Source organism: Ornithinimicrobium sp. F0845, from assembly GCF_023015765.1.
GTDB lineage: Bacteria > Actinomycetota > Actinomycetes > Actinomycetales > Dermatophilaceae > Ornithinicoccus.
Genome location: NZ_JALKAL010000011.1, coordinates 1 through 57,671 on the forward strand (window position 1 = coordinate 1; position 57,671 = coordinate 57,671).

The following is a 57,671-nucleotide window of genomic DNA, read 5'->3' on the forward strand; positions in this document are numbered from 1 at the left end:
GCCGTCCTCATCCATCCGGCCCCAGGTGTCGGTGCCCTGCAGCGACTTGGCCCGGGACTTGGCGCGCCGCTCGTCCTCATCCAGGTGGGCCTCGGCCTTGGCGACCTCCCGGTCCAGGGCGCGGTAGAACTCCCGGTGCGCCCACGGGCGACCGGTGAACTCCCGGTCGGCGCTCAGCCGCTCGGTCGCGGCGACCGACTCATCGGTGCCGAACAGGGCGCCCGCGACCCCGGCACCCAGGTGCGTGGGCAGGTGCCCGGCCGCACCGACAAACCCCCGCACCAGCCGCCACGAGACCTCCCCCGACGCCATGGCCGAACCCACCGGGCCGGTGGTCGAGGCGGGCATCGCAGCCAGGGCGACCAGGTCTCGGATCTCCCCGGCACCCCAGCCCATCTCCAGCTCCAGGTCCGTGCGGGTCCGCCGCTTGGCCTTGTTCCGCCACGCCTCGGTCTGGGCCGGGGTCAGCTCATCCAGGCTTGCCACGCCCTTGTCGGCCAACAACAACTTGCCCTGGGCCGCGGTCAGCTCCCGCGCCCCGCAGACCATCACCTTGTCCAACCGGCCCGCCGCCCGCGACAACACCCCCAACGCATCCACCAAGGCTGCGGCCCGACCCTTCACCGCCGGCGCCTCCTCACCCACCGACACCCCAGCCGACGCCGGGCCCACCGACGCAGAGCCGGTGCCGCCGGCCGGGTCAGCGGCGGTCTGGTTGGTGGTGCCGGCCGTATCGGCGTCGGCCGGGCCAGGGTCGGTCGGGCCAGGGTCGGTCGGGCCAGGGTCGGTCGGGCCGGCGTCGGTCTGGGTGGTGGTGCCGGTGAGGGTGAAGAACTCCTGCCCGGGTGCGGTGGCCCCGCGGCGGGACACCGCCGCGCAGGCCTGGGCCAGGTCGGTCAGCACCGCGCACTCGGCCGGGGCGACCCCCAACCCGGCCAGCGCGAGCGTCACCGCGTCCTCGGCCAGGGAGACGAACTCCACCACCACGGGGCAGTCCGGCACCGGGGGGATCTCCTCCAGCCTCACCTCCCGGGCGGGCGGGTCGGCCAGCGCCGCTTCCAGGCGGGCCTCCAGCACCGACACGCCCCCACCAGCGGCCTCGAACCCCTCCGCGTGCCGAGCCACCCAACTCACCTCCCCTGCCTCGTCGTGCCCTGCCTCGTCGTGCCCTGCGTTGTCGTGTCCTGTGTTGTCGTGCCCGGCTGCGTCGCGATCCTCTCGCGTCGCCCGGTTCTGACCTTTCACCCGATATTAGCACTGATGTACGATTATTGCTCGGTGACACGCCATCCTCTGTGGCCAAGACCCTGCCAGCGGCCACCGACACAGCCCGGCAACCCCCACGACATACCTGTGGATGACCCAAGCCCGTCGACGGCCCACCGCGCCGCGGGACGGGCGACTCAGACGCACGGCGGGGCCGCGCCGCGGGACGGGGGACCCAGACGCACATCGCGGCCGCCGCAGGACGGGAGGTCCAGACGCACGCTGGGGCCGCACCGAGATGGTGCGGCCCCAACGTGTGCTTCAGCGTGACCTCACCTGGGCACTCACGGTCGGCCTGTGCGACTCCTTGCGTCGTCGCCCAACCTCTGAACCATGCCCAGGTGAGACCCGGTCACTCGATCACAGCCCTGCGACTCGGTCCTCCGGAGCGGTCAGACCCGGGTGAGCACCGAAGTAGGCGACCAGGTTGGCCAGGTCCTCCGGACCGCCGACCAGGTTGGTGCCGTTGGTGAAGGCCGTGAAGCCGTCGCCGCCCTCCTGCAGGAAGCTCAGCGTCGAGACGCGGTAGGTCGTGCCCATCTCCAGCGGCACGCCGTTGAGCTCCATGTCGCTGACCTTCGAGCCCTGGGGCTGGGTGTCGTCCCAGGTGTAGGTGAAACCGTCGGAGACACCGAGCGCAAGGTACTGGCGACCACGGTTCGGGTCGAACTGCTGCTCCAGCACCGCCTTGATGTCCGCTCCGGTCATGTCGATGCTGACCAGCAGGTTGCCGAACGGTGCGATGGCGTAGGACTCGGCGTAGGTGATCTCACCGACGCCCTCGTCACCGGTCGGCGCCATGTAGAGGCTGGCGCGGACGCCACCGACGTTCATGAACGAGATCTCGGCCCCGCCGAGCGCATCGCCCGCGGTGCCCCACAGGATCGCGTCGGCGACCAGGTTGGCCATCGGGGTCTCGATGCCGCGGTCACCACTGGAGTCACCGGTGATGTCCTCGACGTGGGTGCCGACGATCTGGCCCGCGATCGCGTCGGACAGGGCGCCCCACTTCTCCAGCAGCGCGGTCTGGGCGGCGTCGGCGACACCGCGCAGCACCAGCTTGTTGTTGGAGGTGACCTTCTCGCGGATCACGTCACCAGTGGTGCGGTCGATCGGCAGGTCGGTCGCGGTGACCACGCCACCCCACTGCGCGGCGGAGGTGACCAGGCGCGGGTCACCGGCCGGGTCCTCGAGGTGGCAGACGTACGGCTGGTGGGTGTGACCGGTGACGACGGCGTCGATCGCCGGGTCCAGGCCGTTGTGGATGTCCACGATCGGGCCGGAGATGCCCTCACAACCGTTGTAGGTCGTCGTGGAGTAGCCACCCTCGTGCAGCAGCACGACGATCGACTCCACGCCCTGCGCCTGCAGGGCGGCGGCGGCCGCGTTGGCCGTCTCGACCTCGTCGAGGAAGTCCACCGTGGCCACGCCACCAGGGCTGACCAGCGTCGGGGTCTCCTCCAGGGTCATGCCGATGAAGCCGACCGGGATGCCGTCGATCTCACGGACCTCGGTGCCCGGGAGCAGGGTGCCGCTGCCGTCCTTCTTGACGACGTTGGCGGCGAGGTACTGGTAGTCAGCACCGGCGAACGGGTCCTCCGGGAAGTAGCAGCCGTCCACCGGGTGGCAACCGCCGTTCTGCATGCGCAGGAGCTCCTCGGTGCCCTCGTCGAACTCGTGGTTGCCGACCGAGGAGATGTCCAGGCCGAGGATGTTCAGGCTCTCCACCGCCGGCTCGTCGTGGAACATGCCGGAGATGAAGGTCGAGCCACCGATGAGGTCACCTGCGGCCACGGTCAGCGACTGGCCGTCCTGCGACCCGACGCGCAGCTCGCTCAGCTTGGTCGAGAGGTACTCGACTCCGCCGACCTCGTGCTGCTCGGGGTCCTGCTCCTCGGTCAGGGTCTGACCGGCGTCGGCCTCGAGGTGGCCGTGGTAGTCGTTGAAGGACAGCAGCTGCAGGTGCATGCTGTTGACCCACGCCGGAAGCTGGGCATTCAGCGCGCCGACCACGGAGTTGTTCACCGCAGCGGTGCCGCCGAAGACGGCCAGACCCTGCGGCGAGAGCGAGTCGAGCCCGTCCATCGTGAAGTTCGGGACGGTGGCGGTCTTGCTGAGCAGGAGGGGAGCACCCTCGTAGCCAGCCAGGCTGGAGCCCGTCAGCGCATCCGGGTAGGACCGGCCGGTCGCGACGAAGGCCCGCTCCCCGTCAGCCTCGTAGCGGTCGGCCAGCTGCGCAGCGGTGTCGTAACGGTCGACACCCCCGACGCGCCGGGTGTCCGGCACGATCGCGGCGACGTCTGCCTCGACGGCTGAGCTCACCGCGCCGGTGCCACCGATCACCACGACCGAGGACGGCGCGATCTCGGCCAGCGCAGCGGCCGTGACGTTGGGCAGCTTGCCCGCGCGGGTCAGCAGGATCGGCGCGTTGGCCCGGGACGCGACCGCTCCACCGGTCAGCGCATCCGGGAAGTTCTCGCCCGAGGTCAGGAACACGACCGGGGTGCCGGTCGGCCAGCGCTCGGCGATGGCCGCCGCGGTGCCGTAACGGTCGGTGCCGCTGAGTCGCTCCACATCGTCGGAGTAGGCTTCCAGCTGGTGGAACACCTCGCTGCTCACGGCCTCGGACCCACCGACGACCACGATCCGGTCCGGAGAGATCCCCGCCAGCGCCGCCCGGGTGTCGTTCGGGATGTGATCCCGGCGCACCAGCAGCACCGGAGCCGCGTTGCCCCCATCCTGGCCCTCGGACCACAGGTTGTCCCCGAGCGGAGCGGGACCGGCGACGGCGTCGCTGTGGTCACGTGCCGTCAGCGCGTCCGCGTAGTTGGTGCCGGAGGCGATGTAGACGACGTCGGCACTGGGGTACTCGGCCGCGACCGCCGCAGCCGTGCCGAACCGGTCGACGCCGCTGATGCGTTCGACCGTGACAGCACTGGGGGACGTCGAGGACGTGGCGTCCTCCGGATCAGCCTGGGCAGCAGTGGTGGCCAGGGCAGCGCCACTGGCAACCAACGACGCGGCGGCGACCGCGGCTACCGAGCCGCGACGCCACCGAGGATGGGAATGAATCATTAACAATCGCTCCTTCGTACGGGACGCCGGGCGGCGCTCACGGGGAGGCACATCGCACCGCACAAGGCGGCGGTGTGCCAACCGTGACCGTAGTAGGAACCGATGACTATGGCTTGACCGACACGTGAACAATGGGCCTCTGGCCCTGCAGTATGTCGTAGGGCAGCGGCCCTGCATAGGGCTGGGGCGGGATTTTCCTCGGGAGGCGGTCAGCGACCGCGACCGGCGCGGGAGCCGGCCGAGAAGGCCGCGGCGCCGCCGGAGCTGCTCGAGTAGCGCACGGTGGAACCGGAGCGCTGGCCCCCGGAACGACCCGACCCAGAGCGCTGGCTGCCCGAACGACCCGAGCCGGAGCGCTGGCCGTCCGAACGACCCGAGCCGGAGCGCTGGGCGCCCGCGCGTGAACCACCGGAGCGACCACCGCCGCCCTGCTGGCGTCCTCGACCACCCTGGCCGCCACCCTGACCGCGACCGCCCTGGCCACGACCACCCTGAGCGCGACCACCCTGGGCACGACCGCCCTGGCCACTCCCGTTCTGCTGCCCACCGGCGGGGGCCTGCGGGACGAACGGCCCGGCATACTGACGCTCGCCCGGTGCCAGCTCGAGGAGCAGCGGGTGGGAGGTGTCCACGCGGGTGGTGGTCGGCTTGATGCCGGCCTTGCGGGTCAGGTCGCGCACGTCGCGGACCTGGTCGTCGGTCATCAGGGTGATGACAGTGCCGGAGTTGCCGGCGCGCGCCGTGCGGCCGGAGCGGTGCAGGTAGGCCTTGTGCTCGACCGGCGGGTCGGCATGGATCACGAGGCCGACGTCGTCGACGTGGATGCCGCGGGCGGCGATGTCCGTCGCCACCAGGGTCTGCGCCGCCCCGCTGTGGAAGGCGTCCATGGTGCGGGTGCGAGCGTTCTGGCTGAGGTTGCCGTGCAGCTCGACGGCCGGGACACCGGAGGAGTTGAGCTGGCGGGCCAGCTTCTTGGCGCGGTGCTTGGTGCGCGTGAAGACGACCGTGCGGCCCGGGGCGGCGGTGAGGTCCAGCAGCACGGACAGGTGTGCGTCGTGGGCAACGTGCAGCACGTGGTGGCTCATCGCCTCGACAGGGGACTGCTCCGAGTCGGCCTCATGGGTGACCGGGTTGGACAGGAAGCGCTTGACGATGACATTGACGCCCGCGTCCAGGGTCGCGGAGAACAGCATCCGCTGACCGTCCCGAGGGGTCTTGTCCATGATGCGCTTGACCCCGGGCAGGAAGCCCAGGTCGGCCATGTGGTCGGCCTCGTCGAGGATGGTGATCTCGATGTTGTCCAGGGAGATGTGTCCCTGGCCCATCAGGTCCTCGAGCCGGCCCGGGCAGGCGACGACGACGTCGACGCCGGCGGACAGCGCCCGGACCTGCGGGTTCTGCCCGACCCCGCCGAAGATGGTCATGGTGCGCAGGCCCGCGATCTGGGCCAGCGGCGCCAACGCGGTCTCGAGCTGACCGACCAGCTCACGGGTCGGGGCCAGGATCAGCGCGCGGGGCCGCTTGGGGGTGCGTCGGCGGCCCGAGCTCATCAGGCGGGCGACCATGGGCAGCAGGAAGGCATAGCTCTTGCCCGATCCCGTGCGGCCACGGCCGAGCACGTCGCGGCCCGCGAGGCTGTCGGGCAGCGTCGCGGCCTGGATCGGGGTGGGGGTGGTGATGCCGAGGCCGGCGAGGTGATCGCACAGCGGGGCGGGCACGCCGAGGCGCGCAAAGTCCTGTGACACAGGGAGACTCCGAGTCTTCTACGGTGGTGTCTCGCCCATCGCGCGCCGGGCTGCATCGTTGCAGGGTGGGGAGCGCGGCACTGAAATCGCCAACTCGCAGGTTTGCGTGCACTGCAGGCAACCCCGCGGCAAGACGGATCGGGGTGCTGTCCACCAGTGTACGGCAGGGCAACGACCCTTCGGACCAGGGGAGGACTACTGCTTCGGGGGCGCTCGAGTTGGGGCAACAGCAACGGCCCCCGCCGGCTGGGTGCCGGTGGGGGCCGTTGTGTTGTGGGGGATGGGTTGCGGGACTGGTCCTGACCGGTGGTTAGTCGGTGGAGGTCTGGTCCAGCAGTGCCTGGAGGGCGGCTTCGACCTCGGCGTTGACGGCGACCTCGCCACCGAAGATGGTGATGCCCTGCGGGGAGAGTCGCAGGATCTCTTCGGCGGTCGCGGCCGGCAGATGGCCCTGCTTGGTCAGCAGCAGCGGTGCCTGCTGCGAACCGGTCAGGGAGGACCCGGCCAACGCGTCGGGGAAGTTGACGCCGGAGGCGATGTAGAGCACGTCGCCGTCGGTGCCGTACCCGGCCGTCAACGCGGCCGCGGTCTGGTACCGGTCGGCCNCGTTCAGCTCGGACAGCACGTCGTCGCTGACCGCGCCGGTGCCGCCGACGACCACGATGTTGCTCGCGCCCAGGTCGGTGATCACCGCGGCCGTGGCCTCCGGCAGGCTGCCCTGACGGGTCAGGACCACCGGCACACCCTGGCCACCGGCGGCCGAGGCCGCCGTCAACGCATCGGCCAGCGCCAGGCCGGTGCCCATGTCGCCCTGACCGGTGGCCACGAACACCGTGTCGACCGACCCGTACTCGGCCGCGATCAGCGCGGCCGTCTCATACCGGTTGGCCCCGGCGATGCGGCGCACGTCGGCGCCGGTGGCGGCCAGGTCGGCCTCCACCCCGGCATCCACCGAGCCGGTGCCACCGACGATGACGACCTCGGCCGGGGCCAGCGCCGCCAACGCATCCCAGGTGGCGTTCGGGATGCGGTCGGCCTTGACCAGCAGGATCGGTGCCGGGTCACCCTCGGGCGTGGTGTCGGGGATGAACCCCAGCGCCCCGACCGCACCGGCCGCGCCCGCGGCCAGGGCGTCGGCCCCGTCCGCGGACTCGGTGCCGTTAGCGATGTACACCGTGTCCACACCCTCGGGGAACTCCGCCGCGATCTCACCCGCAGTGGCATACCGGTCCGCACCAAAGACCCGCTGCACCGTCGCCGGCTCCACCGGGGCATCGGCCACGGTCAACGTCACCGGCACGTCCACCACCGGGTTTGCCGGGTCGTTGGACTCCACGCACAGGTTGGCGGTGTAGTCACCCTCGGCCAGGCCCGTGGAGTCCAGACCCACCGTGACCGCCTGGCTGCCGCCGGCGGCGACGGTGCCACTGGTCGGGTCGACCGTCAGCCACGGCACATCCACAGCCTCACACGCGGGCAGCACCTCGGCCGCCTCGTAGGAGACGGTGTCCACACCGATGTAGTCGCTGGCCGTGCCGAAGAGACCGCCGTCGGGCACGTGGTGCCGGAACGCGACCCGACCGGTGGTCGGGGCGTCCAGGCCCTCGATCGTCGCGGTGTATTCCGTCCACTCAGCCGGGTAGCCGTAGGGGGCGAGCTCCTCGTTGATCGTGAGCAGCACCGTGTCGAAGTCACCCACGGTGTCGTAGCCGGTGCCCACGTCGGTGGAGTCACCGCTGGTGGACAGCCGGACCTCCACGCGATCGGCGTAGCCGTCACCGGTGCTGCGCGAGTAGAAGGACAGCTGAGAACCGTTGACCAGGTCCAACTCAGGCGTCACCAGCCAGGTGCTGATGTCGCCCACCTCGCCGGTGCCGTTGTAGTTGGCGCCCGCGTAGGAGTCCTCAGGACCGTCGTGCGAGGGGAACACCTCGGCGGCGTTGCCCTGGAACCAGCTGGTCCCACCCACCGGCTCACTGGTGTTGGTGATGGCCCAGCCTGCGGCAGGCAGACCCGCAACATCCTCGAAGCCCTCGGAGAGCGAGGCCACGTGAGGCACCGCCGCGGGCTCGACCACTGCCGGGGCGGCGGGGCCGCTCTCGGCCTCGGTCGAGGCGTTGGCGCGGCTCGTGCCCTGCGGCAGGTCGACACGCTCGACCGTGCCCGCAGCCTCGGCGGTGCCCGCAGCCTCGACCTCGGCGATCTCGAACTCCAGGTCAGCCGATCCGACGTTGCCGACCGTCAGGGTGTGCTCGGTCGTCGTGTCCGGCTCCTGGCTGCCCTCGATCGAGGTCGGGTCCACGGTGATGGCCGGGGCGTCGGCCACGGTCAGGGTGACCGGGACCGTGACGACCGGGTTCTCCGGGTCGTTGCTCTCGACGCACAGCTGGGTGGTGTAGTCGCCGTTGGCCAGGCCGGCCGAGTCGAACGACGCGGTGACCTCGGTGGAGCCGTCGGGTGCCGTCGTGCCCGAGGTCGGGTCGACGCTCAACCAGTCGGCGCCGCACGCCTCGGCTGTGCCCTCACCCTCGATGGTGTAGGCGAGGTCGCTGAAGTCTCCGACGAGGGACTGGATCGAGGTCCAGTCCGTGACTCCCAGCCCGAACAGGTTGTTCGGGTCGATGAGCATGCCCAACTCGCCGGAGGGCGTGCCCTGGTACCAGTTCCACCGGTCGTTCAGGTCGACATTGTCCTCGATTGTCGGCCACACGGACAGCCAGTAGGTGCCGGCGTCCAGGTCGAGCGCGCCATCGTTGGCCGCCACGACGTCGAGGGTGATCTCGTCGTCCACGATGCTCACCTCGGCGTCACCCGGCGCTGCGGTGTGTGACCAGACCACGTCTCCCGGGACACCACCGTCGTCGGCGAAGATCTCCCAGTCGATGGCGGGCGACCGGGTGTCCAGGTCACCGGTGTTCCAGAAGCCCGGGGTGTAGAGCGAGGTGAGTGACTCGTCCGACGCAAGGGTGAAGTCGTCAGCGGAGAAGACGCCACCACCGTTGTTGGGGAAGTCGTCGCTGACAATGCCGCTCGTGCCGTTGACGGCCTGCTCGGCGAGAACCACTGAGCCATCTCCGGTCTCGGCGACAAACTCCCACGTCAGGTCCTCGCCGCCGGTGTTACCGATGGTGAGGGTCTGCGTGGTCACCGTGTCGGTGGGCTGGGTCGACTCAAGGTCGGCCGGGTCCACGTCGATGACCGGCGGGTCGGTCGGCACCTCGGTGCTGGCCGTGCGCACGGCGACCGGGAAGTGCGGGTCGGCGATGTCGACGCCGTCCGCGTGCTGGTCGGAGGTCTCCAGCGTCACTCGACCGTGCGACCACGCACCGACGGTGCCACCGGAAACGTTGGCCGTGACGACGATCTCCTGCTCAGCACCCGGCTCCAGGCTGAAGGTCTCGGGGGTCACGGTGACCGTGACACCCGCGGGGGCCTCCACCACGGCGGTGTAGCTGGCCGGGCCCTGGGCGATCGAGGTGACCGTCCGGGTCCACGAGCACTCGCCCTCGCAGGCGGTCTCGACGAAGGCCGGCAGGTTCAGCGTCGACGGATCGCCGCCGATCGCCGGGTTGGCCGCCACGAAGTTCTCGCTGGTCTCATCGAGCGAGACGCCCGCGCGACCGGCCTGGTCGATGTTGATGCGACCGGAGCCGATGTCGAAGGCGTCGGCCGGCGTAGAGCCGTCCTCCTTGAGCAGGCCCTCGTAGTCGGCGGTGGTGGCCATCACCGACCGAATCTCGGTCGGGGTCAGGTCCGGGTAGATCTCACGCATCAGCGCAGCCATGCCGGCAGCGTGCGGTGCGGCCATCGAGGTGCCGCTGATCACGCCATACTGCAGCGGGTCACCGCCGGACTCCGCGTAGGCGGCAAGGATGTTGACACCCGGGGCGGCCACCGTCGGGGCGAGCATGTCGAACTGGCTGGGACCGCGGGAGCTGAAACCGGCCACCAGGTCGGTCCAGGTGTCGTCCTCGACGAGCACCACGTCGGTGCCGATGGACACCTCGGTGGGGTCGTTGGCGGTGACGTAGTCACGCAGCGCCTGACCGGACTCGAGGGTGATCATCACCGCCGGGATGGTGGTGGTCGTCAGACCGCCGGGCGCCGTGGGCGGACCACTCACGTTGTTGTAGAGCACGGCCGCGATCGCACCAGCAGCCTGGGCGTTCTCGACCTTGACCTGGAAGGTGCAGTCACCGCGCTGGATCAGCGCGATGTCACCGTCCATGGAGTCGGCCGGGAACGCGACGCAGCCGTTGCCGTTGCCGGGGCTCACCGTCTCGGCGTCAGCCACCTCGCCGGTGTAGACCTCGGTGATGGCGGGGCCGTCGCCCGGGAAGCCGGGAACGCCCACCAGCTCGGCGGGGGCACCGTCGTTGGTCACCGAGACCGGGTTGCCGAACACGCGCTTGTGGGTCGTCGCAGCGACCGAGAGGTTCCACGGGCCGGTCTTGGCGACCGTGCTCGCGCCGGGACCGTCGTTGCCGCCCGAGGCGGAGACGCTGATGCCGGCGTCGTGGGCCTCCAGGAAGGCCAGGTCGACCGCGTCGAGCCACGGGTTGTCCGTGCCCGAGATGGAGTAGTTGATGACGTCGACGTTGTCCGTGATGGCCTGGTCGACAGCCGCGATCGTCGCGCTGCCCGGGCAGCCTGGGTTGCAGACCTTGTAGGAGATCACGTTGGCGTGCGGGGCGACACCGGAGACCTCGCGCTCAAAGTCCGCGGTGCCCAGGGTGAACTCAGCCGTGTGGGCGTTGCCGGCCATGGTGCTGCCGGTGTGGCTGCCGTGGCCGTCGGTGTCACGGGCGGTCGGGCCGTTGAAGGTGTAGGCACCGATGAGCTTGTCGTTGCACTCGAAGCCCGTCTCAGTGTTGCACGCGCCCAGGAAGACGCCCGCGCCGTTGGGGTTGGTGTGGGTGTAGCCGTCACCTCCGGTTGCGGCGAAGGAGGGGTGGTCGGGGTTCACGCCGCTGTCGATCATCGCGACGATGAGGCCCTCGCCCTTCGTGGCGATCTCCGGTGCGTTGGCGCCGTCCCAGGCGGCCGCACTCTTGATGACCTCGTGGCTGACGTCGGTCTCCATCTCGTGGACGGTGTCCGGGAAGACCGCAGTGACGCCGTCGATGTCCCACAGCTGGGCGGCCTCGTCCGCGTCGGCCTCGACCGCGATGGCGTTGAGGACGTTCTCGTAGGTGAAGGCCACCTCGACGCTGCGGCCGAGGGTCGCGTTGATCTCGCCCTCCAGTGCCGCGTGCCCGTCGGCGACCTTCTCGGCGTATGCCGCGGTGCTGCCCGAGCTGCTGGCCGCGAACTGGCTGACCGAGGGCTCCTCCAGCTGGACGATCCACAAGCCGGTCTCGCTGTCGACCCCCTCGAGTGCCTCGCGGGCGGACTGCGCGCTGTCGGCCGATGCCGAGGTCTCCGCCTCGGCGGTCAGCGATGGGGCGTGATCAGAGTCTGGCGCGGACGGTTGCGCCGTGACGACTGGCGCCCCCGACACAACGAGCGCCAGGGCCGCCGCGAACGCGGTCGGCCCAGTGCGTAACTTCATGGATCTCTCCTCGTGAATGCTGGTGTCATCTCCCTGACCCCCGTGCTCGGACCCCATCGAGCACGTGCCCAGCGACGATCACCTAGTGCGACGCTGCGGTCGCACCGGTGAAAGTGCGCATGGCACTGGGGGTGCCCCGACCGGCAGCACCAACCCCCGCCGATCAAGAGTGCTTGCAGCCTAGGTGGCCCTTCGTCGCCTCACAATGGCTGGGCGCGGGGCGCGTAGTAAAGACTTCGTAAAGGAATGTTAAGGGTCGGTCCGAGGTCGCTGCCACCCGGGGAATAGACCGTCCCGCCAGGCTCTAGAGCACCAGCGCCGGCGAGTCGCGCCAGGCCTGCAGCGGGTGCTGGAGTCCGTCCGCGAGCAGCGGGAGCTGCGGCACGAGCGCGAACGCACCGATGAGCTGCAGGTTGCGCGCGGTGTCCATGACACGCTGCAGGTCCGGGTCCACCGTGCGCATCCCGAGCGGACCCGCCGCGGCGTTGTAGGCCTCCACCGCCTCCGGCCCCTGCCCCGCCAGGTCCCACTCGACCGGCCCGAGGCACACGTCCTCGAAGTCACCGAAGAGCAGACCGTCCCGGCACCGGATCACGTTGTGGGAGGGCGCGTCCCCCTGGATCGGCTGGAGGTCCACCGACGGGAACCGGTCACGGAACGCGGCCGCACTGCCGAGCACCGGCCGCAGCGCGTGCCACTCCGAGAACGCCCGGTCAAGGTCCTCGTCAGTGAGGTGCGGAGAGCCCTCCAGGGACTCCAGCAGCGCCGGCAACCCGTCGTTGAAGGGTGACAGGAAAGGCAGCAGCCCGGGGTAGGCCATCAGGGCCGCGTGCAGGGCGGCGGACAGCGCGTGGTCCGCCGCGGCATACGGCTCGTGGTCGTCCGCGACGTCGGCCAGCTCCCAGAAGGTGATGGAGAAGTCGTCCTCCCGGACCGGCTCGAGCGGCACCAGCGGGGACGGTCGCACGGCCGGGACGTTCTGGTGGCGCAGCCAGTCGGCGACGTCCAGCTCGCGCTGCTGCTTGCGGGTGAGCTGCTCCGGGGTCGTCCCGGGCGCCAGGACGACCGGGATCCGCGCGACCACCGGCGAGGGGCTCAGGTGGATGACCAGCGAGAAGACGTTGTGCAGGATCCGCGTCTCCTCGACCAGCAGACCGAGATCGGTGGCGGCGTTGAAGGCGGCCTCGGTGGCGACCGTGGTGCGGGCGGCCAGTTCCTCCGGGGTGAGCACGACATCGGGCATACCCCATGGTGCCATCGGCATCCGCCCCTCGCAGCCGGAGCCCCGAACGGCTGCGTCCTGACCATATTGTGATCTGCCGATGGCCTGCTGCGGCGGGGCCGGGTGTTCCAATGGGCAGTATGACGAACCCGCTCCTGTCTCCCTCGAGCCTGCCCTTCGCCCTGCCCGACTACGCCACCATCACCGCCGACCAGGTTCGTGAGGCCGTGGAGACGGGGATGCGTGAGCAACTCCAGGAGCTCGAGCAGATCGCGGCGGACCCCGCGCAGGCGACGGTCGAGAACGTGGTGCACGCCTGGGAGCGCAGTGGCGCCACGCTGGACCGGGCGACGGCCGCCTTCTGGGTGGCCCGCGCGGCGCACGCCACCCCGGAGCGGGACGCCGTGTGGACGGCCCTGTCACCGCAGCTCGCCGCGCACAGTGACGCGATCCTGCTCCACCGCGGTCTCTACGACCGGCTCCGGGCCCTCGCCGCGCGCGCCGAGAGCGGCGCCGTCGAGCTCGACGAGCAGGACTCCTACTGGCTGCAGAAGCGACTCACGGACTACGAGCGCGGCGGGATCGGGCTCGGCGAGACCGACCAGCAGCGGCTGCGCGACCTAAACAGTGCGCTGGCCACCCTGTCGGTGGAGTTCGAGCAGGTGCTCACCGCCGGCCGCAACGCCGCCGCCGTACACGTCACGGACGAGCGGCAGCTCGCGGGACTCTCCACGGACGAGAAGGCCACCCTCCGCACCGCCGCGCAGGACCGGGAGCTGGACGGCTGGCTGGTGCCGATCGTCAACACCTCCGGCCAGCCCCTGCTGGACGTGCTGGAGGACCGCGGGCTGCGCGAGCAGATCTACCGGGCCTCGGTCGACCGAGGCCTGTCGGGCGACCACGACACCCGTGACCTGCTGGTGCGGATCGCCCGCCTGCGCGGGGAGCGGGCGAGGCTGCTCGGCTACCCCCACCACGCGGCATACTCCCACGAGATCACCTGTGCCAGGACCACCGGCGCCGTCAACGACCTGCTCGGCCGGCTCGCTCCCGGTGTCGTCGAGATCGCCGAGCGGGAGGCGGAGGTGCTGGCCGAGCGGCTGGAGGCCGTCGAGCCCGGCGCGAGCCTCCAGCCGTGGGACTGGCAGTTCCTGGCCGCGCGGGAGGCTGCCGAGAGCAGCTTCGACACCGACCGGCTCAAGCCCTACCTGGAGTTCGAGCGGGTGCTGCGGGACGGGGTGTTCGCGGCGGCCACCGCGCTCTACGGCATCACCTTCCACGAGCGGCCGGAGCTGGTGGGCTACACCGACCAGACCCGGGTCTTCGAGGTGCGCGAGGAGGACGGGTCGATCCTGGGCGCGGTGCTGATCGACCCCTACACCCGACCCACCAAGAAGGGCGGGGCGTGGATGACCTCACTCGTCCGACAGTCGCAGCTGACCGGGGACCTGCCGGTGGTCACCAACACGTGCAACGTGCCGCCCCCGGCCCCCGGCTCGCCGAGCCTGATGACCTGGTCCAACGTGATCACCCTGTTCCACGAGTTCGGCCACGACGTGCACGGGCTGCTCTCCGACGTGCGCTATCCCTCGCGCTCTGGCACGGCCGTCCCGCGCGACTTCGTCGAGTTCCCCAGCCAGGTCAACGAGATCTGGGCCTGGGAGCCGTCCCTCCTCGCGCAGTACGCACGTCACCACGAGACCGGCGAGCCGCTGCCGGCGGAGTGGGTGGAGGCCCTGGTCGCCTCGCGGCAGGAGACCGGTTACCACACGCTGGAGCTGCTCAAGGCGATGCTCCTGGACCAGGCCTGGCACCAGACGCCGCTGGAGGAGCTGCCGGAAGACGGCGCGGGCGTCGAGGCCTTCGAGACGGCGGCGCTGGAGCGCGCCGGGGTGGCCTTCCCGCTCGTTCCGCCGCGCTATCGCTCGGCCTACTTCGCGCACATCTTCGCCGGCGGCTACTCCGCGGGCTACTACTCCTACCTGTGGTCCGAGGTCATGGACGCGGACACCGTCGCCTGGTTCCGCGACAACGGCAGTATGTCGCGCGCCGCCGGTGAGCGCTTCCGTCGCCAGCTGCTGGGGCGGGGTGGGTCGATCGAGGCGATGGACACCTACCGACGCTTCCGCGGCGCCGACCCGGACGTGTCGCATCTGTTGGTCCGCCTCGGACTCGGTGCGGACGCGGGAGCGCGCGCGTAGCCGACGCTCGCCCACCAGGCCTCAGCCTTCGCCAGCCCCAGTCCCCGCGAGCCACAGTCCCCGCCACCCCACCCGTCTTCGAGCGCCTAGACGTTCCTCAAGCCGGTTGCAGTCGGCCCGAAGAACGCGGAGGCGCTCGAAGACGGGTGGCTGGGCGGGGAGGCATCCGGCGCGGGGGATGGTGGTCGAGGGCGGTGTGGGTAGGGCACGTCAGCCCGGACAGTGGGTGAGCGGCGGCACAGGTGAGGGGCGCCTACGATCAGCGGGTGCCCGATCCGCTGCCACCGGCTGTGACCGACGAGGGGCCCGTGCGCTGGTCCATCTCCGTGCGGGACACCATCAGCGGTGAGGTCATCCACGAGCACGCCCCCGACCGCCTCCTGTCGACCGCAAGCGTGGCCAAGGTTCTCGCCCTCGTGGACCTTGCGGCCCGGTCGGTCGCTGGCGAGATCGACCTCCGCGAGGTCATCGAGCGGCCGGCTGGTCGGGCGGTCGCGGACTCCGGGCTCTGGCAGCACCTCACCGTCGAAAGTTTGACCCTGTCGGACGTTGCCGTCCTCGTGGCGGCGACCAGCGACAACTGGGCGACCAACGCCCTGATCGACCGACTCACGATCGAGGCGGTGCAGGGCCGTGCCGCCCGACTGGTCCCGGGAGGTTCCACCCTGCACGACTACGTCCGGGATGAGCGGACAGGTGATGATCCGACGACACTGAGCCACGGGTGCGCGGACGACTGGACCCTGCTCCTCACTGACCTGGCCCGCGGCAGCTGCGTCGACGAGGCCACCGCCCAACAGGTGCGCACATGGTTGTCGCTGAACACCGACCTGTCGATGGTGGCCTCGGCCCTGCACCTCGACCCGCTGGCCCACACCGGCGCCGACCTCGGCGTGCGGCTGTGGAACAAGACCGGGACCGATGTCGGGGTGCGGGCGGACGTCGGCGTGGTCAGCAGCGGCTCCCGGTCACTGTCCTACGCCTGCGTCGCGAACTGGGCGGACGACGGGACGCGCGCGACCCGCAGGCAGGTCCTGGACACCATGCGCGCCCTCGGCGAGTTCGTCCGTGCGCACGTCAGCGGCTGACGACCGGGGACTCAGCCCATCGGACTCAGCTCATGCGCAGCTTGCGCAGGAGCCGGCGATACGTGTCCAGCACGCGCGGCGCACCACCGGACCGGGACTCGGCAAAGGTGCGCACGCGGTAGACGTCCTCGGGACCCCAGCCCGCCGACATACTCCTGACGATGGCGGCAGCCATGCCCCGGACGTCACCGGGGTTCACGATGGTCGAGGCCGGCGACAGCGACTCCACGACGCCGCCGACGTTCGCCGTGACCACCGGGCGTCCCGTGGCCTCCGCCTCCAGCGGCACCCACGCAGTGGCCTCCCAGCGGGAGGGGACCACGACGACGTCCGCCGCGGCATACCAGTCCTGGACCTGATCGGTCGACCGGACGAAGCGGACCCCGGGCGTGGCGACCGCGCGGAGGCGGTGCTCGGCCGGTCCCTCGCCGACGAGGACGAGGCGAGCCTCGGGGATCGCGTCGCGCACCCGGGGCCAGCAGGCGAGCAACAGGTCCTGCCCCTTCTGCTGGGTGAGGGGGCCGACGCAGACCGCCATCGGCACAGCAAGCGGCAGGCCGAGCTCGATCCGGGCCTGCGTGCGCTCCTTCGGATAAAACCGCCGGAGGTCCACGAGGTGGGGGATGATCGTGATCGGGGTGCCCAGGACGCCGGCCCCCACGCCGCGGGCCTTCTCGGACTGGCTGGCGCAGACCACCACGTCAGCCGCCTTGGCTGCGAGACGGTCGCGCCGGGCAGCACGGCGATAGTCCGCACCGCTCACCCCGTCGAAGGACCACACGTGGGGCTGGAACACGGTCGGCCGGTTCCGCGGCACGACCCCCCGGCCCGCGACCCCGGCCTTGGCGGTGTGCAGGTGCACGATGTCAGGCTCCCAGCGGGTCGCGATCCGGCGGAGCTCACGCGCCTCCGCAGCGGACGGTTCAGGACGTCGGGTGGCGTGCCAGTGCAGGCTCCGGGCACCGGCGGACTGCACGTCAAGACTCAGCGAACCCGTCGCGGGGGAGGCCACGGCCACCTCCAGCCCGGAGGCGACCTGCTCCTCGGCGTAGTGCCGCACCAGCTCCGCCACGCGGCCCGTGGTCAGGTGCGTCACGTGCAGCACACGGGGGCCACCTGGCGTGGCACGCTCACTCATCCAGTCCTCCGGGGTAGCTCTCACCGGCTCCCCGCCGCGCCGCGGCCACCAGTGTAGGCACTCCGGCCGCCGGAGTCACCACCCCGGTCACTGCCCCCGGTCTGGACACACCGACCGGGCCGACGCGCTCGTGCGCCGACCCGGCTCCACGCCTAGCCCGTGGGAGTCGGAGACCTCCCGTGGTCGCCGCCGCCCGCTGGCGTGCCTCCCTCCGCCTCGACCAGCTCGACGTCCGGGCTCTCAATCACGGCCTCGGGCGCAGCCGGATCACCGGGGCCGCGCGGTCGGCCACGGAGTCTGTCGCGTTCCATCTTGAAGCCCAGGAGCAGCATGAAAAGCATGGCGAAGACGAGGACGAAGACAGGCAGGCCCATCACCGTGATCACCTGTTGCAGCGTCTCCAGTCCCTGCTCCCCACCGAGCACGATGAGCGCGGCAGCCAGGAAGCCCTCGGACAGACCCCAGAACACCCGTTGTCGCACCGGACCGGCCTCAGCGTCGCCGGCGCAGAGCATGTCGACCACCAGGGAGGCCGAGTCCGAGGATGTCGCGAAGAACAGTCCGACGATGACGACGGCGACTCCCGAGACCAGCGTCGCGAACGGGTAGTTCTCGAGGAACTCATAGATCGCGGTCGGGACGCTCTCGGCGACCGCCGCCGAGATCGGGCCACCGTCGCCTCCGATGCCGTCCAGCTCCATGGCCGACCATCCGAAGGTGACGAACCACACGAGGGTGAAGACCGAGGGGGCCACCAGCACGCCTGCTACGAACTGCTTGATGGTCCGGCCGCGGGAGATGCGGGCCAGGAAGACACCCATGAACGGCGACCACGTCACGGTCCAGGCCCAGTAGAAGACGGTCCAGCCGCCCTGCCAGCCCCACCCTTCCTCCTTGCCGAACTGGGCCATGGCGTCGTTCCAGAAGGCGAGCTGGATGACGTCCTGGAAGTACATGCCGGTGCTCTCGATGAGCTGGCGGAGCAAGAAGACCGTGTCACCGGCAAACAGGACAAAGAACATCAGTGCGACCGCGCCCAGGATGTTGAGGTTGGACAGGCGCTTCACACCCTTGTCCAGACCGGCCATGATCGAGGCCGTCGCGACCAGCGTCAGGATGGTGATGATCACCACGCGCAGGAACGTGTTGTTCGACATGCCGGTCAGGTGGTTCAGGCCGGCAGCGATCTGCGAGGTCCCCAGCCCGAGGGAGACCGCGAGTCCGAACAGCGTGCCGAGCACGGCGAAGATGTCGACCGTCTTGCCGATCGGGCCGTGGATGCGGTCCTTGAGGATGGGGTAGAAGACCGAGGAGAACCGCATCGGCAGGTCGTAGCGGTAGATGAAGAAGCCGAACGCCAGGCCCGGCAGAGTGAAGATCGCCCAGGTGTGGATGCTCAGGTGGTAGAGCGAGATGCTCATCGCATCGCGCGCGGCCTCGATGCTGTACGGATCAACATCGGCGAACGGCGGGTTCGAGAAGTGCGAGATCGGCTCAGCCACACCCCAGAACATGAGCACCGTGCCGATGCCACCGGCGAAAAGCATGGCGAACCAGGACAGGTTGGAGTAGGCCGGCTCGTCGTCGTCCTTGCCGAGCTTGAGGTTGCCGTACTTGCTGAGCGCCACCCAGATCAGGAAGATCACCCAGATGGTCACCCCGAGGATGAAGAACCACCCGAGGCTGCTCACGATCCAGTCTCGGCCGTCGGCGAAGACCCTGCCGATCGGGCCGGGCATGGCCAGCAACATGATCAGGAAGACGATCATCAGTCCCGCGGACACGAAGAAGATCGTCGGGTCGGTCTTCAGTCCGAGACGACGCGCGAGTCGATCCATCTGAGCACCTCTCTTGCCTCTGCCGGTCCTGCGTCCGCAACACGACCCGTAGCGCCGTCGCCACGTGCGAAGCCCGTCGCCGACCATCGACAGCATTGTCGACAATCCGGCAGTTGTCCACCTTTCCGAGGCTTTGAGAACGGTGGGTCCCCCTCGGAGGGAGGCACACCGGACTCAGAGAGAGAGCGACACGACCGCCCGGATCGCGCTCACCTGGTCGGCCGGCGCTACGCCTACAACGGGAAGTGGTCGGCGTAAACGAGGCGCTGCGCGGTGCTGGGCGCCCCCTCCTTCTTGCCCTCCTCCGGGTCGGCGTCGAAGTACTCGTACTCCTCGACCAGCACGCGGAACCGCTCGCTGGATCCGGGCGTCGCCAGGTCCACCGACTCCGGCAGGTCCAGCTCGGCGGACCACGTCGCCCGGGCGCCCGTCATGCCGGCCAGGGGCAGGCGCACCCGGTCGAAGCTGGTCCAGTCCAGGTCGCCGCGACCGTCCGGCGGAGCCTGCTGCACCGTGGCGAAGACCTCCCGGGCGATGCGCAGCACGGCGTCGGCCTGGGGCACCGGTCCCTCGCCGGCGGGCGCACCCCCCACCATCCGGGGCCGAGGCAGCCGGGCCATCCCGATCGGTCCGGTGACCGTCATCCGCACCGTCTGCTCGGTCCGCCGGTTGGCGGTCGCGGTCCGCTCCGGCAGCGGCTGCACCCAGTCGGTCAGCACCACCGGCGACAGGTCGCACTCGGGCAGCGAGTCGGGCTGGTAGCGGGCGACCACGAGCCGCACGAAGGGCCACAGCGAGTCACCCGGGTCGAGCGCGACGTCGACGAACCACTGCTTCCGCCCCGGGTGGTACTCCGGCTGGTAGCCCAGCACCGTCACCGTCGGGTTGCCCTTGGCGTCGACGAGCCTGGTCGGCACCGGCAGGGTCACCGGTCGGCCGGGCCGGGGCTCGACGACCCCGCCGGCAGCGACACCGAGCAGCAGCTCGGTCGGGGTGACCAGCGGCAGCACGGTCGTGCTCGCGGGCACCCCGGTGATCTGCACCGGATCCCTGGCCCACCGGGAGGACAGCGTGGGCGGCATCTCCGCCGAGCCGAGCACGACCGCCAGCAACTCGCCGTCGCCGGAGGAGAACCACGGCCGCTGGAGCCACACCCGCGCCCCCGAGCGGCGGGTGCGGCGCAGGGCGAAGGGCTGGTCCGGCTCGGTCTCCTGGTCCCACAACAGCAGCGGTATGACGTCACTCACCTCGGGCGCGGACGGCCGGGCCGAGCTCACCACCGTCAGCTCGCGGGACTCCCCGAGCAGGGTCGGGTCGTCCGCGGGGGGCAGCTCGGCGGGGTCGAAGAACTCGGCGTAGCGGGTGACACCCCGCGCGGCGTAGGTCACGCGACGGTGGTGGGTGTCCGGGAAGTTCTGGATCGCCTGGTGCGAGACCACCGGCGGGTTGCCGTCGGCGCCGGGCAGGAGGGCGTCGACGAGGTAGAGCAGGCCGAACCGCTCGTCGGGCTGGACGGGTGAGGAGAGGACAACGTCCTGCCGGTCCACTCGCACCGGCCCGTCGGTGGCCAGGTCGTCGACCCACTCCGACCAGGTGGCCTGCAGCGCGATCCGCTCGGTGCTCGGCCCGTGCACGTCGACCACCCCGACGAGCCCGGCGACGGTCAGCCCGGCCGGGCGGTGCAGCACGCGCAGGGCCGGCAGCTCGGGCGGGTGCACCGGGCGCCGGACCGCGTGCACGAGGCGCATGTCGTGGGAGGGGGTCAGCCACCAGAACCAGCCGTTGCCGGCGGCGCGCGCCAGGACGGCCCGGGCCGCGGCGGACGCGGGGTCCCCGTCGTCGCCGGCGACCGAGGCCACGTGCGAGCGCCACGGCCCGAGGACCTGCAGCGCCTCCTCGTCCATCGAGGAGGAGATCGCCACCCGCACCTGCTCCCCGGCGGGGAGGGAGACCTCCACGAGGTTGCCGACGCGCCGGGCACCAAGCTCCTCCCCGGCGACCAGCACCAACCGCAGCGGCTCCACGCGGGGCCAGCTCCCGGCATACTCCAGCAGGGCCGTCTGCAGGACCCGCGGCTCGGCGAGGGTGTGCGGCGGACCGGCGTCGTAGAAGACGAGTGACGCACCGTGGGCGAGCACGTCGGGCAGGTAGGGCAGCACCAGCTGGTCGGTGTCGTGGACGACGTACTGCCCCTCGCCCAGCGGGGTGTCGCGCGTGGCGGTGATGTCGGCGAGGGTGACCGCCGCGTCGGGGTCGGCGCCGGGACGGCTGTGCAGCGCGATCCCCGGCTGGGGCACGACGGCGTTGGGGTCGTCGAGGTCCTGGATGAACTCGTCCAGCAGCGTCCCGCGCTCCTTGTAGGCGGTGGCGAGCAGCTGGTCGTGCAGGGTCGGGTTCGCGGAGCCGATGGCCGCGTCGAACATGCCGTGCTGCTCGGCCTCGAGCTGGGTGCCCTTCGGTGGCACCACGTGCCGCTCGGTGGGCGTGTTGTCGCGGATCACGAGGCGCTGGAGCGACTCCCCGGTGGTGAGCGGCGATCGGGCCACGAGGGTCGGCGGCGGCACCGGGTGCCAGCGCAGGAACGGCCGGGGCGTGGTCACGACCGGGACGTCGGGCGGCTCCGGCTCGATGACGGGTCCCCCGCCGGGCGGACCGAAGTCCGGCGGCAGCTCCCGTCGCCTCCGGATCGGGTCGACCGTGTCGTCCAGGCGGGCGAACGCCTCGGGGGTGATGCTCAGCTGGGGCCGGGCCCGCCAGGTCTCGGCACGGCGGACGACCTCGGCCAGGGCGAGCTCGGCGCCGCGGCGCAGGGCCGCCCCGCGGGCGGTGCGCTCACGCTCGACCTGAGCCGTGAGCCGGGCCCGCAGCAGCCGGTCGACCTGCCGGTCCCCGGTCACCGCCTCCGGCGGCAGCGTCACACCCGGCGCGGTCTCGACGAAGGCCTCCCGGTAGGCGGCCTCCAGCTCCTCGGCCACCTCGGCTCCCTCCCGCGCGCCGACCTCGAGCAGCCGGCGCAGGATCGGCTCGCTCTCGGGGGCGGGGGACCGGTCGACCAGCCGCTCCCGGACCGGACCGAGCAGACCCTCCCGCTCCTGCTCGGCATACGTCCTCCGGAGCAGGTCGAGCCGGTCACCGGCCGCACGGACCGCCGCGCGGCTGAGGGCCCCCGCCGCTGGACGTGGCACGGAGTTGCCGGCGAGGTCGACGCCGCGCACCCGGAAGGAGTAGCGCCGCCCGTAGCGCAACCAGGGCAGCGTCCCCGCGGCGACGGTGGTGCGGGTCACGACGTGGCTGGCCGGGTCACCAGGTGGCTCGTCGAGAACCAGCTCCTGGCCGTCCTCGCCGTGCACGATGATCTTGCCGGGCCGGGGGGCGGACAGGCTCCACCCGTCCCAGCCGACGAAGACCTCGTGCAGGTGGTAGGCCGTGTCCTCCCCGGGAGCCCGCGTCAGCCCGGTGAGCTGCAGGAACCCGGTGTCCGGCTCCGCCTTCAGCACGCTCCTGCGGCCGGCCTCCACGTCGACGAGCCGCTCGTGCACGGAGTGCCAGGCCTGGCTGTCGTCGTCCCAGACCTCCAGCCGGATGCCGCGCACCACGTCGTCGTAGGCGAGGTCCTGACCGGTCACGCCCGGCCCGTCCTCGACGTCGGTGAAGGTCTCGGCCCGCTGGACCTGGGCGAGGACCTGCTCGTCCCGGGTGACCCGCGCGATCGAGAAGCCGGTGGCCCGCAACGAGGCAGGCGCAGCGGTGACCGGGTCGCCGTTGAGCTCGGTCGCCAGCGCGCGGGGCAGGTCGCGCAGGTGCTGCTCCAGCTTGAGCCCGGACGCGTCCGGGTCGAGGTCGAGCACCGTGTAGACCCGGGGCTGCCCGAGCGGGAGAGCCCCGCCGGACCAGGCGCCCGAGGAGACCGCGCGCCAGTGACCCTTGCCGTCGGACTCGCACCAGGTGCGCGGCGGCGCGAGCCGGACCATGTCCTTGGCCCGGGCGTCCGGCTCGAACCGGGCCGAGACCCAGGTCGCCTTGGCCAGCTGCGCGCGCTGCTTCGGGTCGTCGACGGCGACGTCCACGACGAGGCCGAGGGTGCGCAGCAGCACGGGCGTGCTCCCCAGGGAGGCGGCCCGCTCGTGGAAGTCCTGCTCCGGGACCTCCACCGGGGGCGTGGTCGCACCCTCGACGGGCCGCTCCTCGTAAGCGACCTCCTCGCGCTGGTAGAAGCGGCGGGCGGCGTGCACGTCGGCCAGCGTCTGCAGGGCGGGCGGGAGCTGGTCGTGGGGCTCGGCGACCAGCGCATCCAGACGCCGGGTGGTGACCAGGTCGCTGCTGCCCTCGTCCCGCAGCAGCATCTCGATCGCGGAGGTCCACGGGTTGGGCTCGGAGGGATAGCTGCGGCGCTTGTCCAGGCCCAGGGTCGCGCTGGCCTCGTCGAGCTTGCGGGCCAGGTGCTGCGCGTCGCGCTGGGGGAGCCCGTCGACCGCGATGCTGCGCAGGTCCCCGAGCGGCTCGTGGAACTGCTGCAGCTGGTCGAACACCGCCTCCACGACGGGGTTCCCGTGGACGCCCGGCGGGGTCAGCGGCGAGTGGTTGATCGACCCGATGTGGGTGGCCACGGCGTGGCCCTCCATGGCGTGCGCCGGATAGCTCGTCCACGGCTGGTCCGTCACCGTGGGGGTGCTGAATCCGGCGACCGGGGTGTCGGCGGGGAAGACCGCGGCGAAGTGGTCCTGGTCGGGCGTGGAGACGAACCGCACGGGTATGCCGTCCGGTGCCGTGTCGGTGACCAGCACCAGTCGGCCCTCGAGCAGGGTCCTGACCCAGCGCTCGGCGTCCGGGAAGTCGGCGAGCGTCGCGTCCGGTTGCTCCGGGGTGAGCCGGTGGGTGAAGAACACCGAGCAGTGGAACGGGGCGTCCTTGGCGAGGGAGTAGGGGAGTGCGGTGGCCAGGAAGCGGGTGGTGGTCATGTCGGGCTCCGGCGTCTCAGGCGCCCGGCGCGAAGGCCGAGCAGTAGGTGGACCAGGCGTCGCTGTGGCCGGCCGAGTCCGGCGGCATGATCTCCCGGAACACCGGGTCACCCTTGGACCCGGCCAGCTTGCGTTCCACCGAGATCTCGACCGACGCGGAGAAGAACAGCACCTCCACCTCGACGACGATCGAGGCGCGGCCGACCATCTTGCCGGTCGGGAAGTCGTAGGTGAGCGACAGCTCCAGGGTGATCGAGGCGGAGATCAGGCCGAGCACGTCGACCTCGCCGCGGATGCGGAAGTAGCCGGTCAACGATCCGGCCTCACCCTCCAGCCGCAGGTAGACGCCGACGGTGATCGACACCGACCCGGACGCCACCCCGAGGTCGACGGACAGGGCAGCCGCGGCCTCGAGCCCCATCTCGAGAGAGACCATGCCCATGGGGGAGAGCCGGATCGCGACCCAGCCACCACCGCCGATGCACATGACGGTGAGGCGGAAGGGGCTGTCCTTGGAGCAGAAGTTGAACCCGACGGTGACGGCGTCGCCCAGGAACGGCACGCGGGCGTCGGCGCCGAGGGAGATGTTCTCCAGGCTGAACACCCCGACGGAGACGTTGGGCAGCTCCAGGTCGAACCCGGCGGTGACGCCCGCCGGTGACACATCGACATACGGCGGGTCGGCGAAGCCGTCGAACGGGATCATCCGGCGCAGCGTCTCGATGAACCCCAGCGCCCCGAGGAACTCCATCCCGCCGAAGACGACGTCGACCTCGGGCTTGCTGTTGGAGCCGACCCGGAAGCCGATCCGGGAGAAGTTCATTGCCATCAGCGGCTCGCCGGGCAGCAGCACGAGCGCGAAGTCGCGCAGCTCGGCGCTCACGTCGGCGCTCGGGGCTCCCTGGGCGCTCGCGCGGACCTCGACGGCGAGCGCGAAGCCGCGCGGGTCCTTGGCGTGGAAGACCGCGTCCGGGGGCTCGCCGGGCCAGCTGCCGATCGGCGGGCGCCACTCGAACCGGGCGGAGACACCGGTGGCGGGGGTGAGGACACCTTCGACGAAGGTGTCGATGGCGTCGAGCACGTCCTCCATCACCGACAGGGCGGTGATGAGCGCCTCCAGCGGCTTGCTGAGCGCGGAGCGGACCGCCGCGGGCATCCTCGGGTGGTTGACGACGGGGCGCAGGTCCTCCAGGGACCCGGCGAGGTCGGCGGCGGCGTCGGCGGCCGGGTCGGCGGCCGTGGGGTCCTCCAGCAGGTCGGCCAACGCGTCGCCGAGGGCCGTGAGCTGGCTGAGCAGCCCCGTCGCCACCGTCTCCAGCTGCGCCTGGGCGTCCTCGATCGCCTCGATCGCGCCCTGGTGCATCTCCTGCGCCGCGGCGAGGTCGGCGGCCAGCCGCTGACGGGCCTCCTCGATCGCCTGGGTCAGTCGCTGCACCTGCGTGGCGATGGCGCTGACCGTGTCCAGGGCGTCGGTGACGAAGGAGGGCGCGTCGTCGAGGGTGAGCTCCTCCCCGGTGATCGCCTCGATCAGGTCGACGAGGTCGAACAGCCCGAACAGCTTGGGCAGGGCACCCTGGAGGAAGGTGGCGGGGTCGAACGTGCCGTCGGCGAGCCCGCCCGCCGTGCTGCCGTCGTCGCCGACCGCCCCGAGCGAGCGGGACAGCGCCCGCACCGCCAGGTTGGGCGCGACGAAGCCGCCGGCGCGGTCCGAGCCGGAGGTGAAGTCCAGGGAGACCGGGGGGCTGCTGAGGGTGAGGAACAGGGCGGAGGGGTTGGCCGGTCCGAAGCCGGGCTGGTCGGTCTCCTCTGCGTCGGGGTCGTCCGCCAGGTAGGCGGCGTTGAACTCCAGGTCCACCCCGGGTGCCTGACCGGCCAGGTGCCGCATGGACGGCACGACCGCGTTGCTGCGCTGCAGGTAGGGCCGGGAGGTGAACGCCTCCGTGTCCAGGTGCCCGTCCCAGGTGAGGTGGTTGACCTCGAGCCGGGTGTCGCCGTGGGCCGCGGATGCGGCGAAGCTGACCTGCTGTCCGCGGGCGCCGATCTGGCGGTGCGGGTTGTAGAGGGCCGAGATCTCCTGCCCGATCTGCTGCGGCGACTTCCCGTCACCCAGCCGGTCGATGATCGCCACGTCGGGGACGAACAGCAGCGGCGCGGAGAGGCTGATCGTCTCGCCCGCCTGGTCCGTGCCCGCGATGTCCCACGCGAACGGGACCTCGCCGCGCAGCGGGAAGAACGCCTCGAGTGGCGTGCTGGGGGTGATCGGGTCCAGGTCGGGGGTGACCAGCGGGTCGAGGGTGACCCGGGACAGCGGGGTGTCCCGCTCGGTCCAGGCACGCGTGGTGTCCTTGAGCACGATGAAGTTGCGCTGCCGCAAGTATGCCGTGCGCGTCGCCTCGTGCACCTTGCGCTCGGTCAGCTTGACCCACTCGCACCGGTGCCCGAACGGGTAGAGGAAGCCGGGGTAGGTGAGACGCACGTAGGAGTCCCGGCCCATCTGTGCCACGTGGCGGTAGGTGGTGATCGGGGTGACCTGCCCGGGCCAGCCGGACGGCACGCCATACTCCGAGGTGTCCCACGACCCGCGCCAGTCGACCCATGCGCCGAGGGCCGAGAGATACAGCCTGCGGACCCGGAACGGGACGGGCGTGACGCCCTCGTGGGTCGCCGCGCTCTGCCGGACCAGGCTGCGCCGGTCGATCGGGTTGGTCGACATCGGCTCGTGCACGTCGGTGTCGGTGCCGGCGTCGGGCGCCTCGAGGTCGCGGGACCAGACCGCGCGGACGACACGCTGCACGCCGCCGTCGGTGTGGCCGACGACCTTGCCGTCCTCGTTCACGACGCGGGTGGTGAGCCGGGTGTGCCACAGTTGCGCACGCTGGGCGGCGTCCGCTCCCTGCGGACCGGTCCCGTCCTCGGGTCCGTTCCCGGGCACGGTCGGCGGCAGCACCGGCTCGACGTCGTGCACGAACGCTCCGTGCTCGGCGCTCGGGGAGACGATCAACCGGTAGGGCACCTCCAGCGCCGTCTCGTCCCCGGCGGGGACGCGCGGCTGCGGCTTGCGGCCCGGCCGGGGCCGGACGGGGTCGATCGGGCGGGGCAGCGGCACCAGCTCCCGGGCACCGACGCGGGTGAGGCCCCGCAGCAGCCGGGCCTGCTCGGCACCCACGACCGCGCGGTGCACCGGCACGGCACCGTGCCGGGCGGCCCGCTCGAGACCCCGACGGGGGACGCGGCCGATCACCGGGCCGATCACCGGGCCGATCACCCACGGGGGCAGGACCAGCCCGGGGCCGGAGCCCGGGGACTCGTCCTCCGGATAGCTGGGCGGCCCGGGGGTGGCCAGCGGCACGACCTTGAGGGTGAGCCGGGGGATCGCCTCGAGCAGGCCCTCAAGGCTCCAGTCCAGGCGCTGACCCGCGGGCAGCTCGTAGACCAGGCGGGAGGGGCGGGCCGCGCGGTGACCTGCCAGACCGGACGGCTCCGGCGACACCTGCGACTCGGGGAACGCCTCCTCGCCGAGGTGCTGGAAGGCGAGGTCGACGATGAGGTGGCCGTCCTCGCCGTCGGAGACGAGCACCGGCCCCCCGGCGGACTCCTCGACCAGGAACCCGACCGCGGTGACCTGCAGGTCCAGCAGGTCCAGGGGTCGCAGCATCCGGGCCCTGACGACCTGTCGGCGACGTGGTGGGGGCATGCGCGATCTCCCTCCGACCCGAGGTGATGCCCCCTCGTGGGTCACCAGACCTCTCCGACGACGCTAGTGGCCGGAGCGTCGTCGCGAAATGGGTAGTTCTGCCCACACCGAGGGCTGTGGAGTCGTCCGGCAGGATGACCCGGTCAGCGCGTGACGAGCCAGGCCAGGGTGCCGCTGACCGCGACGACCAGCACGGCCAGCGTGCCGTGCAGGACCGGCGTGCGGGCGAGCACCCCGACGAACTCGCGGAGCACGGCCGAGGGGAAGTAGTAGCGCGCCGTCGGTGCCCCGACGACCTGGGCGTCCAGCCCCAGCTCCCGGGCGATGATGGCCGCCCGGAAGGCGTGGTAGTCGTTGGTGGTCACCACCAACGACGTGCCCCGGCCCTCGGCCACCAGCAGGTCCCGGGAGAAGGTGAGGTTCTCCTGCGTGGTGCGGGACCGGCCCTCGACCCGGACGAGCTCGTCGTCGGCCCCAGCGCGCACGGCATACTGTCCCATCACCTCGCCCTCGGGCGCGACCTCGTCGGGGCCCTGGCCGCCGGACAGGACGAGGAGGGGGCGACGGCCCTGCGCGGTCTCCGCGTCGAGGACCTCCAGTCCCTTGTCGATGCGCGCCGCGAGGAGCGGCGGGACCCGGTGGCCGTAGACCCGGGAGCCGAGGACCACGATCGCGTCCCGGCCGGGCTGCGCCGGGACGCGCGCATAGGCCAGGCCGTAGATGACGAAGGCGCCGAGCAGCAGCGCGATGTGGGCGGTCAGCGCCAGGCCGGCCACGGCCGGGACGATGAGCCAGGTCAGGTCCAGCAGGAGCCCCGTGACGAGCAGCGCGATCAGGGCCAGGACGCCGGCCACGGCGAGCAGGCTGAGCAGATTGCCCAGGCCACGGCCCTCGCGGTGCACCACGACGAGGCCGGTGTAGAGCAGGTAGCCGACCAGCACCAGGTTGGCCACGACGAGACCGACGGCGACGGCACCGGCGAGGCCGGCGCCGACCACCGGCGACAGGGCTGAGATCGTCAGCAGGACCGAGATGCCCAGGTAGACCAGGGCCCCGACGACGAAGACCGCCGAGCTGAGGCTGCGCGGGTCGGCGCCGCGCTCCGCCGACCCCGCCGCGACGTCCGGCTCGCGGGAGTCGACGACGACCAGCCCGGAGGCGTAGCCGCTGATGCCCCGGGTGTTGATGAACAGGACGACGACGGCGGACAGCGCCGCCCACGCGAAACCGAGCTGACCGAACGCGGTGACCCCGGCGTCCTCGGGGAGGGTGAGCAGGACGTAGCCACCCGCGCCGGTCAGGCAGCGGACGAGCCACTGGTGCCAGCCGGGGCGTCGACCGTCGGGTCGCACGGGTCGCAGGTAGACCAGGTGCTGCCCGAGGGTGGCGCCCGTCGAGGCGGGGACGGCGAGGAGCAGCACCACCGCCGCGGTGATCGTGGCGACCACCTGGATCAGCACGGTGTGCGCCTCGTAGTCGCGGCCGGTGAAGTAGAGCGCGAACCGCACGCTGAGCGGGACCCCGACCCCGACGAGCAGCACCGAGACGAGGTCGACCGCCATCCCGGTCAGCCGCCGCAGGGGGCGCACGGGCTGCGGTTGGTCGGCCGGGCGCTCGTGCTGCCCGGGGACCAGCCGGGCGAGCGGGGCCAGCGCCACACCGATCGCGGTGCCGAGCGTGTTGGCGATCAGGTCGTCGGTGTCGAACAGCCGGTAGGCGCACGGGTAGACGAACCAGTTGCCGGTCAGCTGGGTCAGCTCGATGAGCAGCGATGCCCCCAGGCCGGTCGCGACACACCACGCGGGACGCCACCGGAACAGGTGCCGCACGAGCATCCCGAGCGGCACGAAGAGGGCCACGTTGAGGACCACCTGGCGCAGCGCCGGGTCATGCAGCAGACCGACGGGCCCGCCGCTGGCGTCGATGTCGCCCAGGAAGCGGAACGGGACGAACTGGGCCCGCAGGGTGCCGTCACAGATCAGGTCCTCGACAGCCGGCAGCGGCAGGATCGTGTAGGTCCACAATGCCATCAGGTAGACGATCGCGGCCGCGCTGAGGAGGGCGTGCCCCGGGCCGGTCGTGCCGCGGCGGAAGCTCCACGCGATGTAGGGGATGAACAGCAGCGGAAGCGCCACCACGCCCAGCAGGACCGCGAGCACCGCCGAGGCGCTGAACCCTTCCACGCCGCGAGCCTATGTGGTGCGGTGTCCCTCAGGGGCCGGGAGCGGGTGCACATCCCGCGATGCTCTGCGACCGTTGGTGCGTGAGTCAGGAACCCTGGGTGTGCGTCGTCGCGCCGACCTCGATCCTCATGGTGGAGATCGAGCGGCCCGAGGACGCCTTCGACGGGGACGACTCCCGCGCGGAGATCCACGTGCACCGCGGGGGTCAGGGGTTGTGGGTCGCCACCATGGCCCACTCGCTGGGCGCCCGGGTGACCGTCTGCGGACCGTTCGGCGGCGAGACCGGGACGATCCTGCGACAGATCTCCAGCACGGCCGGCCTGGAGATCTCGGCGATCGAGTATGCCGAGGGGAGCGCCGCCCTGGTCCACGACCGGCGCTCCGGGGAGCGGCAGGAGGTCGCGCGGATGCCGGCCGGACCGCTCCGTCGGCACGAGACCGACCAGCTGTTCGGGGCGGCGCTGGTCACCGGCATGGACGCCGACGTGTGCGTGCTCACCGGTGCGCAGCCGCCCGAGGTGCTGGCACCGGACTTCTTCGGGCGGCTGGCCCACGACCTCCTGGTCGGGGAGACCATTCTGGTCGCTGACCTGTCCGGTGAGGCCGCGCTCCGGGTGGCGGAGGTGGGCCCCGCCGTGCTCAAGATGGCGCACGACGAGGTGATCGAGGCCGGCCTGGCCGACGACGACTCAGTGTCGAGTCTGAGGGCGGCTGCCGCGCAGCTGGTCGAGGGTGGCGTCGGGACCATGGTCATCTCCCGCGCCGACCAGCCGACCCTGGTGGTGCGCCCGAACGGTGCCTGGTTGGTGCGCACGCCTCCGCTGTCGTCCGTGGACCACCGCGGCGCCGGCGACTCGATGACCGCCGGCATCGCCGTGGGGATCGGCCGCGGTGAGCCGGTGCTGGACGCGGTCCGGCTGGGTGCCGCCGCAGGGACCCTGAATATCACGCGCCGGGGCCTGGGCACCGGCAGCCGCGAGGAGATCGAGCGGTTCACGACGCAGGTGACGATAGAGGAGCTGGACTCATGAGGGTGTTGGTGACCAACGACGACGGGATCGACTCGCCCGGGCTGACCGTGCTGGCCAACGTGGCGCACGCGGCGGGCCACGACGTGCTGGTCGCGGCCCCGTCGCACCAGTACTCCGGTGCGTCGGCGTCGCTGATCGGCCACGAGGTCGACGGGCGGTTGGAGCTGACCGACGGTGCCCCACCCGGGCTGGTCGAGGGCGTGCCCGCCCACGGGGTGCGGGCGGCCCCGGCGCTGATCACCTTCGCCGCCGGCTACGGCGCCTTCGGGGAGCGGCCCGACCTGGTGCTCTCCGGGGTCAACCTCGGGGCGAACACGGGTCACGCGACGCTGCACTCCGGCACCGTCGGCGCAGCCCTGTCCGCGGCGACCCAGAGCATCCCGGCGCTCGCGGTCTCGATCGCGTCGGCCGACCCGGCGCACTGGGCGACCGCGGAGGAGGTCTGCCGGGTGGCCTTCGACTGGATGGTCGAGCACGCCCCGGAGGGGCGGGTGCTCAACGTCAACGTGCCCGATGTGCCGATGGAGCGGCTCCGTGGGTTGCGCGTCGCCCGACTGGCGCAGTTCGGCGCGGTCCAGGCCGCGGTGAAGGAGCGGGGCGAGGGCTGGGTGCACATGTCCTACGAGGAGATCGACGTCGAGCACGAGCCGGGCACGGACGCCTACCTCCTGGAGCACGGGTGGGCCACCGCCTCCCTGCTGCGCACCCCGATCCACGACGTGGCCGAGCCCGCACCCCCGGAGTTCACCACCGACGCCGCGGAGCACGCGGAGGATGTCGTGGAGGTCAGCCGTGGCCGCACCATGTCCTCCGGGCGGGAGCCAGGGGACAGGGGGCGGGACTGAGGCGTCGTGCCCCGGCTTGACGGTGCGATGCTGTTGTCCAGCTCCGGCTCCGGTGTTCAGCGCAGGGCGCGCTGGGCCGCCAGGACCTCCTCGACCGTGCCGTTCTCGATCGCCTCGACGAGCCCGTCCACGGCGTCCTCGATCTGGTCGTACATCCGCACATAGGCGTCCCGCGGCAGGCCCCAGGGGTCCGGGATATCGCGGACCTCGTCCGCCGCGTCGCTGGCGAAGGCTCCGAGCCGCACGACCTTCGCCTCGTCCTCGGGGCGTTGCGCGAGGGCGAGGATGTCCGCCTCGTTTGAGCTGTCCATCGCCAGGATCAGGTCTGCCTCGGCGAAGTGCTCGGCCGCGAACTGCGCCGCCCGGCTGGTGAACGCGTAGCCGCGTCCCTCGCCCTCGGCGACCGAGTGCTCGTGCGGCGGCCGGCCGAGGTGGTAGTCACCCGTCCCCGCCGAGGACACGGTCACGTCGTCCAGTCCGGCCCGCTCGAGCCGGTGGACCAGCACCGACTCGGCGGCGGGTGAGCGGCAGATGTTGCCCAGGCAAACGGTCATGATGCGCATGTCAGCGAGTCTGTCAGAGCGCGGCCGATCCGACCGTGCGGGCCTCCATCGGGTGCCTAGCCCCCCGCGGTCGGGGTGCGCTGGCCCGGGCTGACCCGGACCTCGTCCTCGCCCCTCGGAGCGGTGGCGAACTTCAGGCCGACCGCGCAGCCGATGATCCCCACCAGGAAGAGCGCCTTGAGCGGCGTCAGCGCCTCCTCCCCGGTGACGACCGCCCAGACCACGGTGAGCACGGCACCCAGACCGGTCCACACGGCATACGCCGTGCCGGTGGGGATCGTCTTCATCGCCCACCCGAGCCCGACCAGGCTGATGACGGAGAAGATGACGAAGACCACCGTGGGGCCGAGACGGGACAACCCGTCGGACTCACCCAGGGCGGTCGCCCAGACCGCCTCGAAGACCGCGCTGACCAACAGCACCGCCCAGGGCATGTCAGGACACCACCTTCAGGCCGACGACGCAGCCGACGATCCCCAGCAGCAGCAGTATGCGCAGCAGGGTCGCCGGCTCGGTGCCGCGCAGCATCGCCCACAGCACGGTGAGGCTGGCGCCTGTGGCGGTCCAGACGGCGTAGGCGGTGCCGGTGGGGATGGTCTCCATCGCGAGCGCGAGTCCCCAGACCGAGGCGATCATGGCGACGACGAAGACGATGCTCGGCCGCAGACGGCGCAGTCCGTTGGAGACACCGAGCGCGGTCGCCCAGACCGCTTCGAGCACTCCCGAGCCGATCAGCAGAACCCAGTCCATGACGATCACTTCCTTGGCAGACGGGACGGGCAGAGAAACTGGCCAGTCTTGTCTTGTCCGGGTACTGAACCGTCGTCCGGGGTGCCGGGCACCGCGTCCAGGATAGCAACGCTGCTCACGAGCACCGCGCGGTCGGGACGGTGACGCAGGCCGGGAGCACACGGCATACTCTCGCGGGGTGCTGCGCATCGCCTCGGTCAACGTCAACGGGATCCGGGCCGCCCACCGTCGGGGGTTCGGTGACTGGCTGACCAGCCGCGCCTGTGACGTGGTGGCGCTGCAGGAGGTGCGGGCACCGCTGGACAAGCTGCCGGTGGACGCCTTCGGGGAGTATCACGTGAGCTACGAGCCGGGGCAGCTCGCGGGGCGCAACGGGGTGGCGGTGCTGACCCGCCGGCCGCCGGCGGCGGTGCGCACCTGGGACGCCGACGTGCTGGTCCGGGCGCCGGGTGAGGACCACCTGCACACCGAGCCGGCGCCGGACCGGGTGCCGCTGGCGCGCGGGCTGAGCCGCCATGCCCATGAGGGGCGGTATGTCGAGGTCGACCTGGCCGAGGCGCCGATCACGGTCGCGAGCCTCTATCTGCCCAAGGGCGGACTGCCGGCGCACCTGCAGAAGCCGGGGCGGATGCGGGAGGCGCCGGACGGTGGCGCGCGCTACGAGCGGAAGATGCGCTTCATGGCTGCCTTTGCCCGGCAGCTCTCACGGACCCGGCGCGCCGCGGCGGCGGCCGGCCGGGAGTTCCTGCTGATGGGCGATCTCAACGTGGCACACACCTGGCAGGACGTGGCTCGGTGGCGGAGCAGCCAGCGGGCCGAGGGCTTCCTGCCCGAGGAGCGGGAGTGGATCGGCTCCCTGCTCTCACCGCGGACCCTCGTCGACGTGGTGCGGGCGGTGCACCCGGACGCCGAGGGGCCCTACTCCTGGTGGTCCTGGCTCGGACAGTCGTATGCCCGTGACGCCGGGTGGCGCATCGACTACCACCTGGCCACGCCGGGGCTCGCGCGCACGGCGGTCTCGGCGCAGGTGGACCGGGAGCACCGCGGCATCCGGCTGTCGGACCACGCACCGGTGGTCGTCGACTATGACGTGGGGAGCTGAGGCAGTGACCGTTCTCACGCTCACGGGGCGGTCCCTCTCGGATACGGTGACGACATGACCGTTGAGACGTCTGCCACGCTCGCGGACCTTGTCATCCAGGACGCCCGGCGGGCCCGGATCCTGGAGTCCTTCGGCCTGGACTACTGCTGCCACGGTCAGCACTCCCTCGCCGATGCGACGACCGAGGCCGGGGTGGATCTGCGCGAGGTGGTGCGGGCGCTCGACCTGCCCGCGCCGCCCAGCCCGCCGGTGCGCGTCTCCCAGGAGCAGGCCGACCTCGCCCACGACATCGTGGACACCCACCACGCCTACATGTGGGAGGAGATGCCGCGCCTGCGCGCCCTGGTCGAGAAGGTGGCCCGCGTGCACGGCGAGCGCCACCCCGAGCTGGCCCGCGTGGAGGCCCTGTTCACCGCCGCGATCGCCGAGCTCGATCCCCACATGACCAGGGAGGAGCGCGTGGTCTTCCCGGCGATCAGCCGGTTGGAGAGGACCGGTGCCCACACCGGGTCGCTGGCCGCCCAGATCGAGGTGCTGGTGGACGAGCACACCGTGGTGGGTGACCTCTTCAAGCAGCTCAACACCGCGACCGGTGGCTATGCGGTGCCGGACGACGCCTGCGGCTCCTACCGGGCGATGCTCGACGGGCTGCGCGCGATGGAGCTCGACCTGCACGAGCACATCCACAAGGAGAACAACGTCCTCTTCCCGGGTGCGCTGCAGCTGGAGCAGGCCGCGACCACCCGCGGCGGGGCCTGAACGCTCCTCGCGAAGGCGAGACCAGCTGGGCCACGGCCCGATGCTCGACACTCGCTCGGTCACTGACCGGCAATCACCCATGTCGTATGCCGTGACTCACCGGCGCCCTCCGCCCGCAGGGCGCACACGACGGCACCGATGGCCGGCCGGTCGCCCGCTCCGGAGCGGGTCGCGGTGTGGACCTGCCGGCGTGGTCGCCCCGGCAGGGGCACGGCGCGCACGCCCGGGTGCGACGAGGCTTCCGACAGCCCGGGCAAGAGGGCTGCCGCGAGGCCACGCTCGACCATGCGCAGCTGGACCTGCAGGTCGGAGGAGGTCACGGTGATGTCCGGCTCAAACCCAGCCTCGCGGCATACTCGCACCGCCCACTCCCGAGCGGGCGTGCCCGGCGGCTGGCCGGCCATCGGACGATCCGCCAGGTCACCCACCTCCAGGTGCCCCCAGTCCCGCGGCACCACCAGGTCGAGCCCGTCGGAGAGCAATTCCGCCCGGTCCACGCCCAGGGTGCGCGGCAGTGGATGACCTGGGTACTCCTCCACCAGCACGAGGTCGAAGTCACCGCCGGCCAGGGCGGGCAGCGAGGCCTCCGGCTCCAGCTCGGTGACCTCGACCCGCAGCTCCGGATGCTGGCCCCGAAGGTCCAGGAGCGCCGGCGGCAGCAGGGTGAGCACGGCGCTTTGGAAGGCCGCGACGCGCACCGTCCCGACCACCTCGCCGTGCAGCCCGGCCAGGCCCGCCTCGGCGCGCTCCACCCCCGCGAGCAGGTGCACGGCGTGGCCGACAAGCAGCTCGCCGGCTGCGGTCAACCGGACCCGACGTCCCACCGGCTCGAGCAGCGCGACGCCTGCCTCCCGCTCGAGCACCCCCAGCTGGGAGGACACCGATGACGGGCTGTACGACAGCGCCTCGGCGACCGCACCGATGGTGCCCCGCCGCGACAGCTCCACGAGTAGGCGCAGCCGCCGTAGGTCCAGCACGGCACTCCAATCGTTCGGGTTTGTCGCATGGTTGATATCGAGTTTAGGCGCTAGACGCGAACGATCCTCTCCACGACACTGGCCGTATGACGTCCTGGTTCAGCAATCCCTCGGACCGCCGGTGGTCATCGACGGCGGCGCCACCCAGCGCCGCCCGCGACTTCCACCGCACTCTGGCGGGCTATGCACCGACCCCGCTGATCGACCTCCCGGACCTGGCTGCGGAGCTGGGGGTCGGTCGGGTTCTCGTCAAGGACGAGTCGGCGCGGCTGGGCCTGCCCGCCTTCAAGATCCTCGGTGCCTCCTGGGCGTGCAAGCAGGCGCTCGAGCGCTGTCCCGGTGCACGGCTGGTGACCGCCACCGACGGCAATCACGGCCGGGCTGTCGCCCGGATGGCGCGCGAACTGGGGGTGACGGCCACCATCTTCGTCCCGGCCGTCATGCCGGAGAGCACCGCCGCTCTCATCGAGTCCGAGGGCGCCGAGGTGGTCCGGGTCGACGGCGACTACGACGAGGCAGTCCGCTCGGCGGCAACCTATGCGGACGGGGGAGGCGCGCACGGGCAGCCACCGGGGACGGGATCACCCCGCGTGCTGGTCCAGGACACCGCCTGGCCGGGTTATGAAGAGGTGCCGCAGTGGATCGTCGACGGCTACGCAACCCTGGTCGAGGAGGTGGACGAGGCCCTCGGCCGCCAGCCGGACCTCTTCGCGGTGCCGGTGGGTGTCGGGTCGCTGGCCCAGGCGGTCGTCGCCCACTACCGTCGCGGCCGACTCCCGCACGAGGCGCGTCGGGACGGTGCGGCAGGCGCCCCGACCGCCTACCCGACCCGGGTCCTCGCGGTCGAGCCCGACACTGCGGCGTGTGTCCTCGCCAGCCTGCATGACGGCAGACCCACGTCTGTGCCGACCCCAGACACGGTGATGGCCGGGCTCAACTGCGGCACCGTCTCGAGCCTGGCCTGGCCCACGCTCCGTGACGGGTGCGACGCGGCGGTCACGGTCACGGACGAGGCCGCGCTGTCCGCGTCCCGCGACCTCGCGGCGCGCGGGGCGTCCTCCGGCCCGTGCGGTGCCGCCACCCTCGCCGGGGTGCGGGCTGCGTTGACGGATCCATCCCGACGGGCTGACCTCGACCTGCCTCGCGATGCCGTCGTCGTGCTCCTCTCGACCGAAGGGCTCGACTCGGCATGACCAGCAAAGCCCCGATGACGACACCATCCGACGCCTCCCTCGCGAACCGGCTGCGGGCGTGGCGCCACCACCTCCACCGGCACCCGGAGACCGCGTTCGCCGAGCACGCGACCTCGGACTATCTCGCCTCGGCCCTGGAGGACCTGGGGTATGCCGTCACTCGCGGCATCGGCGGCACCGGCCTCGTCGCATCGCTGACCAGGGGGTCGTCCAGACGGGCTGTCGGCCTCCGCGCGGACATGGACGCGCTGCCGATCCAGGAGGTGCCCGGGCGCGCTCACGGGTCGGTCAACGACGGCGCGATGCACGCGTGTGGGCACGACGGCCACATGGCGATGGCACTCGGTGCGGCAGCCGTGCTGGCTGAGCGTGGCGGCTTCGACGGCACGGTGCGGTTCATCATGCAGCCAGCCGAGGAGCCAGGTCGTGGAGCGCAGGCGATGCTCGACGACGGACTGCTGGAGCGGCTTCCGCTCGACGTGCTCTACGGGCTGCACAACCTCCCGGGCGTCCCGGCCGGCCACCTGCACGTGCGCAGCGGCGCGATCATGGCCAGCGAGGACAACTTCACGGTCGTGGTCCACGGCCGCGGTGGGCACGCCGCGCGACCCGAGGCAGTCGTCGACCCGCTCGTGGTGGGGGCCGAGATCGTGCTGGCGCTGCAGACGGTGGTGGCGCGCGGCGTGCCCCCGGTGCACCCTGCCGTGCTGTCGTGCACCGGATTCGAGACTGACGGGGCGCGCAACGCCATCCCCTCGACGGTTCGCATCACCGGCGACACCCGCAGCTTTGACCCGGGGATGCAGGAACTGCTCGAACGACGAATCCGCGAGGTCGCCGCAGGCGTTGCGACGGCCCACGGCGCACGTGCCGACGTCTCCTACACCCACGAGTTCACGCCCACCATCAACAACCGCGAGGTCACGGAACGGGCGGTCGCTGCCGCTGTCATGGCGCTGGGCGCCGACCGGGTCGACGGCGACTGTGCCCCGATCCTGCCGAGCGAGGACTTCGGCGTCCTCGCGCGCCACGTGCCGGCGTGCTTCGCCTTCCTCGGCAACGGAACGGAGGTCGGCCGTGGCGGGACACCGCTGCACAGCGCCGACTACGACCTCAACGACGACATCCTCCCCGCCGGTGTGGCCTTCTACGTCCAGGCAGTCCATGCCGAGCTGCCCGCACGTTGAGGCATCGATTACTGGAGGCCCAGCACTCGTCACGGCCAGACCGTCGGCTACTTCATCCCGGTCAAGCAGGGCCGGGCCGCCGACGCTGCCGCCCTTCGTGCGGCCGGGGAGAAGCTCGACGCTCTGCTGCAGGCCACTGAGGCAGAGGTTGATGTGATGGTTGAGGAGTACAAGCGCACCCGTAAGGCCGAGAAGTAGTGGCGGCGCGTCGCCTCGTCGAGCTGCTCGACGGCGGGCCGTTCCACGACGCTTCGAAGAGCCTGAGCTCGGTGGCAGTGAACCTGAGGACGACTACCAATTTAGTGGCTGAGCAGTCAAAGGCCGAGACCGAGGCGCTTCGGGACCTGTCTACCCAGCACCAGCGGGAGTTTTGTGAGGACGCATCACTTCGGGTTCATACCATTGTCAATCGACCCACGGCCCAGCCACGCATTCCACTTCGCACCGTCGCCATAAATCCCAGCCCCCGGCAGCGTGACCTGTTCGACACCACCGCCTGGAAGGCCTCGCACTCCCGACGGGTCGCGATCGAGTCCACCAACGCCGAGGCCCGCAACCACTGCGCCGACATCAACCGCGGCTACACCCGTGTCTTCGGACTCGCCCACACCAGCCTGCTGCTCGCATTCGGCCTCGCCGGGCTCAACGTCCGCATCCTGCACGACTGGCACGAGACCCCGCCGACTGCCCGACCCCTGGGCAGGGTCCGTCGACGTGCCACTGGACTCTCGGCCACGGCAAAAGGCCACCACCGGCGGCCGACCCCCTCTCCCCGCACCGGCCCTCCACGGCGGTCGTCACCGCGTCTCATCGCTGCACTTCGCACTGTCGCTGCTCCTGGCGACCCCAGGAACGGCGAAAGTCCCGATCAGATCGCTCTGACCGGGACTTTCATCAACCTGCTGCGGGCAGTTTCGTCAACTACCTCTCGGTGGGTAGTTCCCGAAACTCCCTGATGCGTCCACCCAACACATGGTTGCTCTCCAGGCACAGCCGATGGTGGACTCCAGGCACACCTTTGAGTTCTTATGCCCGGACGTACTTGGCGCCGCGGCGCTCGCCGACCAATCGCAGCTCACCGCGGTCGACCATGCGCTTGAGCACCCCCCTGGCTTGCGTCGGCGACACCTGGCACAGCCCCGCCGCTTGCGCTCGGGTGATCGATCCGTACGCATCCACGTAGTCACCGATCATTCGCTCTTGCTGGATGGGGTCTGCACCCTTCACGCGCACGTAGGCGGTCCGATCCTGCGCCAGGTCGTAGAACCGGGGAGTCAGGTGCAGGCGTCGGCTCCGGCCGACGCCTCGGCTCTCGAGGATGCCCAGCTCCACCAGTTGCGTGGTGGTGCTTCGCACCGTTGCGGGGAGCATGGCCAGGGCCTCGGCGAGCTCGCTCGGTGCGGCTGAGCCCATCGCCTTGATCTCGTGCACCACCCGCAACTGATCCAACCCCAGAGAGCGCTGCTGTTCGTTCTCAAACGTCAGCAGGAAGCGGACCAGATCGAGGTCCGCCGTTCCGAGAGGGACGGAAACCAAGACTGAGTTCGTCGTGGAGCGTGCATAGCTCGGCGCGTCGCGGCCGGCCCGCAGCTGCTGCTCGAACATCTCGTTGACCCCCTTACCCTTGCGCTCGACCAGTCCGGCCCGCTTGAAGGCGTCGGCAAGGATCGGGCTCCTGGGACGAGACTCATCCAGGATGTTGTGGATCGTGACGCCGGGTGGCAGACCGCCTGGGTTGCTCACCACGAACTCGGCATCGCCGATCTGCACCCTCGTGGGACCGAGGGCCGAGTAGTCGCGGTGCACGATGGCATTCGCGACTGCTTCGCGTCGGGTCACTGACGGGATGAGCGGGACGTCGACTCGGTGGATACCCGCCATCAGCTCCGTCACGCTGTTGCGCGCATCGATGAGTGCCTGCATCTCCTCGGTGACACGCAGGAGTGGCCCGACCAGGCGTTCGTTGGAAGGGCTTGCCACCCGCAGGTCCTGGAAGATGAACTCTGCGTTGGGCACCCATCGTGCGACTGCTTCAACCCTGCCGAACAGCAGGATGGCGCCGAGGCTCACCGGGGCCGCAAGGGGGACCAAACCGAGAGCTCGAAGGATGTCCTCGTCCTGGAGGTTCGCGGTGCTGTCCCTGGTCAGGCTGGAGAGTCGGCGATAACGGTCGAACTCAGCCGGGTCGAGATCCGTCTGGGTGGCGCCCACCGCGACGGCAGCGGCGTAGTCCTGCCCGCGGGTGACCATCCCCATGCTCACGATCTCCTGCGGCGACATGGGCACGCACTGGGGTTGGCCGAGGGTGTCGAGCACTCGCTTGGTGTAGTACCCATCCTTGGTCGCTACAGGGCCCGGCGTCGCCAGCGGCACATCAATGCGGAACACCTGTTGTCCGTCGATGTGCTCCAGCCTCACCGCGACTCCAAGTGGGGGGTCGGTGCTGTTCTGGACGTATGCCGCCACCCGCGCCGGATCCATGTGGCCGCCAGGGCGCGGCTGGGCACCTACGACCCGTCCGTCGTCATCCACACCGAGCAGGAGTGTGCCGCCTTGGGAGTTCGCCAGGCAGGTCACGGCCTTGGCGAGGTCCCGATCGTTGAGGTGAGACTTGAACTCGGTCGTCAGCGTCTCGCCACCCCGAAGGAGGTCCCTCGTGTCCATGCGCGACAGTATTGCATAATTATGAGCGATGATCCGGTATGGCCTCATCGAATCATATTGTTTAATCCGTTGAACACCTGACCGGCGCCCAACGCTTCAAAGGTCCGGCCCTGGCCGGACGAGGGCACGCAGTGCGGAGGCGGGGCCACCGTCACCGTGCCCGTCACCACCCTGGAACGCGACCGGCAACCGCTGCCCTGGCAGAGCACCGCGTGGGCGAAGTCCTGGAACCGACGCAGCCGCATCGAAGGACTCAACGGCCTCACCCGATACCTCGACGTCAACCTCAACCGCGGCTTCATCCGCTGCCGCGGACGCGCCGCCACCGGGCTGCTCACCGCCTTCGCGCTGCTGGGCATGAATGTCCGCCGCCTGCACAAGTGGCACACCACCCACGAGCTCGACGACCCTGGCGGCTGGTCCTCGACGAGGAGCCAGATGATCGGCCGCTCGACCACTACTACCGCACCGACCGACGAGCCCGCAGCCCCGGCGCCCGTCCGTAGCCGCGTTCCTATCCACCGCTTGATCCCTTTGTGCAGCAACCTGCTGCACTATTGCCCGGCTCGGGCTCTCCGGCAGCCCGAACGCGTTCTCGCACGCGTTCAACCACGCCTCACAGGGCGTGCGAGCACCTCGAGGACCGGTCGCGAACAGCACGGCCCACCCGTCCCGCGTCCTTGAGCTGCCAGCAACGACGAAGTCCCCGGCCAGATCGCTCTGACCGGGGACTTTCGGGAAGAGATGACCCCGACATTCGGGAACATCCCCTCGGTGCGCGAGGGGGGAGTTGAACCCCCACGCCCTTTCGGGCACACGGACCTGAACCGTGCGCGTCTGCCTATTCCGCCACTCGCGCGAGTGCCGGGCAAGATTAGCACGCACCGGAGGCAGATCCCGCATCGGCGCCGGTCACGCCCCGTGCGACTGGGCGTCGGGCCGCGACCGGAACCGCCACGCCTTGACGGGCGTTGCCTACCTGCCACCTCCGATGCGGCGCGGATGCCCGCCGGAGTCCCCGTGCAACAGTACGATCGAAGAGGCCACCTGCCCACCTGGCGCTGCGCGCGGGAGGGCACCGACCAGCGAAGGGAGTGTCATGGGGATCATCGACCGCGTCGAGCGCGGCCTCGAGCGGGCCGTCAAGGCACCGTTCGCGAAGGTGTTCAAGGCCGAGGTCCAGCCGGTCGAGATCGCCTCCGCGATGCGTGGGGCGATGGACGAGCGGGCCGCCGTCCTCGGACCGGGACGCACCATGGTGCCCAACGTCTTCACCATCGAGCTCGCCACGAGCGACTACGAGCGGCTCTCCTCCTACGACACCGCCCTGACCGACGAGCTCGTCGCCGCCGCCGAGGACCACGCCGACGCCCAGCGCTACACCCCAGCCGGCACCGTCGAGGTGCGGCTGACCTCGGACGACGAGCTGGAGACCGGCATCTTCCGGGTGCGTCCCGCGAGCAAGAACGCCCGTCGCCAGGCCCAGCGCCGGCCGGCACAGCGCCCGGGCGAGGGTCTGCGACCCGCCGCCCTCGATCGAGAGAGTATGCCGGGGCAACAGCGTCCGCAGGGCAGGCCGGCTCCCGCGCGGGGCCCGCAGGCAGACGACCCGAACGCCCCCTACCGCCCCCCGGCCCAGGGTCACCAGCCGCCGGGCCCGGGCCACCAGCAGCCGGGTCAGGGACAGCGTCCATCCGGCCACGGACAACAGGGCCACGGACAGCCGGCCCAGGGTCAGCGCCCACCGGGCCCGCGCCAGGCCCCTCCCGGGGTCGGCGCCGCTGCGGCCGTCGCCGCACGGGGCGGTCAGCCGGGGACTGGTGCCCCGTCATACTCCCCTCCGGGCGGCACCCGCGGACCCTCGACGCGGGAGTTCCCGGCCTCGCCGGGCCGCTCCCAGCGGCCGGTCAGCGGTCGTGGCCCACGGCCGTGGATCGACGTCAACGGCCGGGCGCACAGTCTGACCGCCGCCGTCACCGTGATCGGCCGCGACGCCTCGGCCGACCTGGTGATCGACGACCCCGGCGTCTCCAGGCGGCACGCGGAGCTGCGGATCACCCACGACGGACCGCACCAGCAGGTGCTCGTCAAGGATCTCGGCTCGACCAACGGCTCATACCTCAACGGTGACCAGATCGGCACCGAGCAGCTCACCGAGGGCGACCGTCTGACGCTGGGCAGCACGACGCTCGTCTTCCATGCGGAAGGCGGCCGATGAGGCCCGCGGAGCTCGTCGAGAGGGCACGATGAGCGAGCTGACCCTCAACATCATCCGGCTCGGGATCCTCGCCCTGCTCTGGGCCTTCGTCTTCAGCGTGGTCGGCGCCCTGCGGGGCGACCTCTACGGCACCAGGGTCCTGACGCGCAGCACCCCCGGGCGCGCCGAGCGGGCCCCCGGGAGGGCCCCGCGGTCGGTCCGCCGCGGCCCCCACTCGCTGGCCGTCGTGGCCGGCAGCCTGCGCGGCACCACCGTCCCGCTCAACGAGGGCGGCCTGCTCATCGGTCGCAACCCGGAGTGCTCCCTGGTGCTCACCGACGACTACGCCTCCGGCCGGCACCTGCGCCTCTATCTGGGCCCGGACGGACAGTGGTATGCCGATGACCTGGACTCCACGAACGGCACCTTCATCAACAACCAGCGGATCGGGACCGGCCACCGGCTCGAGGTGGGGACCCAGATCCGGATCGGCCAGACGATCCTCGAGCTGCAGCGGTAGTCCCCATGGTCGCGCTGCGCTACGCCGCCCGCTCCCACCTGGGTCTGGGCACCAAGAGTCGTAACGAGGACTCCGCCTACGCCGGGCCGGAGCTGCTCGTCCTGTGCGACGGCATGGGCGGGCACGCCGCCGGTGACGTCGCCAGCTCGCTGGTGGTCGGTGAGCTGGTGCACCTGGACGGCGAGAGCCACGGCGCCGACGACATGAGCGTCGTGCTCGAGCAGGCGATGATGGACGCCAACGACCGGCTGGCCGAGGTCGCCGAGGAGTCCGAGAACACCCACGGGATGGGCACCACCTGCATCGCCATGATGCGCTCGGGCACCAAGCTCGCGGTGGCCAACATCGGTGACTCCCGGGCCTACCTGCGCCGCGGCACCCGCGTCACGCAGATCACCAAGGACCACTCCTTCGTCCAGCAGCTGCTCGACGAGGGCCGGATCGGCGAGGAGGAGGCGCTGCACCACCCGCAGCGCTCGCTGGTCACCCGGGTCTTCACCGGCCGCCCCGACGACCGGCCCGACCTGTCCATGCGTGAGCTGCGCGCCGGCGACCGGTTGCTGCTCTGCTCGGACGGCCTCACCGACTATGTGGCGGAGTCGACGGTCGCCGAGCTGCTGCGCAGCGAGGACCCGCCCGGCAAGGTCGCCGACCAACTGATCTCCATCGCGCTGCGCGCCTCCACCCGCGACAACGTCACGGTGATCGTGGCCGACGTCGTCGACGCCGGAGAGGGCACCGGCACGACCGAGCCCCAGGTCGTCGGTGCCGCCAGCGAGCGCCGCGGCACCCAGCTGCTGACTCCGCAGACCCCGGCCGAGAAGGCCGCCGCCCTCTCCCGGACCGTGCACGGCACCGACCCGGCGCCCGAACTGGCCGAGGAGTCGGCACGCGGTGGGCTGGCCACCTGGATGCGTCGCAGCCTGATCGGCCTGGCGATCCTCGCCGTGGTGACGGTCGGTGCGTGGGCGACCTACGACTGGTCCCAGCGCCAGTACTTCGTCGGCGAGGCCAACGGGCACGTCACGATCTTCCGCGGCGTCAGCCAGGACCTCGGTCCGTTCGTGCTGTCCAGCCCGGAGGAGGAGACCGACGTCGAGCTGGAGACGCTGCCGGCGCACTACCGCAACCGGGTGATCAACACCCTGACGGCCGATGACCGCGCCGACGCCGACCGGATCGTCGAGGAGCTCCGCTTCCTGGCGCTGCCCCGCTGCGAGGACGTCATCCAGCTGCCGCTGCCCGGCGACGGGACGGCGACCACCGCCGGGCCGGACACGGCCACCGCGACCGCCGGACCGGACGGGGTCACCGCGACCGCCGGGCCGGACGGGGCCCTCTCGACGGCCGGGCCCGACGACGCCTCCGCCACGTCGCGCGGCCCCGAAGCCGCGACCGAGACCTCCTCGGTTGACGACGCCGCCGCCACGACGGCCCCCACGCCCCCGCTACGCCAACCCACCGTGGACTGCGTGCCGTGACGACCATCACCACCTTCCGGCCGCGCACGGGGCGGACGACCGAGCTCGTGCTGCTCCTGTTCGCCATCGGCATCGTGCTGCTGGCCCACGTCAACGTCGGCCTGGCCGTCAACGACGAGATCCCGCCGAACCTGAGGTTGACCGCGGCGTTGCTGATCGTCTTCACCGTCGGCCTGCACCTGGTGCTGCGCTGGCGGGCGAAGTATGCCGATCCCCTTCTGCTCCCCATCGCCACCCTGCTCAACGGGCTGGGTCTGGTGATGATCCTGCGCCTGGACTACGCCGCCGGCCGCGACGTCGGCAGCCTGGTGGCCAGCCGTCAGCTGCTGTGGAGCGCGCTGGGCATCGCGCTGGCGGCGGGGGTCATCATCCTGCTGCGTGACCACCGCTTGCTGCGGCGCTACACCTACATCGCGATGGTCGTCGGCTTCCTGCTCCTGCTGCTGCCGATGCTGCCGGTCATCGGGCACGAGGAGAACGGCTCCCGCCTGTGGATCAGGATCGCGGGGTTCAGCTTCCAGCCAGGTGAGATCGCCAAGATCGTGCTCACCGTGTTCTTCGCCGGCTACCTGGTCGCCACCCGGGACGCGCTGTCCCTGGTCGGGCGGCGCTTCCTGGGCCTGCAGCTGCCGCGGGGCCGCGACCTCGGGCCGCTGCTGGCCGCCTGGGGTCTGTCGGTGCTCATCCTGGTCGCCCAGCGCGACCTGGGCTCCTCGCTGCTCTTCTTCGGTCTCTTCGTCGCCATGCTCTACGTGGCGACCGAGCGGGTCAGCTGGATCATCATCGGCCTGTCGCTGTTCTGCGCGGGGGCCTTCGTGGCCTGGCGGCTCTTCCCGCACGTACAGACCCGGGTGCAGCTGTGGCTCGACCCGTTCGACCCGAGCGCGTCCTCGGACCAGGTCGCCAAGGGCCTGATGGGGATGGGTCACGGCGGCCTCTTCGGGACCGGCCTGGGCGAGGGCTTCCCGCACCTGACCTACTTCGCCAACAGCGACTACATCTTCGCCAGCTTCGCCGAGGAGCTCGGGCTGATCGGCATCTTCGCGATGCTCATGCTCTATGCCCTCCTGGTCGAGCGGGGGCTGCGCACCGCCATCGGCTCACGTGAGGGCTTCGGCAAGCTGCTCGCCACCGGCCTGGCCTTCTCGATCGGGCTGCAGATCTTCGTCGTCGTCGGCGGGCTGACCCGCGTCATCCCGCTGACCGGCCTGACCACGCCCTTCCTCTCCGCCGGAGGCTCCTCGCTCATCGCCAACTGGATCATCGTCGCGCTCCTCATGCGGATCAGCGACCACGCCCGCCGACCCGTCGCCGAGCGCGTCACCGACGACCCCGAGCTCGACACCAGCACCCACGCGGGAGTCGCCCGGTGAACGCCCCCATCCGCCGCCTGGCCGTGGTCGTCTCCCTGATGTTCGCCGCGCTGCTGGTCGCCACGACCTACATCCAGTTCTTCCAGGCCGAGGAGCTGCGGGAGATGGCCGGCAACCGGCGCACGCTGCTGGACGAGTACGGCCGCGAGCGCGGCGCGATCCTCGTCGAGGGCACCTCCATCGCCGAGTCCGTGCCCACCGACAACGACCTGTCGTGGATGCGGGTCTACGACCAGGGCCGCCTCTATGCCCACGTCACCGGCTACTACTCCTTCATCTACGGCGCCGGCGCCGGGTTGGAGCGGTCCGCGAACTCGCTGCTCTCCGGGTCGGACGACTCGCTGTTCTACCGTCGGATCCCCGACCTCATCCTCGGCCGCGACCCCAGCGGCGCGAGCCTGGAGCTGACCCTCGACCCCGACGTCCAGCGGGCCGCGTCGGAGGCGCTGGGCGACCGGCGCGGTGCGGTGGTCGCGCTCGACCCCCGCACCGGGGAGATCCTGGCCATGGTCAGCCACCCGACCTTCGACCCCAACTCCGTGAGCTCGCACAACCTCAGCGCGGTCCAGCAAGCCTACGAGGAGCTCAACGCGGACACCTCGCGCCCGCTGATCAACCGCGCCATCGGCGGCGACCTCTACCCGCCGGGGTCGGTCTTCAAGCTGGTGGTGACCGCCGCTGCGCTGGAGTCCAACGAGTTCACGCCCGACAGCGAGCTGCCCTCGCCACTGCGCTACACGCTGCCGGGGACCACGACGTCGATCCCCAACTTCGGTGGCTCCTCGTGCAGCGACGGCGACACGACCAGCCTGTTCGACTCGCTGCGCGTCTCGTGCAACACCTCCTTCGCCTGGCTCGCCAACGAGCTCGGCGCCGAGGCCCTCAACGCGCAGTCCGAGGCCTTCGGGTTCGGCCAGTCCCTGCAGGTGCCGCTGCCGGTGACGCCGAGCCGCTACCCGGTGGACGCCGACGACGCCCAGGTGGCCCTGACCGGCATCGGGCAGTATGACGTGCGCGTCACCCCCCTGCAGATCGCCATGGTGTCCGCCGGCATCGCCAACGACGGACAGGTGATGACCCCCTACCTGATCGACACCGTGCGTGACAAGGACCTGGACCCGATCGACACCACCGAGCCAAGAGAGCTCTCCACCGCGACCAGCGAGCGGACCGCCCAGGAGATCACCGACATGATGGTCGCCGTCGTCGAGTCGGGCTCGGGGTCGCGCGCGGCGCTGCCGGGGGTGCAGGTGGCCGGCAAGACGGGCACGGCGGAGTTCGGCAGCAGCGGCGCGGCGCACGCATGGTTCACTGGGTTCGCTCCGGCGGACGACCCGACCATCGCGGTGGCCGTCATCGTGGAGAGCGCAACAGAGGACTGGACCGGAGAGACCGGAGGGGTCGTCGCGGCACCCATCGCGCGCGCGGTCCTTGAGGCAGGAGTGAATCGATGAGTGAGGAAGCGCTGGTCCTCGGCGGCCGCTACGAGGTCGGCGAGCTGATCGGCCGGGGCGGCATGGCCGAGGTCCACAAGGGCCACGACCTGCGGCTCGGTCGGACCGTCGCCATCAAGATCCTGCGCACCGACCTCGCCCGGGACACCTCCTTCCTGGCCCGGTTCCGTCGCGAGGCGCAGTCCGCGGCCGGGCTCAACCACCCCTCGATCGTGGCGGTCTACGACTCCGGTGAGCAGGAGATGCGCGAGTCCGGTGGGGCCCCGGTGGCGGTGCCGTTCATCGTGATGGAGCTGGTCGAGGGCCGGACCCTGCGGGAGATCCTCAACACCGAGAAGGTGCTGGACCCCGACGAGGCGGCGCGCGTCACCGCCGCCGTGCTGTCGGCGCTCGACTACTCCCACGAGCGCGGTCTGGTGCACCGCGACATCAAGCCGGCCAACGTCATGGTCACCCGTGGTGGTGCCGTGAAGGTCATGGACTTCGGCATCGCGCGGGCCCTCGCCGACACCGCCGCCACCATGACGCAGACCCAGTCGGTGCTCGGCACCGCGCGCTACCTCTCGCCCGAGCAGGCCCAGGGCGAGGACGTGGACGCCCGCTCGGACCTCTACTCCACCGGCTGCATGCTCTATGAGCTGCTCACCGGCCGGACCCCGTTCGTCGGCGACCCGGTCTCGCTCGTCTACCAGCACCTGGGCGAGCAGGCCAAGGCCCCGTCGGCCTTCCAGAACGACCTGAGCGAGGCGCTCGACGCGATCACCCTGCACGCGCTGCGCAAGTCGGCCGACGACCGCTACCAGACCGCCGGCGCGTTCCGCGCGGACCTGCTCGCCGCCCGGGCCGGACAGCCGATCAGCGAGGCGGCGCTCGCCTCGCTGGGTGCGGTGGCCGGGTCACCGGACGTGCTCAGCGGCGGCGCGCTGCCACCCGGCGGCTTCCCGACGGAGGCGATGGGTGCGGCCGCGGTCGGCGCAACGGCCGCGACGCGCGCCGGCGTGTCCTCCCGGGGCCGGCCCGGCGGGCTCCCCCCGCAGGCGCAGCAGCCGGGTGACGACGACGGCTACGAGCGCACCGACGAGATCCCGGTGCGCGAGCAACGGCACCCGGGCGGCTGGCTGGTCCTGTCCGTGCTCGGCCTGCTGGCGCTGGCCGGCATCGGCTGGGTCGTCTTCCAAGCCCTCGGCCCGGGCGACGGGGAGGAGACCGTGATGGTCTCGGTCCCGTTCGTCATCGGCGACACCGAGGCCGACGCGGAGACCAAGATCCTGGCCCGCAACCTCGTCGTGGGAGAGACCGAGACCGTCGCAGACGAGCAGGCGCCGGGCACCGTCATCGACCAGAGCCCCGCGGCGAACCAGCAGGTCGCGGAGGGCTCAGAGGTCGTGCTCACCGTCTCCAGCGGCCCCGAGGCGATCGCCATACCGGACGTCTCGGGCAGCGACGAGAGCTCGGCACGCTCCATCCTGGAGGGCCAGAACCTCACGGTGGCGACCGAGGTGGTCGAGGAGCACGACCCGGCCTTCGACGAGGGGATCGTCATCCGCACCGACCCGGCGGCGGGCAACGAGCAGGCGCCCGATGACCCGGTCACCCTGATCGTGGCCAGTGGCCAGACCGAGATGCCCGAGGTCACCGACCTCGACATCGTCGACGCCCGGATCGCCCTGCAGGTGGCGCGGCTCAACGAGAACCTCACGATCGAGGAGGAGCAGCGCACGGACGTCGAGGAGGGCACCGTGCTGAGCCAGTCGATCGAGGCCGGCGACATCGTCGACTACCAGGCCGAGGTCACGCTGGTCGTCGCTGTGGCGCCACCGGAGGTGATCACCCAGACCACGGAGGTGACGGTCACCCCGCCGCCACCGCCGGATCCGACGACCGACGACCCGACCACCGACCCCACGGAGCCGACGACAGGACCCACGACGGGGCCGACCACGGAACCCACGACCGGGCCCACGACGGACCCCCCTGGTAACGAGGATCCGACGCTGCCCGACCCGCCGACCGACACCGACTGAGGGCCTTGGACGGTCACGGCCGGCTTCTGGTCGGCGCGGGCCGCCACGCCCGTCGGGCGCGGCCCCGCTCAGCGGCCCAGCGGCAGCTCTTCCTCGACCTCCGGGCGGGGGCCGAGCGGCGTGGCGTGCTGGGCGCGCAGCGTGCCGACGAAGGCGGGCAGCTCGACCTCGGCGAGCTCGGTCACCTGGTAGCCGAGCCCGAGGATCTCGGCCCAGGCCCGGTAGTTGCTGACCGTCGCGTCGTCCTCGAGGGCGCCCAGCAGGCTGCCCCGGTCGCCGATGGCGGTGATCGTGTAGGGCGGGGAGTAGACCCGGCCCTGGAGGTAGAGCGTGTTGCCGACGCAGCGGACCGCGCTGGTGGAGATGATCCGCTGGTCCTGCACCATCATCGCCTCCGCGCCCCCGGCCCACAGGGCGTTGATGACCCCCTGGACGTCCTGCTGGTGGACCACGACGTCGTCGACGGTGTAGTCGGCGGGAAGGGTCTCCAGGGTGTATCCCGCGTCGTCCAGCATCACCTGCACCCCCGGCCCCCGCACCGCCTCGGACCCCACGAGCGGGGCCAGTGCCTCGGCGTCGACCTTGGCCGGCAGGGGACTCGCGTCGCTGGCCTCGTCGATCTCCGTGCGCAGCTCCTCGACCTGGGTGGCGAGCGCCTCCACCTGTGCGGTGCGCTCGGTGATCAGGCCCGCCAGGGTCTCGGGCTCGGCCGGCTCGTCCTCGGCCAGGGCGGCGGAGGTGCCGAAGAGCAACCCGGCCCCCAAAGCCATCACGGGCACCAGGACGCGCCAGGCGCCCCGGCCGCTCGGCTCGCTCATCTCGTCCCTCTCCCGGTGTGAGGTTCCAGCCTAACGCCCGGCCCACGTATCCTGTGGGCCAGCGCCCGGCATACTGCCCGGTCGCGGAGCCGGGCGGCAGCACAGCCGTCCCGACCAACCCAGCAGAAGGAGTTGTCGTGCCGAAGTCCAAGGGACGCGTCAAGAAGACCCGCAAGGACCAGCGCCCCGTCGACGTCGCCGCACCGCCGCAGGTCAACCCGCCGTGGTTCGTGCCGGTCATGTGCGGCCTGATGATCTTCGGCGTCCTGTGGGTCACCACGTTCTATGTCACCAGCGGCGACTGGCCGCTGAAGATCGGCTACTGGAACCTGGTGGTCGGCCTGGGCGCCATCATGGCCGGGTTCATGATGACCACCCGCTGGCGCTAGCCCGGCGTTATCCCCACGTTATCCACAGGGTGGGGATAACTACACGGGTGTGATTCGAGCGTGACCTGCGCCACAGGTGCGGAGGTCAGCGGGACGCAGCGCCCGTGGCGCTACGCAGGCTGCGCGGGCTACATCAGGATGGCGTCCGCGACGGACTGGATCCGCCAGTAGGACGTCGCCGCCAGCACGACGAGCAGCCCGAGCATCGCCGGCCAGAACCAGCGCCTGCGCGACGCGGCCTCGGTGACGGTGCGCCCGGTCGGTGCCGTCGCGGCCAGCACGAGCGCGATGATGGCACCAGTGACGGCGCCGCCGAGGTGGGCCTGCCAGGCGATGTTCGGCAGGACGAAGCCCAGGACCCCATTGATCACGAAGACGACGATGATCCCACCGGTCTCCCGGCCGAGGTGCCGGTTGAGCACCAGGGTCGCCGCGAAGAGCCCGAAGACCGCTCCCGAGGCGCCCACCGTGGGCGTGGTCCAGCCGTCGGGGAACGGCGCGAGCAGCAGGTAGCCCACCGAGCCGCCGATCGCGCTGATCAGGAAGAGCGCCAGGAACTTCACCCGACCCAGCAGCGGCTCGAGGTACTGCCCGGTGATCCAGAGGGCGAACATGTTGAACAGGATGTGCATCACGCCGCTGGGCGAGTGCGCGAAGGCCGCGGTGATGAACCGCCAGGGCTCGGACTCGGCCAGCAACGGCACGAACATCAGCTCGAAGGTCACCCGGTCGTTGGTCAGCTGCCCGACGTAGACCACCGCGCAGATCGCGATCAGCGTGAGGGTGACGATCGGCCGCCCACCGGTCGTCGGCGCACCGAACCGGGACGTCGGCGTGCGGACGGTGCGCGCCTGCTCCCTGACGCAGTCCACGCACTGGATGCCGACGGCCGCAGGCCGCTGGCACTCCGGGCACACGGGTCGGCCGCACCGCTGACAGTTGATGTATGACGGTCGGTCCGGGTGGCGCGGACAGACCGGTGGGGCGGGGGCTGTCATGAGGCGGAACTCACTCCGACGTCACTCGGAGACGACGACCTTCTCGATCACGACCGGCTCGACGGGCTTGTCACCGCGACCGGTGCGGGTGGTGGCGATGGCGTCGACGACCGCCCGGGAGTCGGCGTCCGCGACCTCGCCGAAGATGGTGTGCTTGCCCATCAGGTGGGGGGTCGGGCCCACGGTGATGAAGAACTGCGAGCCGTTGGTGCCGCGGCCCATCTGCTTGCCGGCGTTGGCCATGGCCAGGACGTAGGGCTCGTTGAAGTTCTTGTCCGGGTGGATCTCGTCGTCAAAGGTGTAGCCCGGACCGCCGAAGCCCTCCCCGAGCGGGCAGCCGCCCTGGATCATGAACCCGTCGATGACCCGGTGGAAGATCAGCCCGTCGAAGAACGGCTGGGGGTTCTTGCGGCCGGCGTCGTCCTGGTAGTCCTTCTCGCCCGTGGCGAGGCCGACGAAGTTCTGCACCGTCTTGGGTGCGTGGTCCGGGAAGAGCGTCAGGTTGATGTTGCCCTTGCTGGTCTGCAGCGTCACGTTCATGCAGCTATCCTCGCACGCGGGCTGCTCCGGTCCCCCGTCGCGGACGCCGCTGGGGCTCTGAGGAGGCCGGCCTGGAGCACGGGGTGGAGGATGAGGGTGACACAGTGCAGGATGGAATCCAACGCACGCCGACAGAGGAGGACTTTGTGTTCCAGCGCAAGAGCAAGGCTGACCAGGTCAGCGAGGAGGCGGTGGCCGCAAAGGACAAGGCGGTGGCCGGGATGAAGTCGAGCGCCGCAGCCGCCAGGGAGACCTTCGACGAGCGGATCGCACCCCGCGCCAGCGAGGCTGCCGAGGTCGCCAAGGAGAAGTCCGGCGAGTTCGCGGCCCAGGCCAAGGAGAAGGCCGTCCAGGCACAGAAGCGTGCGGTGTCCAGCATCGACCACGGCATCGACGCGGCCGTGCCCAAGGGCCAGGAGGCGCTGGCCGCGGTGGGGCCCAAGGTGGACCACGCCCGGGACGTGATCGTCGACGACATCCTGCCCAAGATCTCCGAGATGCTCGGCAACATGCAGCACGCCAAGGACGAGAAGCTCGCGCAGCTCGCGGCGACCGCACCCGCGGTGGTGCCGGCCCCCGAGAAGAAGAAAAAGAAGGGCAACGCCCTGGTCGTCATGGGCCTCCTCGCCGCCGCCGGTGCCGCGGTCGCGTGGTACCTGAACTCCAAGAAGAAGCCGGCCACCGACCCGTGGGCCACCGAGCACCACGTGGGCGGCGCCCCCGGTGTCGACTCCCAGGTCCGCGCCACCCTGGCTGACAAGGCGACGGCGACCGGGCGGACCGGGGCCGGCGCCGCTGGCACCGCGGAGGCGGAGACCCCCATCGCCGACAGCCTCGTGCAGAAGGCCGACAGCGCGGCCGCCAGCGCCAAGGGCAAGCTCGACGACGCCAAGGACAAGGCCAAGCACGTCGTCGACGACGCCAAGGACAAGCTCGCCGGGGCCAAGGACGACGCAAAGCACGCCGCCGGCGACACCAAGGCAGCGACCGAGGACGCCACCGACGACATCCCCGGCACGACCGGCAGCAGCACCTCCGGCTTCGGCACGGACTTCGGGGACGTGAAGGACGACGCCGAGAACGCGGCCGAGAACCTCAAGGACGAGGCCGACCGGAAGACCGACCTGCCCTGACGGGCCGGTCCCCACCGGAGGACGTGGGCGGCCGTCGCACCTCGCGATGGCCGCCCACGTTCGTGCCAAACAGGGTCCGCCCCACGTTCGTGCCCCGCGTCACCGACCAGTCACACGGGGTCACGGACCAGTCCCACACGACCTCAGATCAGTCCCACAGGCACCACAAATCACAAGAGATTCCTCCAGTCACCCGCGTGGCGCCATACTGCACAGCTATGGGCCCCTAAGTTGGGGCCCATAGGTGTGTCCCGCCCCGGGAGGAGGTTGCGTTGTCGGCCCAGACCAACGAGCCCGAGTCCCCTCCCGCAACCTCCGCCGACCCACCTGGCACCAGCACCGCCCGACACGGCCCCGCCGCGGGCACCGACCTGCTGGAGCGACCGGTCGCCCCCGCGCGCACCGCGCTCCCCGAGGCGACACCTGACCTCCCACGCCGGCGGCGCAGGGGCCCGTCCGACCTGGACCCCCGACCAGGACACATCCACGGGCTGGACGGCATCCGGGCGCTGGCCATCATCGGCGTCCTGATCTTCCACTTCACCCCGACCGTGCTGCCCGGCGGCTTCCTGGGGGTCGACGTCTTCTTCGTGCTGTCCGGCTTCCTGATCACCACCCTGCTGCTGCGTGAGATCAGCCGCCGGGGACGGCTCAACCTGCCGCAGTTCTGGCTCCGCCGGGCCCGGCGCCTGCTCCCCGCGCTGGTCACCGTCGTGGTCGTGAGCATCGCCGCGGCGCGCCTGGCCGGGGGTGACCTGCTCGTCAACATCGGGCGGCAGACCCTGGGCGCGATGACCTTCAGCACCAACTGGGTCGAGGTCGCGGCCGGCGCCAGCTACTTCGACAGCACCTCGCCGCTGCTGTTCGTCAACTTCTGGTCCCTCGCCGTGGAGGAGCAGTTCTACCTGCTGTGGCCGCTCGCGCTCGTCGTGGTGCTCGCGGTCACCCGCACCTCCCGGCAGCGGATCGGCATCGCCCTGGGCCTGGCCCTCGGCTCGGCGCTGCTGATGGCGGTGCTCTTCAGCCCGGGCCAGGACTCGACGCGCGTCTACTACGGCACCGACACGCACCTGTTCGGCCTGATGCTCGGCGTCGCGCTCGCCTTCGCGTGGGCCGCCCCGCACCGCCTGGGGCTGCATACCCGCGCGTGGCGCCGGTGGCGGATGCCGGCCGTGCTGACCGCGCTCGTGGTCCTCGTCGTGCTGATGTCCCGCCTCACCGACGCGCACCCGTGGACCTACCGTGGCGGCATACTCCTGGCCTGCGTGGCGACCGCCGTGCTCATCGCCGGCCTGCTCGAGTCGCCCAGCGGCTGGCGGCGGGCCATGGAGCTGCGCCCGCTGAGCTATCTGGGGGAGCGGTCCTACGGGATCTACCTGTGGCACTGGCCGGTGCTGATGATCGTGGCCGCGCTCTTTCCGTATGCCGAGGGCACCCTCCGCGGGTATGTCACCCTGACCGCTGCCCTGGTGCTCACGCTGGTGCTGTCCGAGCTGTGCTTCCGCTATGTGGAGACGCCGGTGCGCACGCACGGCTTCCGCGCCTGCTATGCCGCGGTCCGCGAGCGGGTGTCCGGCCCCACGCGGGGGGCGGTCACCTCGGCCGTGGCGGCGATCACCGTGCTGGCCGTGGCGCTCGCCGGTGTCGCCATCGCCACGGCGCCGGAGAAGTCGGAGACCCAGCTGGCGATCGAGGCGGCCGAGGCCGACCTCAACACGGCGCCGGTCGACGCCCCCGCGCGGGTGTCGCTGGCCGGCGGTGCCCTGCTCGGGACCACCTCGGTCGAGGACACGGGGGTTGAGGACACGGGGGTTGAGGACGCTGCGATCGGGGGCGGCGCGGTCGATGGTGCGGGTGACGCTGGGTCTGGGGAGTCCGTCGGCACGCTGGGTGAGGGCTTCCAGTCGGCCATGGACCGGATCATCGCCCGGCCCGGCGGCGACGGCACGGGGTCAGGCTCTGCCGACGACCCGGACGCTGCGGATCCGGGCGTGGGGCAAGAGACGGACCCGGCGGAGCAGACCGGGGATCCGGCCGAGCAGCCGGCTGAGGTCGCGGTGCCGGAGGGCTGGCACGAGGACGAGGAGGGCCTGCTGGTCCCCAACAGCAGCCGCCTCACCGCGATCGGTGACTCCCTGGTCGTGACCAGCGCCGACGGGCTGAAGTGGCGCTTCCCCGAGATGAACTTCGCCGCCAAGTCCAACCGGCAGTGGAAGGACGCCAACCCCGTGCTGGAGGCAGCGCTGGCCGAGGGGACCGTCCGCGACAACGTCATCGTGCACTTCGGCACCAACGCCGGCGTCAACGAGAAGCAGCTGCGGCAGTTCCTGGACACCCTGGGCCCGGACCGCAACGTCGTGGTGATGAACCTCTACGGCTCCAGCACCTTCACCCCGTCCTCCAACGAGACCATCGAGGAGGTCGTCGCCGACTATCCCAACGCGGTCGTCGGCGACTGGCAGGGCACCATCGAGCAGCAGCCCGAGGTCCTGCAGTCCGACCGGATCCACCCGGACATCGAGGGCATGCACGTCTACGCGGGCGTCGTCGCCCGTGCCTTCGACGAGCTCGCCCGCCGGGGCTAGTCTCTGCGGGCTAGAGCCGGGCGTGCCGATTGACGTCCTTGTAGAGCAGGTAGCGGAAGGGCCCCGGGCCGCCGGCGTAGCAGGCCTGCGGACAGAACGCTCGCAGCCACATGAAGTCGCCGGCCTGGACCTCGACCCAGTCCTGGTTGAGCAGGTAGACCCCCTTGCCCTCGAGAACGTAGAGCCCGTGCTCCATCACGTGGGTCTCCGGGAACGGGATCGACCCGCCGGGCTGGAAGGTCACGATGTTGACGTGCATGTCGTGGCGCACGTCGAGCGGGTCGACGAAGCGCTGCGTCGCCCACGCCTGCGTGCCGGGCATCGGCTCCGGCGCCACGTCATCCTCGTGCGTCACGAACGGCTCGGGCACGTCGATGCCCTCGACGTGCTGGTAGGCCTTCCGGATCCAGTGGAAGGTGGCGCTGGCCCCCGACTCGTTGCGCAGGGACCAGCCCGCCCCGGGCGGGAGGTAGGCATAGCTCCCAGGCCGCAGCACGTGATCGGTGCCTCCGAGCCGCAGGACCGGCGAGCCGTCGACGACGAACAGGACCGCCTCGGCGCCCCCGTCGTCGTCCGGGCGGTCGCTGCCACCGCCGGGGGCGACCTCCACGACATACTGACTGAAGGTCTCGGCGAAGCCGGACAGCGGCCGGGCCAGCACCCAGGCGCGCGTCGCCCGCCAGTGCGGCAGCTGGCTGGTGACGATGTCGCGCAGGGTGCCGCGGGGGAGGACGGCGTAGGCCTCGGTGAACACCGCCCGGTCCGTGGTGAGCTCCTCCTGCCCGGGCAGGCCGCCGCGGGGGACGTAGTAGGTCATGCCTCTCCTCTCCGGAGCAGCCGCCCGCGGGGGACGGCGCCGGCGTCGGCCGGATCCACGAGTATGCCGTGCAGCCAGGTCGCCCGGACCACGCCCGTGAGCGTGTGGCCGGCGTAGGGGGTGTCGGGGTTGCGGTGGTGGAGCAGGGCCGGGTCCACCGTGAACTCCTCGTCCGGGGCGAGCACGCACAGGTCGGCGTCGTGGCCCACCGCCAGCCGCCCCTTGCGCCGCAGACCCACCAGGTCGGCCGGGCCCTGGCACATCCACCGGGCGACGTCCACCAGCGTGTGGCCCCGGCGCCGGGCGTGCGTC

At 71.3% G+C, this 57,671-nt stretch carries 37 protein-coding genes, 1 tRNA gene, 1 pseudogene and 1 riboswitch (1 of these 40 running past the window's edge); of the genes and pseudogenes, 18 read left to right on the forward strand and 21 right to left on the reverse strand.

Features of this window, described 5'->3' with window-relative positions; translation table 11 throughout:
* The 5 genes and pseudogenes from MWU75_RS14755 to MWU75_RS14775 form a co-directional block, all read right to left on the reverse strand.
* Positions 1–1,125 (reverse strand): annotated as a pseudogene (locus MWU75_RS14755) (hypothetical protein); the annotation flags it as partial.
* Positions 1,126–1,626: 501 nt separating this feature from the next.
* Entirely contained in the window at positions 1,627–4,341 is a 2,715-nt protein-coding gene (locus MWU75_RS14760; RefSeq protein WP_247092176.1) for a cell wall-binding repeat-containing protein, read from the reverse strand.
* 209 nt (positions 4,342–4,550) lie between these two features.
* Positions 4,551–6,086, reverse strand: coding sequence for a DEAD/DEAH box helicase (locus MWU75_RS14765; protein WP_247092178.1), 1,536 nt, complete (start codon positions 6,084–6,086; stop codon positions 4,551–4,553).
* A 310-nt stretch (positions 6,087–6,396) separates the two neighbouring features.
* Positions 6,397–11,637, reverse strand: a complete 5,241-nt coding sequence (locus tag MWU75_RS14770) for a choice-of-anchor J domain-containing protein (RefSeq protein ID WP_247092180.1) — start codon at positions 11,635–11,637, stop codon at positions 6,397–6,399.
* Between the two features lie 304 nt (positions 11,638–11,941).
* Positions 11,942–12,901 (reverse strand): phosphotransferase, encoded by a 960-nt coding sequence (locus MWU75_RS14775; protein ID WP_247092182.1) that lies wholly within the window; start codon positions 12,899–12,901, stop codon positions 11,942–11,944.
* 98 nt (positions 12,902–12,999) lie between these two features.
* Between MWU75_RS14775 and MWU75_RS14780 the strand changes: the two genes are divergently transcribed.
* Both MWU75_RS14780 and MWU75_RS14785 read left to right on the forward strand, forming a co-directional pair.
* Positions 13,000–15,060: a M3 family metallopeptidase gene (locus tag MWU75_RS14780; protein ID WP_247092184.1), complete on the forward strand. Its 2,061-nt coding sequence runs from the start codon at positions 13,000–13,002 to the stop codon at positions 15,058–15,060.
* A 266-nt stretch (positions 15,061–15,326) separates the two neighbouring features.
* On the forward strand, positions 15,327–16,148 hold the full coding sequence (locus MWU75_RS14785) for a serine hydrolase (protein ID WP_247092186.1): 822 nt from the start codon (positions 15,327–15,329) through the stop codon (positions 16,146–16,148).
* A 25-nt stretch (positions 16,149–16,173) separates the two neighbouring features.
* On the opposite strand, the gene MWU75_RS14790 is transcribed toward MWU75_RS14785, so the two are convergent.
* From MWU75_RS14790 to MWU75_RS14810, 5 genes are all read right to left on the reverse strand, one after another.
* On the reverse strand, positions 16,174–17,286 hold the full coding sequence (locus MWU75_RS14790) for a glycosyltransferase family 4 protein (protein ID WP_247092188.1): 1,113 nt from the start codon (positions 17,284–17,286) through the stop codon (positions 16,174–16,176).
* Between the two features lie 152 nt (positions 17,287–17,438).
* Positions 17,439–19,124, reverse strand: coding sequence for a BCCT family transporter (locus MWU75_RS14795; RefSeq protein WP_247092190.1), 1,686 nt, complete (start codon positions 19,122–19,124; stop codon positions 17,439–17,441).
* Positions 19,125–19,357: 233 nt separating this feature from the next.
* Positions 19,358–24,082, reverse strand: coding sequence for a hypothetical protein (locus tag MWU75_RS14800; protein ID WP_247092192.1), 4,725 nt, complete (start codon positions 24,080–24,082; stop codon positions 19,358–19,360).
* Positions 24,083–24,098: 16 nt separating this feature from the next.
* Positions 24,099–27,776, reverse strand: coding sequence for an apolipoprotein A1/A4/E family protein (locus tag MWU75_RS14805; protein ID WP_247092194.1), 3,678 nt, complete (start codon positions 27,774–27,776; stop codon positions 24,099–24,101).
* Positions 27,777–27,919: 143 nt separating this feature from the next.
* A complete protein-coding gene (locus tag MWU75_RS14810; RefSeq protein ID WP_247092196.1) occupies positions 27,920–29,959 on the reverse strand; it encodes an ElyC/SanA/YdcF family protein in 2,040 nt (679 codons plus the stop codon).
* Between the two features lie 80 nt (positions 29,960–30,039).
* Between MWU75_RS14810 and MWU75_RS14815 the strand changes: the two genes are divergently transcribed.
* Positions 30,040–30,990 carry a PfkB family carbohydrate kinase gene (locus MWU75_RS14815; RefSeq protein WP_247092198.1) on the forward strand — a complete coding sequence of 317 codons (951 nt, stop codon included), beginning with the start codon at positions 30,040–30,042 and terminating at the stop codon, positions 30,988–30,990.
* On the forward strand, positions 30,987–31,835 hold the full coding sequence (locus MWU75_RS14820) for a 5'/3'-nucleotidase SurE (protein WP_247092200.1): 849 nt from the start codon (positions 30,987–30,989) through the stop codon (positions 31,833–31,835). Before MWU75_RS14815 ends, MWU75_RS14820 begins: the two co-directional genes overlap by 4 nt.
* Positions 31,836–31,891: 56 nt before the next feature.
* Here the strand turns inward: MWU75_RS14820 and MWU75_RS14825 are convergent, their stop codons facing one another.
* From MWU75_RS14825 to MWU75_RS14835, 3 genes are read right to left on the reverse strand one after another with little or no spacing between them, the layout of a single operon-like run.
* Positions 31,892–32,398 carry a low molecular weight protein-tyrosine-phosphatase gene (locus MWU75_RS14825; protein WP_247092202.1) on the reverse strand — a complete coding sequence of 169 codons (507 nt, stop codon included), beginning with the start codon at positions 32,396–32,398 and terminating at the stop codon, positions 31,892–31,894.
* Positions 32,399–32,454: 56 nt separating this feature from the next.
* A complete protein-coding gene (locus tag MWU75_RS14830) occupies positions 32,455–32,832 on the reverse strand; it encodes a multidrug efflux SMR transporter (RefSeq protein WP_247092204.1) in 378 nt (125 codons plus the stop codon).
* Between the two features lies 1 nt (position 32,833).
* On the reverse strand, positions 32,834–33,148 hold the full coding sequence (locus MWU75_RS14835; protein ID WP_247092206.1) for a multidrug efflux SMR transporter: 315 nt from the start codon (positions 33,146–33,148) through the stop codon (positions 32,834–32,836).
* A gap of 37 nt (positions 33,149–33,185) precedes the next feature.
* A riboswitch (guanidine-III (ykkC-III) riboswitch) is annotated at positions 33,186–33,246 on the reverse strand.
* A gap of 80 nt (positions 33,247–33,326) precedes the next feature.
* Between MWU75_RS14835 and MWU75_RS14840 the strand changes: the two genes are divergently transcribed.
* Positions 33,327–34,250, forward strand: a complete 924-nt coding sequence (locus MWU75_RS14840) for an exodeoxyribonuclease III (RefSeq protein ID WP_247092208.1) — start codon at positions 33,327–33,329, stop codon at positions 34,248–34,250.
* A gap of 54 nt (positions 34,251–34,304) precedes the next feature.
* A complete protein-coding gene (gene ric, locus MWU75_RS14845; RefSeq protein ID WP_247092216.1) occupies positions 34,305–35,009 on the forward strand; it encodes an iron-sulfur cluster repair di-iron protein in 705 nt (234 codons plus the stop codon).
* A gap of 59 nt (positions 35,010–35,068) precedes the next feature.
* Here the strand turns inward: ric and MWU75_RS14850 are convergent, their stop codons facing one another.
* Positions 35,069–35,986: a LysR substrate-binding domain-containing protein gene (locus MWU75_RS14850; protein ID WP_247092218.1), complete on the reverse strand. Its 918-nt coding sequence runs from the start codon at positions 35,984–35,986 to the stop codon at positions 35,069–35,071.
* Positions 35,987–36,072: 86 nt separating this feature from the next.
* Here MWU75_RS14850 and MWU75_RS14855 point away from each other — a divergent pair, with 86 nt between their 5' ends.
* Both MWU75_RS14855 and MWU75_RS14860 read left to right on the forward strand, forming a co-directional pair.
* Positions 36,073–37,179: a pyridoxal-phosphate dependent enzyme gene (locus tag MWU75_RS14855; RefSeq protein ID WP_247092220.1), complete on the forward strand. Its 1,107-nt coding sequence runs from the start codon at positions 36,073–36,075 to the stop codon at positions 37,177–37,179.
* 14 nt (positions 37,180–37,193) lie between these two features.
* Positions 37,194–38,366: an amidohydrolase gene (locus MWU75_RS14860; protein WP_247092222.1), complete on the forward strand. Its 1,173-nt coding sequence runs from the start codon at positions 37,194–37,196 to the stop codon at positions 38,364–38,366.
* 1,026 nt (positions 38,367–39,392) lie between these two features.
* On the opposite strand, the gene MWU75_RS14865 is transcribed toward MWU75_RS14860, so the two are convergent.
* Complete coding sequence (locus tag MWU75_RS14865; RefSeq protein ID WP_247092224.1) at positions 39,393–41,030, reverse strand: crosslink repair DNA glycosylase YcaQ family protein; 1,638 nt, start codon at positions 41,028–41,030, stop codon at positions 39,393–39,395.
* A gap of 156 nt (positions 41,031–41,186) precedes the next feature.
* Here MWU75_RS14865 and MWU75_RS14870 point away from each other — a divergent pair, with 156 nt between their 5' ends.
* Positions 41,187–41,714: a hypothetical protein gene (locus tag MWU75_RS14870; protein ID WP_247092226.1), complete on the forward strand. Its 528-nt coding sequence runs from the start codon at positions 41,187–41,189 to the stop codon at positions 41,712–41,714.
* 91 nt (positions 41,715–41,805) lie between these two features.
* Here the strand turns inward: MWU75_RS14870 and MWU75_RS14875 are convergent.
* Positions 41,806–41,889: transfer RNA gene (locus tag MWU75_RS14875), tRNA-Leu, on the reverse strand.
* 240 nt (positions 41,890–42,129) lie between these two features.
* Between MWU75_RS14875 and MWU75_RS14880 the strand changes: the two genes are divergently transcribed.
* The 6 genes from MWU75_RS14880 to pknB are packed head-to-tail and all read left to right on the forward strand — an operon-like array spanning position 42,130 to position 50,079.
* Positions 42,130–43,248 carry a DUF3662 and FHA domain-containing protein gene (locus MWU75_RS14880; protein ID WP_247092228.1) on the forward strand — a complete coding sequence of 373 codons (1,119 nt, stop codon included), beginning with the start codon at positions 42,130–42,132 and terminating at the stop codon, positions 43,246–43,248.
* Between the two features lie 28 nt (positions 43,249–43,276).
* Positions 43,277–43,747: an FHA domain-containing protein gene (locus MWU75_RS14885; RefSeq protein WP_247092230.1), complete on the forward strand. Its 471-nt coding sequence runs from the start codon at positions 43,277–43,279 to the stop codon at positions 43,745–43,747.
* A gap of 5 nt (positions 43,748–43,752) precedes the next feature.
* Positions 43,753–45,228 (forward strand): protein phosphatase 2C domain-containing protein, encoded by a 1,476-nt coding sequence (locus MWU75_RS14890; protein WP_247092232.1) that lies wholly within the window; start codon positions 43,753–43,755, stop codon positions 45,226–45,228.
* Entirely contained in the window at positions 45,225–46,601 is a 1,377-nt protein-coding gene (locus MWU75_RS14895) for an FtsW/RodA/SpoVE family cell cycle protein (protein ID WP_247092234.1), read from the forward strand. Before MWU75_RS14890 ends, MWU75_RS14895 begins: the two co-directional genes overlap by 4 nt.
* Complete coding sequence (locus tag MWU75_RS14900; RefSeq protein WP_247092236.1) at positions 46,598–48,055, forward strand: penicillin-binding transpeptidase domain-containing protein; 1,458 nt, start codon at positions 46,598–46,600, stop codon at positions 48,053–48,055. Before MWU75_RS14895 ends, MWU75_RS14900 begins: the two co-directional genes overlap by 4 nt.
* Complete coding sequence (pknB, locus tag MWU75_RS14905) at positions 48,052–50,079, forward strand: Stk1 family PASTA domain-containing Ser/Thr kinase (protein WP_247092238.1); 2,028 nt, start codon at positions 48,052–48,054, stop codon at positions 50,077–50,079. Before MWU75_RS14900 ends, pknB begins: the two co-directional genes overlap by 4 nt.
* A gap of 68 nt (positions 50,080–50,147) precedes the next feature.
* Here the strand turns inward: pknB and MWU75_RS14910 are convergent, their stop codons facing one another.
* Entirely contained in the window at positions 50,148–50,897 is a 750-nt protein-coding gene (locus MWU75_RS14910; RefSeq protein ID WP_247092240.1) for a DUF881 domain-containing protein, read from the reverse strand.
* Between the two features lie 137 nt (positions 50,898–51,034).
* On the opposite strand from MWU75_RS14910, the gene MWU75_RS14915 reads away from it, so the two are divergent.
* Positions 51,035–51,286 (forward strand): cell division protein CrgA, encoded by a 252-nt coding sequence (locus MWU75_RS14915; RefSeq protein WP_247092242.1) that lies wholly within the window; start codon positions 51,035–51,037, stop codon positions 51,284–51,286.
* Positions 51,287–51,414: 128 nt separating this feature from the next.
* Here MWU75_RS14915 and MWU75_RS14920 read toward each other — a convergent pair whose 3' ends face one another.
* Positions 51,415–52,284, reverse strand: a complete 870-nt coding sequence (locus tag MWU75_RS14920) for a rhomboid family intramembrane serine protease (RefSeq protein ID WP_247092244.1) — start codon at positions 52,282–52,284, stop codon at positions 51,415–51,417.
* A gap of 21 nt (positions 52,285–52,305) precedes the next feature.
* Positions 52,306–52,824 carry a peptidylprolyl isomerase gene (locus MWU75_RS14925; RefSeq protein WP_247092246.1) on the reverse strand — a complete coding sequence of 173 codons (519 nt, stop codon included), beginning with the start codon at positions 52,822–52,824 and terminating at the stop codon, positions 52,306–52,308.
* Positions 52,825–52,970: 146 nt separating this feature from the next.
* Between MWU75_RS14925 and MWU75_RS14930 the strand changes: the two genes are divergently transcribed.
* Together MWU75_RS14930 and MWU75_RS14935 are read left to right on the forward strand one after the other, a co-directional pair.
* Entirely contained in the window at positions 52,971–53,957 is a 987-nt protein-coding gene (locus tag MWU75_RS14930) for a hypothetical protein (RefSeq protein ID WP_247092248.1), read from the forward strand.
* A gap of 272 nt (positions 53,958–54,229) precedes the next feature.
* The gene (locus MWU75_RS14935; RefSeq protein WP_247092250.1) at positions 54,230–56,542 is read left to right on the forward strand and encodes an acyltransferase family protein; all 2,313 of its coding nucleotides are present in this window, start codon (positions 54,230–54,232) and stop codon (positions 56,540–56,542) included.
* 10 nt (positions 56,543–56,552) lie between these two features.
* On the opposite strand, the gene MWU75_RS14940 is transcribed toward MWU75_RS14935, so the two are convergent.
* Positions 56,553–57,359 carry a bifunctional allantoicase/(S)-ureidoglycine aminohydrolase gene (locus MWU75_RS14940; protein WP_247092251.1) on the reverse strand — a complete coding sequence of 269 codons (807 nt, stop codon included), beginning with the start codon at positions 57,357–57,359 and terminating at the stop codon, positions 56,553–56,555.
* Positions 57,356–57,671, reverse strand: partial view of an allantoinase AllB gene (allB, locus tag MWU75_RS14945; RefSeq protein WP_247092253.1) — the 3' portion only. The gene runs 1,034 nt beyond the window's last position; 316 of the gene's 1,350 nt are visible here — the last part of the coding sequence; its start codon lies beyond the right edge, outside the window — the gene reads right to left on this strand; it ends in the stop codon at positions 57,356–57,358. The genes MWU75_RS14940 and allB overlap by 4 nt, the downstream gene beginning before the upstream one ends.

Bases quoted from the DNA above. Each gene is read 5' to 3' on its own strand.
- MWU75_RS14760 (WP_247092176.1), bottom strand. From the start codon at position 4,341: ATGATTCATTCCCATCCTCGGTGGCGTCGCGGCTCGGTAGCCGCGGTC.
- MWU75_RS14775 (WP_247092182.1), bottom strand. From the start codon at position 12,901: ATGCCGATGGCACCATGGGGTATGCCCGATGTCGTGCTCACCCCGGAG.
- MWU75_RS14780 (WP_247092184.1), top strand. From the start codon at position 13,000: ATGACGAACCCGCTCCTGTCTCCCTCGAGCCTGCCCTTCGCCCTGCCC.
- MWU75_RS14790 (WP_247092188.1), bottom strand. From the start codon at position 17,286: ATGAGTGAGCGTGCCACGCCAGGTGGCCCCCGTGTGCTGCACGTGACG.
- MWU75_RS14795 (WP_247092190.1), bottom strand. From the start codon at position 19,124: ATGGATCGACTCGCGCGTCGTCTCGGACTGAAGACCGACCCGACGATC.
- MWU75_RS14800 (WP_247092192.1), bottom strand. From the start codon at position 24,082: ATGACCACCACCCGCTTCCTGGCCACCGCACTCCCCTACTCCCTCGCC.
- MWU75_RS14805 (WP_247092194.1), bottom strand. From the start codon at position 27,776: ATGCCCCCACCACGTCGCCGACAGGTCGTCAGGGCCCGGATGCTGCGA.
- MWU75_RS14820 (WP_247092200.1), top strand. From the start codon at position 30,987: ATGAGGGTGTTGGTGACCAACGACGACGGGATCGACTCGCCCGGGCTG.
- MWU75_RS14825 (WP_247092202.1), bottom strand. From the start codon at position 32,398: ATGCGCATCATGACCGTTTGCCTGGGCAACATCTGCCGCTCACCCGCC.
- MWU75_RS14830 (WP_247092204.1), bottom strand. From the start codon at position 32,832: ATGCCCTGGGCGGTGCTGTTGGTCAGCGCGGTCTTCGAGGCGGTCTGG.
- MWU75_RS14835 (WP_247092206.1), bottom strand. From the start codon at position 33,148: ATGGACTGGGTTCTGCTGATCGGCTCGGGAGTGCTCGAAGCGGTCTGG.
- ric (WP_247092216.1), top strand. From the start codon at position 34,305: ATGACCGTTGAGACGTCTGCCACGCTCGCGGACCTTGTCATCCAGGAC.
- MWU75_RS14855 (WP_247092220.1), top strand. From the start codon at position 36,073: ATGACGTCCTGGTTCAGCAATCCCTCGGACCGCCGGTGGTCATCGACG.
- MWU75_RS14860 (WP_247092222.1), top strand. From the start codon at position 37,194: ATGACGACACCATCCGACGCCTCCCTCGCGAACCGGCTGCGGGCGTGG.
- MWU75_RS14865 (WP_247092224.1), bottom strand. From the start codon at position 41,030: ATGGACACGAGGGACCTCCTTCGGGGTGGCGAGACGCTGACGACCGAG.
- MWU75_RS14880 (WP_247092228.1), top strand. From the start codon at position 42,130: ATGGGGATCATCGACCGCGTCGAGCGCGGCCTCGAGCGGGCCGTCAAG.
- MWU75_RS14885 (WP_247092230.1), top strand. From the start codon at position 43,277: ATGAGCGAGCTGACCCTCAACATCATCCGGCTCGGGATCCTCGCCCTG.
- MWU75_RS14890 (WP_247092232.1), top strand. From the start codon at position 43,753: ATGGTCGCGCTGCGCTACGCCGCCCGCTCCCACCTGGGTCTGGGCACC.
- pknB (WP_247092238.1), top strand. From the start codon at position 48,052: ATGAGTGAGGAAGCGCTGGTCCTCGGCGGCCGCTACGAGGTCGGCGAG.
- MWU75_RS14910 (WP_247092240.1), bottom strand. From the start codon at position 50,897: ATGAGCGAGCCGAGCGGCCGGGGCGCCTGGCGCGTCCTGGTGCCCGTG.
- MWU75_RS14920 (WP_247092244.1), bottom strand. From the start codon at position 52,284: ATGACAGCCCCCGCCCCACCGGTCTGTCCGCGCCACCCGGACCGACCG.
- MWU75_RS14925 (WP_247092246.1), bottom strand. From the start codon at position 52,824: ATGAACGTGACGCTGCAGACCAGCAAGGGCAACATCAACCTGACGCTC.
- MWU75_RS14940 (WP_247092251.1), bottom strand. From the start codon at position 57,359: ATGACCTACTACGTCCCCCGCGGCGGCCTGCCCGGGCAGGAGGAGCTC.